The organism is Cobetia sp. cqz5-12, from assembly GCF_016495405.1.
Classification (GTDB): domain Bacteria; phylum Pseudomonadota; class Gammaproteobacteria; order Pseudomonadales; family Halomonadaceae; genus Cobetia.
In genome coordinates this window covers 515,098-572,768 of record NZ_CP044522.1, presented here as the reverse complement: position 1 = coordinate 572,768, position 57,671 = coordinate 515,098, and the positions used below count along the sequence as shown (strand labels likewise).

The window sequence follows — 57,671 nt, the reverse complement described above, 5'->3', positions numbered from 1 at the left end:
ACTACCACGCCAAGGCCGAGGCCGAGGCTGCCGCCAGTGACCTCGCCCCCATCGTCGGCAGCTCCCCGTTCACCCAAGAAGCGGATGGTGAGGCTGCCGTACAGGCGCACAATGCCAACGCCCCCCTGCCCTTGGCACGTCCCCAGACTCGCAAGCTGCACTCACTGATGCTGGAAGAGGTCTGTGTGCGCTACCCCAGCCAATGGACCCGCCAGAGCAGCACGCTGACCCCGCCGGCACTCGGCCCGCTGACCCTGCGGATCACCCAGGGCGAGCGTGTCGCGCTGACCGGCGCCTCCGGCTCCGGCAAGTCGACGCTGCTCAATCTGCTGCTGGGCTTCGTCGCGGCCAGTGACGGCCTGCTATATCTCAACGGCCATCCGCTGAGCCACGGTCTGCCGCCGGGCATGGCGACCTGGGTCGGTCAGGAGACGGTGGTCCTGTCCGGCTCGCTGGCCGACAACCTGCGTCTGGCCAGACCTGACGCCAGTGACGCCCAACTCGAAGCGGCGCTGGACAATGCCGACCTGCTTGACTGGTACCAGCAGCTGCCGCGTGGACTCGAGACGCGCCTTGGCGAGGGCGGTCAGGCGCTGTCCGGCGGTCAGGCACGCCGCCTGTCACTGGCCCGCGCCTTTTTGCATGACGCGCCGCTGGTGCTGCTGGATGAACCCACCGCCAGCCTGGACGCCGAAAGCGAAGCGCGCGTGATTGCCGCGCTCAAGCGTCTCGGCGAGGGCCGCACTCTGCTGCTGCTGACCCATAGGCCAGAGCTGCTGACGCTGTGCCAGCGCCTGATTCACCTGGACGATGGCCAGCTGGTGCAGGACCGCCCGCTTCCCCTTCCGGCGCCGCGAGGTGACGCATGAGCCGCGCCATCCGCAAGCCAGCGCCTGACACGCCCGCATCTGTCACGTCTACGCCTGCCACAACAAGCGCGCCAGCACTGGGCGAAGCGTATAGCGTGCAGCGCCCGCGTCTACGCGAGTTGACGCCCTATCTGGCCCTGATGCGTGAGCATCGCGGCTGGCTGGGCATCGGTGCGCTGCTGGCGCTGATCACCCTGCTGGCCGCCACTGGCCTGCTGGCGCTGTCGGGCTGGTTCCTCTCCGCCACCGCCGTCGCCAGCTTGAGCGTCGCCGCCACCCAGGCCTTCAACTTCTTCACCCCGGCGGCAGGTGTACGCGGGTTGGCGCTAGCACGCACCGCCGGTCGCTATGGCGAGCGCGTCACGACCCATGAAGGCACGCTGCGTCTGCTGGCGAGTCTGCGCCGCCGCCTGTTCGAGGCCATCGAGCCGCTCTCCCCCGCCGCCCTGCAGCATGCCGGGCAGGGAGAACTGATGACCCGCCTGGGCGCGGATGTCGACGCCCTCGACAGCCTCTACGTGCGCGTATTGATTCCCTCGCTGGTGGCGGTCTGCGCCATCCTCGCTGCCGGCATGCTGATCGGCATTTTCGCGCCGACGTTGGCGCTGGTCGCGGTGATTGGACTGCTGCTGACCGGCGGACTGGTGCCGTGGCTGGCCTGGTGGCGTGGCAGCCGTGACGCCATGCGTCATCAGACCTCGGCCAGCCACCTGCGCGCGCGCCTGCTGGAGCGCCTGCAGGGGCTGGGCGAGCTGGTGATCTATGGTCGCTGGAATGAGGAGCTTGAGCGCCTGGCCGAGCAACAGGCCGAGCGGGACCGCATCGAGCGCGCCCAGGCACGCCGTCAGGCACTGGCCAGCTGGCTGAGCCACAGTCTGCTGGGGCTGACGCTGGCCGCGGTCGCCCTGCTCGGTGTGATCCAGATGGCGCCAGATTCGAACAACGACATGACGATGCCTTCTGGCGAGCTGCTCGATGGTCGCCTGCTGGCACTGTTCCTGCTGGCCGTGCTCGGTGCCTTCGAGGCGCTGGCGCCACTGCCGCTGGCCTGGCAGGGGCTCGGTCGCTGTCTGTCGGCAGCCGCTCGCATCAATAACGTGCAGACCAATACACCGGCGCCACAGTTTCCGGAGGACTCCGCCGCCGTCACACCTGCCGGACATGAACTGGTGATCCATGACCTGAGTGTCGCGCATGGCGACACGCCAGTGCTTGAAGAGCTGTCACTGACGCTGGCCGCAGGCGAGCATCTGGCACTGCTCGGCCCATCCGGCAGCGGCAAGAGCACCCTGCTGGACGTGCTCAGTCGCTTCCATGCCCCCAGTGCCGGACACATCACGCTGGGCGGCGTGGCGCTGGATTCACTCGAGGAGGCCACGCTGCGTGCAAGCTTCGCGGTCTGCCCGCAGGACACCCATCTGTTCTGTGCCAGCTACGCCGACAACCTGCGTCTGGCCGCTCCCGAGGTCAGCGATGAGGCACTGACGCGAATGCTGGAAAGCCTTGGCCTCGGCGACTGGCTGGCCCGCCAGCCACAGGGACTGGCCGGCTTCCCGGATGAAGGGGGGCGTTCATTGTCCGGTGGCCAGCTGCGCCGCTTCGGCGTGGCACGCGCACTGCTGTCACCGGCGCCGATCGTGCTGCTCGATGAGCCCTGCGAAGGGCTGGACCGCACCAGCGCCGAGCAGGTGATGAGCGCGATTCTCGCGGCCTGCGAGGGCCGCAGTCTGATCATGATCACCCACCAGCCGCTGGGGCTGGAGCGTTTTGCACGTCTGGCACTGCTGGAGGCAGGCCGCTTGCAGGAAGACGCCACCCCGACCACGCTGAGCCACGATTCCCGCCTCGCCAAGCTGATGGAGCGCACTGGCTGACGATAGTCACATTCGGCCACTGATTCGACCACTACAGAGGGGTGCACGCATGGCAGACAGCAGACTGGAAGATCAGCCATTGGCGGCGGACACCTTCGCGCGCCTGCCACAGGGCTTCCGTGCACTGGTCACCGGTGCCAGCGGCGGGATCGGGCGGGCGCTGATCGATGAGCTGCTCGCCCATCCGCAATGTGGAAAAGTGCTGGCGGTGAGTCGCGATGTCTCATGCCTGCCAGCGCATCCCGAGCTCGAGACGCTGGAGGCCGACCTGACCACCGAGCAGGGCACCGCACGCCTCGAGGAGTGGCTGGCACAGCAACTGGATGGGGAGCACGAGGCGGGACAGCCACCGGCGCTGATACTCAACGCGCTGGGCCTGCTGCATGACGAGCGCGAGCAGCTATGGCCCGAAAAGCGCTTGGAGGATTTGAGCCTGGCGGCCCTGACGCGCCTGCATCAGGTCAACGCCTTCGCCCCGGCCCTGCTGCTGGGGATGCTGGCGCCACGCCTGCGCCGACGCACGCCGGTGATCTTCGCCTCGCTGTCGGCACGGGTCGGCTCGATCTCCGACAACCGCAGCGGTGGCTGGTATGCCTATCGCGCCAGCAAGGCCAGCCACAACATGCTGCTCAAGACCGCCGCCATCGAGATCGCGCGGCGCAATCCCGAGGCGCTATTGGTCGCGCTGCATCCCGGTACCACCGACACCGAGCTGTCGACGCCCTTCCAGGCCCGCGTGCCCGAGGGGAAACTGTTCACGACGGGCTTCGTGGCGCGCCGCCTGCTGCGCGTCGCCTCTGAACTCCCGCCCACCGCCAGCGGCGGCTTCTACGACTGGGCCGGCCAGGCCATCGAGTGGTAACCCTCTCGGTAGAGACGACGTCAGAGCTGCAGATGCTCCTGGAACCACTCCGTGATGAAGTCGAGGTAGGCGCGGGTCTTGTCGGGCAGGTACTTGCGTGAGCGGAACAGCACCACCATCGAGCCATGCTCGTTCCAGTAGGGCTGCAACAGCGGCACCAGTTCACCGCTTTCCACTGCCGCGCGGGCCGAGAAGGTCGGCAGGTAGGCGAGACCGAAACCAGCCTTGGCCGCCTCCACCACGCCGAGCAGATTGTTGATCACCAGCCGCGACTCCGGCTCCACATCGAAGGGCTGACCATTGAGCGTGAAGCGCCAATGGGCCCCCAGGTCGTAATTGCCGTAGAAGATAGTATCGAAGGCGCGGATGTCCTGGGGCTGCACCGGCGGTGAATTGACGCGCGCCAGGTAGTCCGGCGCGGCGTACAGGCCGTAGACCACCTTGCACAGTGGGCGCGAGACCATTGAGGAATCCGGCAGCGGCCCCATGCGAATCGCCAGATCCACCGACTCATCGATGGGCTCGAAGCGCTGATCCTCGAGCAGAATCTCGACGCTGACCTCCGGGTAGCGGCGCATGAAGGCAGTGGTCGGTGCGGCCAGATACATGAAGCCGAACGACACCTGCGCCGACACCTTGAGCTGGCCCATCGGCTGCGAGGTGACGGACTGCACGCGAGCCTCGGCGGATTCCAGCTCCTCGCGGATGCGCAGGCCGTGCTCGTAATAGATGCGCCCCGCCTCGGTGAGATGCAGCTTGCGGGTCGAGCGATTGATCAGGCTGACGCCCAGCTGCTCTTCCAGTGCCGCCACCCGCTTGGACGCCAGCGACTTGGAAATTCCCAGTCGGCGCGCCGCCGCCGTGAAACTGGCCGCGCGCACGACCTCGACGAATACGCGCAATGCATCAAGTGTCGCCATGTGTCTTCCTTACCCTCGCTCTACCACCGCCATGGCCCCCTGAACACGGCCAGACACCCCATCAATCCTTCAGGTTTCCAATATGGAAACCCTAGTTTTCGATTGTACGCGCTTATTCTCCAAAGCGCGGCACCCTATACTGTGCGCCACGAACATGCGGGAGCAGGTGCGCCGCGGCATCGGCCGCCTGCTTCCGGACTAGACCGACGACGGCCGGGCCTGCGTGGCGCAGCCCGACCGTCCAGGTTCGCGCTCAGGTAGTTGCACTGCTCATCCCACCGATTCCCGGTGACTGGTCTGCATGGCGACGCCCCCACGCGCGGTTTCGCTGTCGGCCCATCCCGGGCCTCGGTGGCGATCTTCAGTGTTGTAATGCAAGTTTCTTGTGCGCCTGGCCGTCTCACGACGCCAGGCGCTTTTTTATGCCTGTCTTCAGCGGCTTACAGCCACTTCTTCCACTTGAAGAACAGATAGGTCGAGAGCGCCGAGGCCCCCATCAGGCACAGCGCGAAGGGATAGCCCCAGTCCTCGTCCAGCTCCGGCATCCAGTGGAAGTTCATGCCGTAGATGCTGGCGATCAAGGTCGGTGGCATGAAGACCACCGCCGCCACCGAGAAGATCTTGATGATGCGGCTCTGATCGAGGTTGGTGAAACCGATCGAGGCATCGAGCAGGAAGTTGACCTTGTCGAAGATGAAGGTGGTGTGCGGATTGAGCGAGTCGATATCGCGCAGCATGTCGCGAATCTCCTGACGTCGCGACTTCTGGCGTGGCGCCGAGGGCAGATGGCGCGTCAGCTGACGCAGCAGGCGCTGACTGTCCAACAGCGACTGGCGTACCTTGTCGTTGTAGCGCTCCTGCAACAGGATGCCGTGCAGGGTGTCTTCCAGCGCCTCGGGGTGCACCGCCTGCTTGCCCAGCGCTTCGAGTGCCCGGTAGATATCCTCGATCTCATCGGCCAGGTAATCGACCTTCATCGCCAGCAGTGCCAACAGCACCTCCCAGCCATCCTCCGGACTCAGCCGCTGGCGACGCAGGTGATTGCGGAACAGCCGCAGCAGGCCGATATCCTCGTGGCGCATGCTGATCAACTGGCGCCCATGCAGATGGAAGGCGACGTTGGCCGTCTGTGGCTCGCGCCCCTTGCGATGCGGAAACAGCGACACGACGTGGATGCCATCGCCTTCCAGATAGAAGCGCGACGACGACTCGATCTCCTCCAGCTCCTCGACATCAGGCAGCTCCACCGTGAACTGTTCGCTCACCCAGCGCTTTTCCTGCTCATCCGGCTCACAGAGATCGATCCACAGCACATCGCTACGCACCAGAATCGGTGGCGCCAGCTCGTCATCGGCCAGCAACCCGGCATGCAGAGCTGCCGCTTCTTCAGCGCTGTCCGCCAGGCGCGGCGGCGTATCGGGCTGGCCGGGCTGCGGGTCGGGCAACACGATATGTTCACCGCGCAGGCGCCCATCATCGTGCAGTCGATAGAGTGTGATCATGATGACTTCCTCGGAAAGCCCCGCGGGTCGCGCCCGTGCCCTGACTGATGACAATGATTGACCGCAATGGCCAACCCTCTGAAAAAGCAGCGAAACCCGGGCACCTTGGCGGCGTGGGAATAGGATGTCGTCATTCTAAACGAGATGGCGCGCCAGCGGAGGCAGAGCGACGGGGCGCACCAAGCGTAGATGAGGAGGCAAGCGGGAGAGCGACGGAAGGAAAATCGAGAAAAAGCGCCAGACACGAAATGGAGAAGCGCCAGACACGAAAAAAGGCGACCCGTGAGAGTCGCCCTAAGACCGTGACTAGCTTGATGAGGAGAAACCCGAACAGGGGCCTGACTCCGCTGTTCTGGCTACCGCATTCCATGGCGGGAAGCGATGAATCCAGATTATGCTCTCCGGCTGACGCCGTCAATACTAATGAGAAATATTTTCATTAACATTGAGTCAGCGTTTATCTCACGCGCCGCTGGCCTCCCCTCACCGGCTGACGTATCATGGCGCCAGAATATCAAGGTCGTGACTGGCCTGATGAGACGCTTGCCAGGGACCTGACATCCAAATCTGGTGAGCACGAAGCACCGCTCGACTCGCAAGCCTTCCTTCCTGTCATTGGCAGACGGAAAGCGAATGACTCGAGAAGCGCTTCCGGACGCCTCCCTCGTGCAAGCGAAGGAGGCGTCTTTTTTTTGCGCATAAAAAAGCGGCCCACCCCGTAGGATGAGCCGCTGGCAAGGACCGTAAAACTGTCTGATGAGAAGCCTCCCGGACAGGGGCCTGACTCCGCTGGCCGGGACACCGCTACCCATGGCGGGGAAGCGATGACCCCAGAATATGACCCGCGGGCTCAGACGTCAACACTAATGAGAAATATTTTCATTAGCATTGGAGGGTCAGGCACTTGCCGTACTCTCTCACCTCAGCTTCAGCCCTGCTTGTGCCACTCGAACTTCTTGAACGGCTCGTCGATCGGCGTCTCGGCCAGGTGATTGGTGTAGTTGCTCATCACCTTCTGGGACAGGCCAAGAATCACTTCCAGCACATTGCGCTTGGTATAACCGGCATCGAGGAAGGTCTGTACGGTAGCGTCATCGACGAAGCCACGCTCACGCACCACGGCCAGCGTGAAGGTGCGCAAGGCTTCCAGACGCTCGGTCGGTAGCGGCGTCTCGTTGCGCAGCGCTTCGGTGATGGCATCATCCACCTTCATCGACTTGGCGATGCCGGTATGCGCCGGTACACAGTAGTGGCAGTTGTGCTCGACGTTGATGGTCTGCCACACGACGGTGGTCTCTTCATCATTGAAGCTGCTGTCGAGGAACAGCTGGTGCAGCACCTGGTAGCCTTCCAGCAGCCCCGGCGCTTCCGCCATCACGGCGTGCAGGCCCGGCACCATGCCGAAGGCTTCGACGGACTTGCCGAGCAGCGGCTTGCTGTCCTGCGGGGCATTGTCGGCGGTGTAGAGTGTGAAATCTGTCATGAGAACTCCTTCGGAATGATGAGCGAGATGCGCGGAACCTCAGGGACTGTCAGTCAGTGACATGAAGCCTCCAGCGGCGCCCCTGAGGATTCAGGGCAAGATATGAGCAAACGCTCAAAATAAAGCCTGACCATCCGCTGCACTGCGTTGTCGGGGAACACACTAGCTGGATTTGAGCGATCATTCAAGTTAAACTTGAGTACTCACTCAATACCTTGCTCCTTGCAGACCGCCCGCTTCGCCATGCCGCGCGAAGACAGGCGTCGCTCGCGAGCCCCATCGTCAGGACAGCCATGCCACGCGCGACCTTGCACAACCGCCAGGATTCCCTCGAACGGGCGCTCAATCTCTTCTGGCAGAAGGGCTTTCATGCCACTTCGCTGAAGGACATCGAGCGCGCGCTCGACATGCGTCCCGGCAGCATCTACGCCACCTTCGGCAGCAAGGACGGCCTCTTCCAGGAAGCGCTGGACTGCTACTCCGCGCGCAGCCTGCGCGAGATGGAAAGCCTGATGGCCAGTCACGACTCGCCCTTGACCGCCCTCGCCACCTATATCCGCAAGCTCGGCGGACTACGTGACTGCGAAGTGCCGTCCCGCGCCTGCATGCTGGCCAAGAGCCTGCTGGAACTCGGCGAGCGTGAACAGGCCGCCCGCGACAAGGTCGAGACGCTGCTCGCCAACATGGAAGCCCGCTTCCGCCAGGCCTTCGCGGACGCCCGCGACGCCGGTGAACTCATCGACCCCGAGCGCCCCGCGCACCAGCCGGAACGCCTCGGTCGCCGCCTTCAGGCCGAAGTCATGGGCCTGCGCGCCTACGCCCAGCGTGAAGGCGAAAGCGACGCCGTCCGCCAGCTCGCCGAAGACATCGCCCAGGACATCGAGGCGCTGAAGGTCAACAACACGCATTGAGCCATGAGCGGAGCATTGGCTCACGGCTCCCTCCGACTCGGCGCTTCGCCTCACATGCTGCTAGAATCACCGCCCGCTTGTCTCGCCAGCGCCTGTACCTGATGCTCCGATCCCTGCTCCCACACCAGCCGATATGACTGCCATGCCGATGACACCGATTGACCGCACCTTTTCCGTTGCGCCGATGATGGAATGGACGACCCGTGACTACCGCGCCTTCGCGCGCGTGTTGAGCCGTCGTACGCTGCTGTACACGGAGATGGTGACCACCGGGGCATTGCTGTTCAATCCGGACCGCGAGCGCTTCCTCGGCCACGACGAGACGGAGCATCCGCTGGCATTGCAGCTGGGTGGCAGCGACCCGCAGGCGCTGGCCGAGTGTGCGGCGATCGCCGAGAGCTGGGGCTATGACGAGGTGAACCTGAATGTCGGCTGCCCGAGCGATCGCGTGCAGAACAACATGATCGGTGCCTGTCTGATGGGCCATCCGGAGCTGGTGGCCAAGTGCGTGGCGGCGATGCAGGCGCAGGTGAAGATTCCGGTGACGGTGAAGTGCCGCATCGGGATCGATGATCAGGATGAGGACGCCGATCTCGAGCGCTTCATCACCACCGTGGCCGATGCTGGCTGCGACACCTTCAGCGTGCATGCGCGCAAGGCATGGCTGCAGGGCCTGTCGCCGAAGGAGAACCGCGATGTGCCGCCGCTGAACTACGGCCGCGTGCACCGTCTCAAGCAGGCGCACCCATCCTTGCATATCGGCATCAACGGCGGTCTCAAGCTGATGGATGAGCTGCACGAGCAGCTGGAGCATGTCGACAGCGTGATGGTCGGCCGTGAGGCGTATCACAACCCCTGGTTGCTGGCGACGGTGGACAGCGAGCTGTACGGCGAGGCCGAGAATCCACACACCAGCCGCCATGATGCGCTGCGTGCCTTCCGCCCCTACATCGAGAAGCGTCTCGCCGAGGGCGTGCGCCTCAACCACATCAGCCGCCATCTGCTGGGGCTGTTCCAGGGGCAGCCGGGCGGCCGCCAGTTCCGCCGTCATGTCTCCGAGAACGCCCACAAGCCTGGCGCTGGCATCGAGGTGATCGATGACGCCATGGCGCGCGTGCCGGAGCACCGGCCCGAGGCACAGGTCGAACAGGCCTGATCCAGCAGCCTCTGCCCCTTTCCTCAGGAACGCAGCATTTCCAGAAGATAGTCCACTGACACCCGGCCCAGTGCCGGGTGTCGTCGTCTCGGCAGTCAGCAAAGTGACGACACTGCACTGTCAGACGTGACATCTGACGCAACCCTGCGTCGCCATCTAAGCTAATAACCCCTTAAATACCAACAACATGCATGACTTTCGTTTGATTGTCCGACAAAGCCATCTCGCGCAGAATGGCTGACCATACGGACAACAACAGGTCTCGACATCGTCACGTCATGCTCGCGTGATGTCAGCCCATACAACTGCTCCGTCATCGGCGATTCCTCCACAGTCCTCCTCTGCAGACCTGTGGGCCGGTCCATGCAGTCCCGTCATCCGGGCTGCGCTGCTTCTGCTGACACTTCCTCGAGGTTCCATGTCCACACACTCCCCTACCGGAGCCAACAGCCGTGAGCTGTTCGGGCATCCGGCCGGACTCTATCTGCTGTTCTCCACGGAACTGTGGGAACGCTTCTCCTATTACGCCATGCGCGCCCTGCTGGTGCTCTATCTCACCGATGCCGTCACCAGTGGCGGTCTGGGCTGGAATCAGGGCGATGCCCTGCAGCTGTACGGCATCTTCACGGGGCTGGTGTACATCACGCCGATGTTCGGCGGAGCGCTGGCCGACAACTGGCTGGGTGCCCGCCGTGCGATCCTGATCGGGGGGCTGATCATGGCGGCCGGGCAATTCGTGCTCGCCGTGCCGCCGGCCATGAGCGGCCTCAACCCCGAGATGCTGCTGTATATCGGCCTCGGCCTGCTGATCGTCGGCAACGGCCTGTTCAAGCCCAACATCTCCACGATGGTCGGTGACCTCTATCAACAGGGCGATCACCGCCGCGATGGCGCCTTCACCATCTTCTACATGGGCATCAACATCGGTGCGCTGCTGTCAGGCATCGTCGCGGGCTCCATGGCCGAAGGCTATGGCTGGAACGCCGGCTTCCTGGTCGCCGGTATCGGCATGCTGCTGGCGGTCGCCATCCAGCTGATCTTCGCGCCGCGCCATCTGGGTGACCTGGGGGTCGAACCCAGTGCCCGCCGTGAGGCACGCCTGAGCAAGAGCAGCAACCGCAAGACACCGCTGAGCCGCGAAGAGCGTGACCGCATCAAGGTCATCATGGTGCTTGGGCTGTTCACCATCCTGTTCTGGGCCGGTTTCGAGCAGGGCGGCGGCCTGATGGCGCTGTATGCGCAGGACTATACCGACCGCATGCTGATGGGCTTTGAAGTGCCGGCGGCCTGGTTCCAGTCGCTCAATCCGCTGTTCATCATCCTGCTCTCGCCGCTGCTGGCGGGTCTGTGGACACGCATGGACAACCGCGAGCCCAGCTCGCCGGTCAAGTTCGCCTTCGGCCTGATCGCCCTCGGCATCGGCTTCGTGTGCATGATCGGCGCGGTGCTGGAGCAGAAAGCCGCAGGCAGTGCCTCGATGATCTGGCTGGTCGGCGCCTTCTTCTTCCATACCCTCGGCGAGCTGTGCCTGTCGCCGGTGGGGCTGTCGATGGTCACCAAGCTGTCACCGGTGCGCATGGGCGCGCTGATGATGGGCGCCTGGTTCGCCTTCGTGGCGCTGGCCAACTACCTGGCCGGGATGATCGGCTCGCTGGTCGGCGAAGCCGGTGCCATGAGCGTGTTCGGCGGCATCGCCATCACCGGCGTGCTCGGCGGCCTGCTGTTGCTGGTGTTCGCCGGCAAGCTGGTGGACTGGATGCACGGCGCGGAAGCGCGCCATGACGGCCCGCTCGAGACCCAGACCAGCCATGGCTGATCTCGCAGTCGTCGTCATCTTCACTGCCGACGACGACACGACAGGCTGCTGCAACAACGCAAACGCCCCGCTCATTGAGCGGGGCGTTTGCGTTTTCACCACCAGCAACAGGGCCATGAAGTGGCCTGAAGTGAAACAAGTCGCCTAGATGGAATCCGGCACGAACAGCTGCTGGAAGTTGTCGACGGCGCTCTCGGCATCGTCGATCGCATGGAAGCGCGCCACGTGATAGAGCGCCTCGCCCTCGTTGGCCAGCGGCAGATTGGCCATGCCGATGATGATGCCATCCGCGGGCGACAGCACCTCGCTTTCGCTGTTGCCGAAGGGGTCGGCGACGATGCCCAGCACCTGATGCTTCTCGACACGGTCGCCCAGGCCGACACGGCTCTGGACGATGCCATCGATGGAGGCACGCGCCCAGCTGGAGCCGTTGGACATCTCCACCGCGCGTGAGCTGGGCTTGCGGTCGCGGTCCTTGGCCAGCATGCCGATGGCGCGCATCACGCGCTTCACGCCGCTGACGCCCGGGCGAATCGCCCACTCATCGAAGCGCAGCGCCTCACCGGCCTCATAGGTGATGACCGGTACGCCGCGCTCGCTGGCATAGGCGCGCAGACTGCCCTCGCGCAGCTCGGCATTCAGCAGCACCGGCGCACCGAAGGCATCCGCCATCTGACGCGTGGCATCGCTGCCGCTCATGGTGGCGCGAATCTGCGGCAGGTTGGTGCGGTGAATCGCACCGGTGTGCAGGTCGATGATGTGGGTGGCCTGATCGGCGATCTGCTCACGGAACAGCGCCGCCACCCGCGAGCCCAGCGAGCCGCTCTCGCTGCCCGGGAAGCAGCGATTGAGGTCACGGCGGTCCGGCAGATAGCGAGTGTGCTGCACGAAGCCGAAGACGTTGACGATGGGCACCGCGATCAGGGTGCCGCGCAGCCGCGAAAGGCTGGAACTCTTGAGCAGCCGCCGCACGATCTCGACACCGTTGATCTCGTCACCGTGGATGGCACCGCATACCAGCAGCACCGGGCCGGGCTGACGGCCATGCACCACCTCGACGGGGATATGCAGCGGCGCATGAGTGTAGAGCTTGGCGACAGGCACATCGACCTGGGCCCGCGTTCCCGGCGCGATGCGGGTACCGCTGATTTCAAATGGAGCGCGTGACATCGCCACCTCAGAGATTGTTCGACCAACGAGCGACAGGCATTGCGACAACGCCTGCCAGACCGGGCTGCCCACCCAGTGTCTCGAAAGAAAACACTGTGCGACATGCGCCTTTTAGCGCATTGGTGCGCCAAGGGAAAGACTTCATTGCAGCGTGTCGGGATGAAGACCGGCCGGATTTGTTCAACAATGGCATGATGCCGAGGGTGTGACGACACCTGACCCCGTCATGTCCTGACTGCCACTGACAAGAGTTGCCCGTGACCGATCTTCTCGACTCCCTGCTGACACTGCCTGATTACTCCGCGCTGGCATGGAGCGCGATCATCTTCTCCACCTACCTGACCGGCATCTCCAAGGGTGGCTTCGCCGGCGGGTTCGGGTCACTCTCGGTCCCGCTGATGGCGCTGGCCATCGGGCCGCTGGAAGCCGCCGGTATCCTGCTGCCGCTGCTGATCGTGATGGACTTTCTCAGTGCCCGTGCCTGGTGGGGCAAGCAGCTGTGGTCGGAGGTGCGCATCATCCTGCCCAGCGCCGCCATCGGCATCGCGGTGGGCGTGGTGCTGTTCGATGAGCTGGACGAGAACATGATTCGCGGCCTGCTGGGCGTCATCTCGCTGCTGTTCGCCGCCTACATGCTGTTCAAACCGACAGCCAGGAAGCCGCTGCCGCGCTGGCTGGCCGTTCCTGCCGGGGCCACCGCCGGTTTCACCAGCTTCTTCGCTCACGCCGGCGCCCCGCCCTACAACCTGTACATGATTCCGCGCCAGCACCCCAAGGAGACCTTCATCGCCACCACGGTGATCATCTTCGCGGGCATGAACCTGATGAAACTGGGCCCTTACGTGGCGCTGGGCGAGATCAACCTCACCAGCCTCTCCACCTCGCTGCTGCTGGTGCCGGTGGCCTGGGCAGGCGTCAGAAGTGGTCTGTGGCTGCAATCCCGCGTCAACGAGACGCTGTTCTTCCGCCTGATCATCCTCGCGATGGCGCTGGTGGGCGTGCAGCTGATCTACAAGGCCTGGGGCTAGGAACCGCAAGGCTCATCACACCCTGACGACCACTGCTGCCAGCCTTCGATAACTCCCGCCACGACCCTTGAGGCCGAGCGCTGGAGCCCCCTTGAGAACGATCGAGACAACGCCATGACAAGCCACATCAGCTACTACCATGCACATCTCTACTACGCCGATGAGCAGGGGTTAGCCGCCGCTCGCGAGCTGGCGGACCAGGCCGAACGGCAGTTTCCGCTGCGGGTCGGTCGCTTCCATGAGAAGCAAGTGGGCCCGCACCCACTGTGGAGCTGCCAGCTGTCATTTGCCCCGGAAGACTTCGGCCGCATCATCCCGTGGCTGGCGCTCAATCGCGGCTCACTGGATATCTTCGTTCATGTCGGCACCGGCGATGACTTCTTCGATCACACCCAGGGCGTGATGTGGCTGGGCAACTCGCATCCGCTGAATCTGGCAGCCTTCAACAAGGATTGACGCCCGGACATCGCCTGACACGCTATCATCGCCTTGCCGCCTTCGCCTTACCCACTGACTCAAGGATGACCCCATGACTCGACTGCGTCGCCTATCCCCTCGTGCTGCCCTGCTGGGTGTGATGGCCTCAGGCCTGCTGCTGGCCGGCTGTGATGACAACGAGGTCGGGGATGTCTCGCTGGGCCTGTTCACCACCAAGGACATCAAGATCGAGAGCCTGATCGACCCCAAGGTGCCGGGCGTGACCTGCCACCTGAGCAACATCGAGGCGGACCTCGACTTCTCCGATCCCTCCGACATGAGCATCGCCTGCCGCCAGACCGGCCCGATCACGGCGGAGATGATCGCCGACATCGACACTTCCAAGAGTGGCGAGGAGGTCTATCGCAAATCCAAGAGCGTGCTGCTCAAGAGCCTCAAGATCCGGCGCATTCTGGATCGCGACTCCCAGAGCCTGCTCTACATCGCCTACAGCACCAAGGAAACCAGCGGCAGCTTCAAGCATGCGCTGAGCAGCGTGCCGCTGTGGGGCAGCGACGCCTGGCAGGCACCGGCAGCGCAGTGAGGCGCCCGGGCGCCTGAATCAAGCCCCGATTGATCGAGCGCTGACTCATCAAGCACTGACTCAACAAGCCCTGACTCATCAAGCGAAAGCTTCACCATCATCCCTTGAAGTTGTGGGGTGTCGCTCCAAGGTCTTGATCAACGGCTAGCCAGTCGGATTTTCATTCGCATGACGCAAAGGAGTGACACACGATGTCGAGCCCGGAGCACAAGCAGAAGATCTGGAAGCTGATCAAGGATGTGAAGGTCGGCATGTTGGTGACGCAAGGCGACGGCATGCCCCACGCCCGCCCGATGCATCTAGTACAGGATGACTACGATGGCACCCTGTGGTTCTTCACCCGCGCCAGCGCAGAGAAGGTGTTTGAAGCCAGGAAGGACAGCGAGGTCTGCCTGAGCTTTTCCGATCAGGATGATGGCGTCTACGTGTCGCTGAGCGGTCATGCCAACCTGCACCGCGACCAGGGCCTGATCGACAAGTTCTGGAATCCGTTCGTGGCCGCCTGGTTCCCGGAAGGCAAGGATGACCCCGATGTCACCCTGCTGGAGATCAAGGTGCAATCCGGCGAACACTGGAAGGCCAAGGAGAGTAAGGCGTATCAACTCTATGAGATTGCGCGCGCCAACCTCGACAAGGACCACACCCCGGACATGGGCGAGAACGAGAAATTCGGCACGGTGTAAGCAGAAATCCGAGCTCGTCATGGAGAGCTCTTCTAGTGCTCGCGTGACGCTTCACGCACACGGCCATGCCAGACATGACAACGCCAGCCCGAGGGCTGGCGTTGTCATGTCTGGAGTCCTGCCGATTCCTGCAGGCCTGTCGTCGGTGGAGAGGGGTCAAGTTCTGGACAGCGAACGCCTCAGGCCTTCATGTCGAGCACGATGCGCCCCTCGATCTTGCCGTCGATCATGCGTCCGAAGATGTCGTTGATGTCCTCGAGCCTGCCGGTCTGCACGGTGGCGGCGACCTTGCCTTCCGCGGCGAAGTCCAGCGCCTCCTGCAGGTCCTGACGCGTGCCGACGATGGAGCCACGTACCGTGATGCCATTGAGCACGGTGGAGAAGATCGGCAGCGGGAAGTCACCCGGTGGCAGGCCGTTGAGCACCAGGGTACCGCCACGGCGCAGCATGTTCTGGGCCTGATCGAAGGCCTTCGGTGATACCGCCGTCACCAGCGCGCCGTGCGCGCCGCCGATCTCGCGCTTGATGACGGCTGCCGGATCTTCCTTCATGGCATTGACGGTCACGGTCGCGCCCAGACGGCGGGCCAGTTCCAGCTTGGCATCATCCACATCCACCGCCGCCACGTTCAGGCCCATGGCGCGCGCATACTGCACCGCCATGTGGCCCAGGCCGCCGATGCCCGAGATCACCACCCACTGTCCGGGACGGGTGTCGGTCATCTTGAGCCCCTTGTAGACCGTGACCCCGGCACACAGCACCGGCGCGATCTCCACGAAGCCCACGCTGTCCGGCAGACGCCCGACGTAGCCGGCGTCCGCCAGCGTGAACTGGGCAAAGCCGCCATTCACCGAGTAGCCGGTATTCTGCTGGCTCTCGCACAGCGTCTCCCACCCCCCCAGGCAATGCTCGCAGTGGCCGCAGGCCGAGTAGAGCCAGGGCACCCCGACCCGGTCGCCTTCCTTGACGTGAGTCACACCCTCGCCCACCGCCGCGATGGTACCGACGCCCTCATGGCCGGGAATGAACGGCGGGTTGGGTTTCACCGGCCAGTCGCCATGCGCGGCGTGCAGGTCGGTATGACAGACCCCGGAGGCGGCGACCTCGACCAGAATCTCGCCACGCCCCGGGCGCGGCACCGTGACTTCCTCGATCACCAGCGGTGCACCGAATTCACGTACCACGGCGGCTTTCATGCTGTTATCCATGATGGACTCCTCATTCATTGTCAAAATGACGAATTCGATGTCGAAAGACGAATTCATTGTCGAAAGACGAACCTTGGAAAGGCGAGCCAGAGATCAGGCAGAGGGAACGTTACTGCCCGGGCGTGAGCGAGAGGTCATGCTCGTGCCCCAGGGGATTGCCTCTCCATTGAAACCAGACGCAGCGCTCCCTGCCCTGCGCCAGATCAAGCAATCGGATCTGGCGCGGGCATTGAGGTCATGTGTCAAGAAGACGATGCGAGTGGTGGGTTCAGCGCCGCCAGCCTCGGCGGCACTGCCTGACAGGCCTAGAAGAAGCCGAGCGGATTGATGTCGTAGCTGACCAGCAGGTTCTTGGTCTGCTGGTAATGCTCCAGTGCCATCTTGTGGGTCTCGCGACCGACACCGGATTTCTTGTAGCCACCGAAGGCGGCATGGGCGGGATACTGGTGGTAGCAGTTGGTCCACACGCGACCGGCCTGGATGCCGCGGCCCATGCGGAAGGCGACGTTCATGTCGCGGCTCCACACCCCGGCGCCGAGACCGAATTCGGTGTCATTGGCGATGGCCAGCGCCTCGGCCTCGTCACGGAAGGTGGTGACGGCGACCACCGGCCCGAAGATTTCCTCCTGGAAGACGCGCATGGCGTTGTTGCCCTTGAGCAAAGTCGGCTGGATGTAATAGCCGTTGGCCAGCTCGTTCTCCAGCTGCTCGCTGCTGCCGCCGGTGAGCACCTCGGCGCCTTCCTCGCGGGCGACATCCATGTAGGACATGATCTTGTCGAACTGCTCGCGGGAGGCCTGGGCGCCGACCTGTACGTCGGTGTCCAGCGGGTTGCCGCGCTTGATGGTCTTCACGCGCTCCATCACCCGGGCCATGAAGTCGTCGTAGATGCTTTCCTGGATCAGGGCGCGCGATGGGCAGGTGCACACCTCGCCCTGATTGAAGAACGCCAGCACCAGGCCTTCGGCGGCCTTGTCGATGAACTCGGGTTCGGCATTCATGATGTCGGCGAAGTAGATGTTGGGCGACTTGCCGCCCAGCTCCACCGTGGAGGGGATGATGCTGTCGGCGGCGCACTTGAGAATGTGCGAGCCCACGGGAGTGGAGCCGGTGAAGGCGATCTTGGCGATGCGCTTGCTGGTGGCCAGCGCCTGGCCGGCCTCGGCCCCGTAGCCGTTGACGATATTGAGCACGCCCGCCGGCAGCAGGTCATTGATCAGCTCCGCCAGCACCAGGATCGAGGCCGGGGTCTGCTCCGCCGGCTTGAGCACCACGCAGTTGCCCGCCGCCAGCGCCGGGCCCAGCTTCCAGGCCGCCATCAGGATCGGGAAGTTCCACGGGATGATCTGTCCCACCACGCCCAATGGCTCATGAAAGTGATAGGAGACGGTATTGGCATCGATGTCCGCCGCGGTGCCTTCCTGGGAGCGCAGGCAACCGGCGAAGTAGCGGAAGTGATCCGCCGCCAGCGGGATATCGGCGTTCAGCGTCTCGCGCACCGCCTTGCCGTTATCCCAGGTCTCCGCGACCGCCAGCATCTCGAGGTTCTGCTCGATGCGATCCGCGATCCTGAGCAGGATATTGGAACGCTCCTGCACCGAGGTCTTGCCCCAGGCGGGGGCTGCCTTGTGGGCGGCGTCCAGCGCAAGGTCGATATCTTCCGCACTCGAGCGCGGGATACGGCAGAACACCTCGCCCGTCACCGGGCTGACATTGTCGAAATATTCCCCCTTCACCGGCTCGACGAAACGCCCGCCGATATAGTTGCCGTAGATGTCCTTGAACGTGACCAGCGCATCGGCGCTGCCCGGAGAGGCGTAGATCATGGCGAACTCCTGTGGGGTCGGATTCACGAGTGGCGTTCGTGATCGACGACCTGTTGTTGTCGGTAACCTGAACAGGAGGTGGCGCTCCTGTCCATCGCCTGACCGTCAATGACTGCATCAATGGTTGCATCAATGACTGCTTGATCAGACGACTCTCACAGTCTTGTTCACTCACGCCGATCCCGACATGCGCCCATGGGCGGAAATCGTCTCATCCCTTGGGAGGAGAAAAGGGAGAAACCCGGCAGGCAAGAAAGATGGGAAAGGCAGACAGAGGAGGAAAGAAAAGACAGGCCATACCGCGAAGGCCGCAAGGTACGACACCACGCCATGACGTTATGCTCAGGGTAGCTATTGTCAGCAAGGTCATGATCAGGATAGCTATTGTCAGCAAGGTCATGACCTGGAACGTCATGACCAGAACATCGCCCGCCAACGACCGGCCAGGAGCCTCCATGCACCGTCTGCTGATCGCGGATGACCATCCGCTGTTCCGTGATGCCATCAGTCGCACCCTGAGTCTGGCCGTCGCTGACGGCTCTACGCCAGAATACGAGCTGCTGCAGGCCGCCAGCCTCGCTCAGGCCCTCAGTCTCATCGAGTCACACGCTGATAGCCTCGACCTGCTGCTGCTGGATCTCGACCTGCCCGACAGCCACGGACTGGAAGGACTGGCACGCCTGCGTGCGGAAGCGGACTGGCTGCCGGTGGCGATTCTCTCCGCCCACGAGGCGCGCGAGACGGTACTCGAGGCACTGGCGCTGGGCGCAGTGGGGTATCTGTCCAAGTCGAGCCCGGCAGACGTCCTGCGCGAGGCCCTCGCGCGCATGCTGGCCGGGGAGGTCTATGTGCCTGCCCAGCTGATGCGCGCTGCGCCACGTGCAGCGCCGCTCTCGGCATCCTCTGCATCAGCATCATCGGTACCAGTGCCACCGCCAGCGCCTCAACCGGCGCCGAGCCTCAGCGAGGCGGAATTCGCGCGGCGCTGGCAGACCCTCACCACCAAGCAGCGCGGCGTGCTGGAGCGCATGGTGCTGGGCGAGTCCAACAAGATGATCGCCTGGCAGCTGGGCGTGGCGGAGACCACCGTCAAGTCACATGTCTCCGCTATCCTGCACAAGCTGGGGGTCGCCAGCCGGGTGCAGGCGATCCTGCTGGCCAGCCACGCCCTGCCTGCCATGTCAGGCCCGAGTGAGACCTCCGCCGCCCCACGACGCGAAACGCCCCGATCCAGCGCTCATGAATGAGGCGCGAACCGGGGCGTTGACCCTCAAGTGTCGAAGCAGAGTGACTCTTCCTACATCAGCTCCCTTCCTACATCAGCTCCCCGACCAGCACATAGCCATTGAGCAGGATGATGATCGCTGCCACCAGCATGCCGATGGCCGTCACCCAGTGACGATTGACCAGATCGCCCATCAGGCGGCGATTGGCGGTGAACATCAGAAGCGGCACCAGCGCGAAGGGAATCCCGAAGCTCAGTACCACCTGACTTGCCACCAGCACCTGCTGCTCCGGCAGCTCCATCAGGATGATGGCGATGGCCGGTGCCATGGTGATCACGCGACGCAGCCACATCGGAATGCGGAAATTGACGAAGCCCTGCATCACCACCTGACCGGACAGGGTGCCGACGATGGAGGAGGACAGCCCTGCCAGCAGCAGCGTGAAGCCGAAGATAAGGCTCGCCGCATCCTGACCCATCAGCGGTGACAGCAGCTTGTAGCTCTCGGTGATGGAGGCCACGCCGGTCTCGCCGTTGCCGTGGAAGACCTTGGCGGCCAGCACCAGCATCGCCATGTTGATCAAGCCGGCCAGCGCCATGCCGATGATGACATCCAGCCGGTAGTAGCCCATCACGCGACGGCGCTGACCGCTGTCACGCACCCGGATGCGATTCTGGGACAGCGCGGAATGCAGGTAGATGACGTGGGGCATCACGGTGGCACCGAGGATACCGGCCGCCAGGAAGATGGCATGGCTATCGGGGAAGTTCGGCGTCAACAGGCCATAGATGATCGGTTCCACCGGCGGACGGCTGAGCACGATCTCGAGCAGGAAGCCGGCCGAGACCGCCAGGATCATCGCGCCGATGATCATCTCCATCATGCGGAAGCCGAAGCGCTGCATCACCAGCACGGCATAGGTGATGGCGCCAGTCAGCAGCGCCCCTTCCAGCATGCTGAGCCCGAACAGCAGATTGAAGGCCAGCGCCGCGCCGAGGAATTCGGCCAGATCGGTGGCGATGGCGACGATCTCCGCCTGCACCCAGAAGGCCCACACCACCGGACGCGGGAAGCGCTCACGGATGACCTCGGCCAGATTCTTGCCGGTGGCCAGCCCCAGCCGCGCGGACAGGGTCTGGATCAGCATCGCCATCAGATTGGCCCACAGCACCACCCACAACAGGGCGTAGCCATAACGGGAGCCGGCCTCGATGTTGGTCGCGAAGTTGCCGGGATCGATATAGGCGACGGCGGCGATCATCGCCGGGCCCAGGAAAGGCAGGACACGACGCAGGCGGCCTGCAAGCTGAATGGGGGATGCGGTGCGCACACCACCGGCAGAGGAGGCTTCGCCTTCACTGCCAAGCGACATGCTGGCGGCATGACGTACGGATTTATCGGACATGATATTCAGCATGGGGGGAAAACCTGCCAGATCAATGGCCCGCGAACAGAAGAATGACGAGGCGGGACGCTATGATGTGAGCATACACACTAAATACGATCAATTCTCATTAGAATTTACCGCGACCCCTGATAGCCTTCTTCAATTCTGCACATTGCCCCAATGCCCCGATTCTCCTGTTTCCGAATGCCGATAGCTCAGCGAAGAAAGTTGAGCGACAAAAACTCAGCGATGATTGACCAACAGCTGACGCAGACGCAACGGCTTGACTGGCTTGAGCAGGAACCCGAAGCCCAGCGCGCGTGCCCTGGCCTTGAGCGGTGCCGAGTGGTCCGCGCTGATCACCACCACCGGCAGGCCCGGCCAACGCTCACGTAGCCGCAACGCCTGCGCCAGGCCATCGGGCTGCCCATCACCCAGTTGATGATCGACGATCAAGACCTGCGGCGCGGCCAGCGCCTGCTGCAGCAGCACTTCGGCATCACCGGCGCAGTGGACGCTCGCGCCCCACCCCTCCAGCAAGGAGCGCATGCCGGCGCAGACATCCTCGTCATCCTCGATCACCCAGATAACGGTATCGAGCAGCGGTGGCGCCAGCGGTGACGCGCAGGGCTGTCCAGGGGATGAAGCGTCAGCCGCAGCCATCACCACATTGGCAGGCTGTCGAATCGGCACGCGCACCGCGAAGGCGGCGCCGCGCCCCGGGGTGCTGGTCAGCGACAGGGGATGCTCAAGCAGGCCAGTGATGCGCTTGACGATCGCCAGACCCAGCCCGAGGCCGCGCTGCTCGTTGTCCTGGCGCGGCGCCAAGCGCCGGAACTCCTGGAAGACCACCTCCCGCTGATGCTCGGCGATACCGGGGCCGTTGTCGGCCACGGTAATCTCCAGCCAGTCACCGCGGCGTCGACACCCCAGCAGCACGCGTCCGCGCGTCGAGCCATCCGGCACATGACGCAGCGCATTGCTCAGGAAATTACGTATCACGCGCGCCAGCAGCTGCAGGTCCGACTCGACGCTCAGGTGACTGGCCACGTAATGCAGCTCGAGCCCACGGGCAGCGCCCAGCTGGCGGTATTCCTCGGCGAGCACATCCAGCAGCTCCCGCACCGGGAAGACGGCGACATCCGCCGTCAGCACGCCGGCATCCAGCCGCGAGATATCGACCAGGGTGCCCAGCAGACTCTCGACATCTGCCAGCGAGCGCCCCAACCGCGCCACCAGCTCCCCCGGCGAGGAGACACCCGACGTGGAATCATCCAGCGCCAGCCTCGCCAGTTGCTCTTCCAGGGCGCTGGCGAACAGCCGCGCCGCATTCAGGGGTTGCAGCAGATCATGGCTGATGGCGGCGAGAAAGCGGGTCTTGGAGTGATTGGCCGCCTCGGCGGCGGCCTTGGCGGCGGTGAGGCGTCGATTGAGCGCCCCCAGTTCATCGAGGGTGCGGTGCAGGGCATCGGTGCGCTCGCGTACCTGATCCGCCAGCAGGACGGCGTGCTCGAAGGCGGCGTAGGGCCCGCTCGGCGAGGGGCTGCTGGATTCGACCCGCTCGATCAGGGCAGCGTTGATCTTCTCCAGCTGGCGATTGCGCGCCTTGAGGGCGGCGAGTTCAGCGCTCAGGCCGTCCTTTCGGGAATCTGTCAGCGGCGTATCAGGCGCCATCCTGCCCTCCCGTGCCATCGGCTGCGAGGCGGCGCTGGCCGATCACCACGCCGGTGAAGGTCTGGTTGATGTGCATGCCGTGATGCTGCTCACCGTAGGTATTGAAGCCGATCACCTGATGACGCCTGAGAAGACGCGAGGCCTCATCCTCCAGCCCCAGCGCCTCGATCTCCATGCGCCGCAGGAAGCAGTCACAGCCGATGGTCAGCGCGGGCGGCCCCAGTCGCGCCTCCACCTCGGCCAGTCGCTGCTCGAGCTGCGCGAGAATCGGCGTGGCCTGCATGGCGGTGAGCACGATGCCGGTCTCCACCGCACAGTAGAAACTCAGGCTGGCATCGGCATTCACGCGCTGGATGGAACGCACGTAATGCGCCTCACCGATGCGCACCGCCAGCGGACAACGCGCGAAGACTGCCTCCTCCAGCGCTTCGGGCGCAACGCCTGCCAGCCTGGCGTACTCCTCGGCGGCGGGCTCGGCATTCAGCTCCAGCACGCGGCGTGAATCACGCTCCACCGCCGTCACCACCAGCTTGTCGGCCAGCGGTGTGAGGTGATGGGTGCTGATGACCTCGAACGGCAGCCGCGTGTTGACCACCACCACGACCGCCGCCTGATCATGGAAGACGCCATCGGCGTAGACATAGGTGTGCGACAGACGATTGTCATCCCCGGCGGAGCCACCGAAGGCGGGAATGCTGCCCAGCGCCGCATCCAGCGTCGCCAGTACCTGCTCCTCACTGCTCGAGAGGCCGTCGAGCAACGTCAGCGCGAAGCTGTTACCCATCACCGGTGCCACGGCCTGTTCGCGACAGCGCGCCAGCAGCTCGTCACTCAGCGCCTGGGCGCGCGGAAGATCAAAACCGCTCAGATCATCGATCAGCACCTGCGCCAGCGCAAAGTCACTGTGCGCCAGGCCGATGGCAGTGATGGAGCCGCGCGCATAGCCCTCGGGCGTGATCTCGCCGGCGGTGGTACAGCCGCTCACCGCTACCTCACCGAAGGTGGCGGCCAGCGCCTGGCCCAGTGCCGCCAGCGGATAATCCGCCGAGCAGAAGAACAGCACCCCGCCAAGCCGCTCACGACTTCCCAGCCCATGATCAAGCGTTCGGGCAAGCTCAGCCACCGCCGCCTGCGGATCCTTGAGCTGACTGGCCGCCGTGGCCAGTGGCACGGCATCCATCTCGCTCTGCGGCTGCGCCCTTCCCCTCACGCGACTGCTGACGTCCGTCATGTCCCCTCCTCCTCTCGAGCGAAGCGGGGCCAGACCTGACCTGACGATCATCCGTCGGCGTCCGGTCTAAAGCACCAGCCCGCTGGCTCTCACCACGCGTCGTTCAATGGCGCCTTCCAGCGTCTCGCGGCGGGTGCCCGCCAGCGTGACCCGCGACTTGGCCCGCGTGATGCCGGTGTAGACCAGCTCGCGGGTCAGAATCGGGTTGGCGCCCTCAGGCAACACGAATACCACATGGCGGAACTCGGAACCCTGCGACTTGTGGACCGTCATCGCAAAGACCGTCTCCACCGCCTCGAGGCGTGACGGCAACACCGCGCGCACGCCACGGTGGAAGCGCTGGATGTCGGTGTCCTGCGCCTCGCGCTCGCCGTCTAACACCGCCTCTTCCTCGACCGGGAAGAACACGCGCAGGCGTCCCCCGGCGGCGGGGTCCGGCAGGGTGATGCCGACATCGCCGTTGTAGAGCCCCAGCGCGCGATCATTGCGCGTCACCATCACCGGACGCCCGGCGTACCAGCCGCGTTCCTCGGCGATCAGGCCACGGCGCATCAGCACCCGCGCCACCCGCTGGTTGAGGCCATCGACGCCGTAGGGGCCACGGCGCAGCGCGCACAGCAGCTGGAACTCGAGCAGCAGATCGATCACCTCACGCGCCGGACGTCGCTCACGCACGGCCTCCAGCGCCGGGCGGTAGCCGTTGACTACCAGCTTCTCGAGATCGCGGTCCTCCGGGCCACTGAGCTTGAGCCAGGCGATATCGCTGTAGCCTGTCTTCCAGGCGGCGCGCAGCGCCTGACGATCCCCCGCGTTGCTGGCACGTGCCAAGGCGCCGATACCACTGTCGGCAGAGAAGCGATAACTCTTCTGCAGCACCACCACATGATCGGCGAGTCGGCCGCGCGTCGCTGAGGTTTCCTCCAGGTCCTGGCCATCAGGCGCGGCGATGGCCTGCTCCAGCGTCTCGCCGGTCAGGCGGGTGAGATCGTCACACAGCGCCGGTGAGTAGCGCGGCGGCAGCGCATGCTCACAGAGATCGCCCAGCACGGCGCCGGCTTCCACCGAGGCCAGCTGGTCCTTGTCGCCGAGCAGAATCAGGCGGGCGTGGGCAGGCAGCGCGCCGAGCAGTGCCGCCATCAGGTCGAGATCGACCATCGAGGCTTCATCTACCACCAGCAGATCCAGCGCCAGCGGGTTGCCAGCGTGATGGCGGAAGTGGCGCGAATCCGGACGCGCGCCCAGCAGGCGGTGCACGGTGCTTGCCTCACGCGGGATGGCCGCGCGCACCTCGTCTGGCACCTCGAGCTTCGCCACCGCGCCGCGGATCGACTCCGACAGCCGCGCCGCCGCCTTGCCGGTCGGGGCGACCAGTCGGATATCCAGCGCCCGCCGTTCATGCGGATGGCCTGTCTCATCGCTCCCGACACTGCCTACCACACCGCTCTCCACCTGCACACCGCCAGCTCCACCAGAGAGCGCCTGCGCCTGCAACAGTGCCAAGAGGCGCGTGACGGTGGTGGTCTTGCCGGTACCGGGACCGCCGGAGATCACCGTCAGGCGCTGACGCAGCGCCAGGGCGCAGGCCAGCTTCTGCCAGTCCGGCGCGCCGTGGGGGTCCGGCTGATTGCTGGCGAACAGCTCACGCAGGCGCTCGCCCAGCGCATCACTGACCCGCGTCTCGCCCTCCTCGCTCGGCCCCATCCGCGCACGCAGCCCTGCCGCGACTTCACGCTCGGCCTGCCAGTAACGGCGCAGATAGAGGCGCTCGCCCACCAGCACCAGCGGGCGCAGCGGCAGATGGCCTGCCGGGGAATCGGCCTGCGCCAGCACGCTGACCAGCCGCGATGCCGCCAGCTGCTCGGCCCAGCGGCCGGCATCGAGATCCGCCAGGAAGGCTTCCGGCAGGGTCACGCTGACCTCGGCAAGATGCGCCTCGGACTGCTCCAGCGGTGGCAGCGACAGGGTCGCGCGTGGCTCGGCCAGCGCCCGCGACAGCGACAGGCACACATGTCCGCGCCCCAGCTGGTGGCTGGCAAGCGCAGCCGCCAGCAGCACGCTGGCCGGGGCCTCCGGTACATGACGCGCCATGAAGCGCACCAGATGGGCATCGACTCGCCTGAGCCAGCCCAGCTCCACCCACAGGCCGAGCGTCGCGAGCAGGGTCTCGGCAGTCGGGGCGTCAGGGGCAGCGCTGTGCTGCTGCGTTTTCAAAGGCGTGGCGTCAGACATCGAAGGCCCCCTGCTGGCCGCTTTGCGTGAGTGGCGAGGTGTCGGTGGTGTGAAGGAGCAGGCTGTCCAATGCGGAGCTGTCACCGCCCAGCCAGAGATCCAGCGCCTCGATCAGCGCCTGTGATGGTCTGCGCTGGAAGACGCCGGGCGTCGCCACGCCGGGCGTCGCTGTCCCTTCAAGGGGCCGGCCGGACGTCGCTGTCTCTTCAAAGGGCTGGCCGGGCGTCGCCGTGGCTTCATCCACCGCAAGCGCGGGTGAATCACCGCCGGCATCCAGGCCACGCAGGAAGACATACAGCACCCCGCCCATGCAGCGCTCGTAATCGTAGTCCTCACCGAGGCGCGCCTTGAGCAGACGGTGCAGCGCGAGGGTATAAAGCACGTACTGCAGGTCGTAACGGTGCTCGACCATGGCGCGGGCCAGCGACTCGCCAAGATAATCCTCGGGGCGCTCGCCCAGATAGTTGGATTTCCAGTCCAGCACGTACCAGCGCCCGCCGGACTGGAAGGTCAGATCGATGAAGCCCTTGAGCATGCCGTGCATGCGGCGTGGCGCGAGCCTGGGCCGCGAGCGCGGCAACGGCTCCAGCGCGGTGACCACGGCATCCAGCGGCAGACTGCGCGCATGGACAGCGGGCAGCCAGAATTCCAGCTCCGGCAGCCAGGCCTCCAGCCGGTTGAGCAGGATAGGCTCGCCCTCGAAGCCCTGCAGCGGGCGGGTCAGCGCCTGCTCCAGCCAGTCGGTGAGGCGCGGTTGCCAGCTGGCATCGAAGCCACCGAAATGCAGCCGCGAGCCCACCAGCCGCTCAAGCTCGCCGCGATAGTCATCCGCGCCGAGACGATCGAGATCCACCGCCTCCAGCAGGCCGTGCAGGAAGGTCCCCGGGCGCGGTCCGCGCGGGAAGTCATGCAGGTGGATCTCGCCCACCGTCATCGGCAGTCCGCCAGCCAGCAGCGGGCCGGACTGGCCCGCCACCTCGCGGTCCGGGCGCGTCAGGCCCTGCTCGCCTTCTTCCAGCGCGATCTCGGTAGCGCCCTCGGGCACGCGGTCATCCGCGGCATCGGCGGTGTCTTCCAGTGCCGCCGTCACCTGACGGGCATCGGTGAGCAAGGCGGTGTAGGAGGCGATCCACCAGTCATCCTCGATGCCGCCCGCGAAGTGGCGCGCGCCGTGGAAGTGCTGATCGCGCTCCGCCGGGGGCTGATATTCATGGCCCGCTGGCGCGGGCAGGCCGGAAACGCGCGCCAGGCCGGCAGACTGCTGATCACACCAGCCGTGCAGCGCGGCCTCGATGGCGCTGGCCTCGATGTCCGGGGTATCACTCAGGCCGAGCAGGTAGCCGACAGCGGTGGACGGCAGGCTCAGCTGCTTGCTGAAACCGCCCTTGCCGATGGGCGCCAGTCCCAGCCAGCAGGCGAACTTGGGCCGTGTCAGCGCCACGTAGAGCAGACGCACATCTTCCATCAGGCGTGCATGGTCGGCCGCCGCGATGGCCTCCCTGGAGGGCTTCTTGACCAGGATGCTGTCATCGAGCGCGTCATTCTCCTGATCGACTCTCCGAGCAGACACTTCCTCGTTATCGTCTTCCTCGTCAGCGCCTCCTTGGTCATCACCTCCCACGTCAGCCGAAGCCAGCCAGCGCTGCTTGAGGGTTAGCAGGCCGAAATTCCTGTCCGGCTCGGCGGCGCGGAAGCTGGCCATGAATGGCAGCAGCACGATGGGATACTCAAGCCCCTTGGACTTGTGGATGGTGACGACGCGTACCAGCCCCTCATCACTTTCCAGTCGCTGACTGAGGCTGTCGCTGTCCAGCGCTTCATGGCCCGACTCCAGCGCCTGATGCCACCAGCGCAGCAGCGCCTGCTCGCCATCGAGGCGCTGGGCGGCATTCTGGGCCAGCTCGCCAAGGTGCAGCACGTCCGTCAGAGCGCGCTCACCCCCGGCGCGCGCCGCCAACCGCTCACCGACCCGGAAGTCACGCATCACGCCGCGCAGCATCGGCAGCACGCCGCGCCGCTGCCAGTCACGGTGATAGCCATCGAAGCGCTCGACCTCGCGCTCCCAGGCCAGCTCATCCACCGCGAGGCGCTCGACCAGCGAGAGGTCATCCGCCAACAGGCGCGTCGCCAGCGCCGCGCGCAGACGGCGGTCATCCCGCGGATGGGCCACGGCCTCGAACAACTGCAGCAACTCGAAGGCCTCCGGCGTATCGAACACCGAGCTCTTCTCGCTCAGATAGACGCTGCGGATACCGCCTTCGGCAAGCGCCCCACGCACCGCTGCAGCCTCGCGCCCATTGCGCACCAGCACCGCGATATCGCTGGCGGCCACGCCACGCGGCGTCGCATCCCCTTCATCCATGAACACCAACCCCGGCTCGCCCGCCGCCAGGCGTTGTTGGCCCTCAAGCAGTGTCTGGATCTGGGTGCGGCAGGCGCGACTCATGGCGCGACGGTGGTCATCGGCGCTCAGGCGCTCACCGCTGGCCCACCACAGATTCAGCGCACAGGCGGCCTCTTCGCGGCCATCCGGATGACGCAGCACCAGTCGAGTGCGCGTGCCCTGGGCCTCGACCGGCTGGAAGGGGATGTCCTCACTGCCGAAGGGCGCCTGATGCTGGGCGAACAGCGCATTCACCGCGGATACCATCGCGGCGCTGGAGCGGAAGTTGCGCGGCAGGGTGAAGCGCGAACTGGTGACCTTGCGCGCCGCCAGATAGGTGTCGATATCGGCGCCGCGGAAGGCATAGATGGCCTGCTTGGGATCACCGATCATCAACAGCGTGCTGGGCGCCTCGTCAGCATTGCCATTGACAGCATCACTGCTGAAGTCATCGTCGTCGGTCGGGCCATCGCCCGCGGTCTGCGGATAGATGCGCCGGAAGATGCGGTACTGGACCGGGTCGGTGTCCTGGAATTCGTCGATCATCGCCACCGGCAGCTCCTGACGAATCTGGCGCGCCAGACGCTGGCTGGCCTCACCATTGAGCGTCGGGTCCAGCGCGTGATCGAGATCATTGAGCAGGTCCGAGAATTCCCACAGCCCGAGGCGGCGCTTCTCACAGATCAGGGCGCGGGCGACGCTGTCACGCGCGTGCACGGCGACCTGATCCAGCAGCACGGCGTCCGGTGCCGGTACCTCGGCCAGCAGGTCCAGCGCCGCGAAGAAGGGGTGACGCGGCGTCTGGCAATTCTTCTTGGTGCCCTTCTCGAGCTTGGCCTGACTCAGCCAGCACAGCTTCTTGCTGTCGAGCATGTCGGCGGCGAAGTCGTGCTCGCCGCTGGCCAGCCAGGCGGCCGTCGCCGCCAGGCGAGGCTCGAGTTCGGCCTCCTTGTAGCTGTTGCCGTTGAGCGCCTTGCTGGCGAAGGCCTCGCTCATCACGTCGCGGATGGCCGGCTCATCGAAGCTTTCCTCGACGGCGCGACGGGCGGCCTCCTGTTGCTGACGCCACTGTTCGGCATTGCCGAGCAGCTCGCTCAGGTCATGCGGGGCCTCAAGACATTCACCGTCGCGATACAGCGGGCGTGGCGTGCCGTCACGCAACAGGCCGCGCAGCTCCTCTCCCAGTGCTTCCGGGCCGGCCCAGCGCCCACGGATCAAGGCCTGCCACTCGCGGGCCAGCGGATAGAACTCGCAGCGCCAGTAATCCTCGACGCAACGTGTCAGCAGTGACTGGCCGTCCTGTAGCAGCTCGGCACCGAAGCGTCCGCCGGCATCGAAGGCATGCCGACTGAGCATGCGCTGACAAAAGCCGTGGATGGTGAAGATGGCGGCGTCATCCATCAGGCGTGCGGCCTGATCGAGGCGCCGCGCCGCCGCGGCCTTGAGGCGCGATGCGTCCTCGGCAGGTGAGGGTGTCAGCAGCGGCGCGAGCAACTCGGCCAGCACCGGATCAGGACTGGCACGCTCCAGCAGCGCCTCACGCGCCTGCTTGAGGCGCGCACGAATGCGGTCACGCAGCTCTGCGGTGGCGGCTTCGGTGAAGGTCACCACCAGAATCTCCGGCGGCGTCAGCGGACGCGGATAGCTCACGCTGGCCGCCTGCCCGGACAAGGGCCCGAGCACCAGCCGCACGTAGAGCGCGGCGAGGGTGAAGGTCTTGCCGGTGCCGGCACTCGCCTCGATCAGATGCTGACCGAGCAGGGGCAGCGTCGGTATATCGAGGGCCTGGCCCTGCACGACTTGATCCATCTCGTCACTCATTGCCGCTTCCTTGTCCTGAGCGATGCCACTCCTCACGCCGCTCCTCAGGTCACTCTCCACACCGCGCATGCCTTCCATTCTGGTATCGCTCATGACTGCCCCTTCCCGGTGGCAAGCTCCACCGCGCGTTCGCCGAGAATGCCCTGTCGCACGCCGATCATGCTCTCGATCAACGGCTGGTAGAGCTGCACGCTGTTGAGCACGCCGCCGGCCTGTGCAAAGGCGTCAAACTCCGGCCACAGCTCGCCCAGCGCGCCTTCCTGACGCCTGAGCGCCTGGGGGCCCTTGAAGATGTCTTCGCTGAAGCGGGTTTCCATGGCGCGCGACAGGCTGTCAGCAAGCCAGGGCTTGTGAATGGCGGCCAGCGCCGTCTCAAGGGTTGGCGTGCCGTCAGCGGCCTGCGCCTTGAGTGCGCCGAACAAGGCATTGCGATCCTCCTCGCCCACCACTTCCCAGAGGGTGGTCGCTAGTTCCAGCGCGGCGGCCAGCGGCGCCTGCCAGCCCCGGGCATACGCCTTGACGAGATGGCGCAGCGCGGCCTCGGCCTGCTCGATGCGCAGCGCGGGGAACAGCAGCCAGCGGTCCTCGAACACCGCCAGCCACTGATAGCCTTCACGACGCGTGCCCTGATTACCCGCCACTTCCCCGAGGCCGGGACGCGCGTTGGCCATCAGCCAGTCGAGATAGCCGGCCAGCAGGCGATGCGGCTTGCCGAGCTTCTTGTAGCGCCCTTCCTTGCCGGGCTTGAGGGTGCCGAAGTGGGTCGCCTCCAGCGTGGCCAGCAGGCGGCTCTCGCCCTCGGCGTCATCGCGCAGCTGCTGACGGCTGATCAGACGCGTGGTGAGCGTCACCCGCAAGGGCTTGCCGCCCTCATCCTGCATCACCAGCGGTACCTCGAGGGTGCGCGGCGGCAGCGAGATGGCATCGCTGAGCTGGTCACGCCAGCTGGCCAACTGCTGGTCGAGACGCTTGAGGCGCGGTTCGATCAAGGCATCGGCAAAGCCCAGCGCCGGCAGCCGCCCGGCCCGGCGCAGACGTTCGGCGGCCAGCGGCAGTGACTGCCCGGCAAGCGCGGCATCCAGCAGCTCGCGGGTCAGGGTGAAGTTCTCCAGCCCATCGGGGGCGAAGGGTTCGTTGTCCTCATCCGGCACCTCGGCATCGCGGAAGCGTACGCCGACGCGGTCCAGCCCCAGCTGCCAGGGGCGACGCAGAAAGCGCGCCAGTGAGTCCGCGCCGAGGCGCAGATGGGACTCCGGCGCCTGCTCCACCAGCTGCCTCAAGGCAGTCGCTGCCGCCGCTTTTACCTGACTGGCATTGCTTGGGTTTTCCTGAAGTGTTTCAGTCACTTGAGCCTGCCCCGCCGCGCGATACAGGCTCGACCAGCTGGCGTCATAGCTGAACAGATCGACGGACGCCGCCTGGCAGGCATGGAAGTAGCGCCGCGAGAAGGGTTGCAATGGATGCTCGGTGATCAGGCGCTCGCGCAGGGCAGCTTCGCGAGAGACACTCGGTGCCTCGGCATGCGTCTCGGGAGTCCAGCCCAGCTCGATGTAATCAAGCAATTCCCCGACCAGCACCGAGGGCGGTCGCTCGCCGTTGTCGCGTTGGTCACGCCCGACCCACGAGATCGACAGGCGATCCCGCGCCGCCAGCAGCGCTTCCAGGAACAGGTAGCGATCATCGTCGCGCCGTGAGCGGTCGCCCGCCTGCGGGCGGCTGGCCATCAGGTCGAAATCCTGCGGCATGCGCACCCGCGGGTAGTCGCCATCGTTCATGCCCAGCAGGTGCACTTCGCGGAAGGGAATCGCACGCATCGGCATCAGGGTGGCGAAGTTGACCCGCCCGGCGAGGAAGCGCTGGGCGAGACCGCCGCTGTCCAGCTCGCCACGCAGCGCCTCGCGCACCACCTTGAGCGACAGGCAGCCCTCGAAACCGGCCTGCTGCCAGCCCTTGTCGAGGCGCGAGAGCGCCGCCTGTAGGCGTGCCAGAATGTCGAATTCCTCGGCACTGTCCGGGCTGAGACTCTCCTCCCACAATCGCTGAAGCGTAGTCGCCCAGTCCGCTGGCGTACGCGAGGTGTCCAGCCAGCGGCGCCAGCGATCCAGGCTCTCGATCAGCTCGCCGACCTTGCCTGCCAGTTCGGCCTCGAGACCGGCCACTTCATCGAAGGGCACCACGCCGTCGAAGCTCAGGCCGTTCATGTCGACAAGGCCGTCCATCAGATCATTTATCTGGCCGTCGCTATGCCCCTCACCCAGCTCACCATAAGTCGGAGCGCCAGCCGTCGGGGAGCCGACCGCCGGGGCGCCGGCCGCCGGGGTGCCGGTGGCGTAGCCCAGCAGCATACGCTCGAGCCCGAAGCGCCAGCTGTTCTCGTCGAGAGGCATAAAGCCGAGCTGCTCACGGTGCTCACCGGAGAGCCCCCAGCGCACGCCGCTGTCGGCCAGCCAGCGTCGCAGGCGCTCGAGCTCGCCCTCCTCGATGGCGAAGCGACGCCGGAAGGCGGCGACATCCAGTGCATCCAGCACCTCGCTGACACCGAGGCGGCGCTCCGGCAGCTCCAGCAGCATCAAGACCAGTCCGAGCAGCGGATTGGCCTGACTGGCCACCCGGTCGGCGATGGTGAAGGGAATATGGCGCGGATTGCCCGGCGGCAGCTGACCAAAGACCGCCTCGATATAGGGAGCATATCGGTCGATATCCGGCACCATCACCAGGATGTCGCGCGGCCGCAGCGGCTCGCCTTCACCACGTTTCTCGGCGTCATGGGCCCGCTCGAAGGCCGCCAGCAGGCGGTCATGGAGAATCTCGACCTCGCGCAGCGCCGAGTGGGCGCTGACCAGGCTGATGGAGTCGTCATCGGCCGCGAGCACCCGCGGACTGCCCTCGGCTAGGGCACGCTCGCCGGGGTGGACCAGCTCGAGTATCTCGTCCTGGATCTGCTGCAGCAGTGGCGCCTGCTCGGGTGGCGTGTCCTCGCTGATGCGCGGTACGAAGACGTCCAGCTCGAGATCGAAGCCGCTGTCGCGCCCCGACAGCGCACTCTCGAATTCATACAGGCTGACGATGAAGTCACGCCCCTGTGCGCCAAGCCCTGCCAGCAGCGGGTTGGCCTTGAGGTGCAACTCCTCCTCCGCCAGCCCGATCAGAGCCGGTGCCTCGGGGTGACGGGCACGCTGTTGCGCGAGGCGCTCGCTGTCCATGCGCTGGCTGTCGGCTCGCGAACTACGCCGCACGGCCTCGCGGTCGGAGACGATATCGCCCCAGTAATGGCGGCAGGGATTGGTGATCATCAGGTAGATGTCCATCACCCCGGACAGCGCATGCAGCGCATCCAGCGTCTGGCCCGGCAACGCCGAGATACCGAACACGAACAGCCGTGGCGGCAGCGGGTGACGGCGTGTCGAGGGCAGTGTCTCCAGCGCGCGCGCCGCCGCGACGAAGCGACCATGCAGGGCGGCGCGGTGATGCTGGCGGCTGCTGGATGGCGCATCGGCCAGTACCGCTCGCCACAGTGCCGGCTGCCACTGCTGACTGTCCGGCAGGTTGTCGGGCAGCAGATTGGCCGGCAGCTCGCTTGCGGCCTGCTGGCGCGCGAAGGCATCCCGGAAGTTGTCGTCTTCAAGCCCGCTCTCCCAACTGCGCACCCACTCGGGGCGATAGTTGAGGTACTGATCGAACAGATCCGCCAGCTGGCAGGCCAGCTGCCACTGCTGACGTTCGGCCTCGGGGCCTTCGGGCATCGCTGGCAATGCGTCCTCACCGACCGCCTCGATCAACTGGCCACGCTCGTCGCGACACAGGTAATCCCTGAGCGGCGCATAGCATTCCGCCTGGGATTCATCGGCCAGCAGCCCCGGCAGCAGGCGCAACAGACGCCAGGCAAGCGGACCCTTGTCGAAGGGCGACAGCTCCGGAATCTCGTCGCCCAGCACGCCACCCAATACCCCGCGATAGGCACGCCACACGAAACTTGAGGGCAGTGGGAAATCCACCGAGGCGGCGATGCCATCGGCCTCGGCCAATGACAATCTCAGCCACTGGGCCATGCCGTTGGACTGGACGAGGAAGGTTTCCGGCACCAGCGGAGGCTGAGGCGCGGCCTTGATCACCTTGAGGGCCAGATCGCGCAGGTCCTCGAGGTGATTGGCGTGAAGAACGGTAAACATGCGGGCATCCTGCTGGGAGTGACAACTCGGCCATCGTGGCCGTGGCAAGCCGCTGCGCGGAAGAGACAATGAATGGCTCTATCCTAGCGTCGCCGTGGCGCCGGCCCAAACGAAAAACGCGCACCACCCTGAGGGTGATGCGCGTTTTCAGGCAGAGGCAGGCCACAAGGGCCTGCCTCTCATCCTGCGATGCCGGATACGCTGATCAGATGATGCGCATCAGTTCGCGGCCGCGCGGGCTGATCGCCAGCCACAGGCCGAGCACCACGCCCATCAGTGACAGCGCCGCCACGTACCAGGTGGGCGACAGCGGCGAGACGGTCATCATCAGCGAGACCAGAATCGGCGTGAAGCCACCGAAGATGGCGTAGGCGACATTGTAGGAGAACGACAGGCCGGTGAAACGCACCGCCGGCGGGAAGCCGCGGATCGCGATGCTCGGCACCGCGCCGACGATGCCGACGCTGAAGCCGGTCAGGCAATAGAGCGGCACCAGCAGGCTGGGGTCTGAGTGCATGGTGGCGAGGAAGACCCAGTAGGTGATGCCCAGCAGAGCGCTCCACAGCACCAGGGTGACGCCGGCGCCGATGCGATCGACCATGTAACCGGAGACGATGCAGCCGATGCACACCGCCACGATCGCCAGGCTGTTGGCGGAGAAGGCGGCGGCACGAGTCAGGCCCTCGAGCTCCGCGATCAGGCTCGGCGTCATCAGGATCACGACCACGATGGCGGCGGTCAGAATCCAGGTGACGGCCATCGCCACGGCAATCGCCGGACGCTGTTCACGCAGGATCATCTTCAAGGGCAGCTCGGCGGCCAGCGCCTTCTTCTGCTGCATCTCGGCGAATACCGGCGTCTCGTGCAACCAGCGACGCAGATAGACCGAGAACAGCCCGAACACGCCACCGATGATGAACGGAATCCGCCAGGCGAAATCACTGACCTCTTGCGGGGTATAGACACTGTTGATGGCGCTGGCCATCAGCGAGCCGAGCAGGATGCCGCCCACCAGCCCCATCGAGAGGGTGCCGCAGGCCAGGCCATTGTGACGCGGTGATACGTGCTCGCTGACGAACACCCAGGCACCCGGCACCTCACCACCGACCGCCGCGCCCTGGAACAGGCGCAGGATGATCAGCAGCAGCGGCGCCCACATGCCGATGACGGCATAGGTCGGCAGCATGCCCATCAGCAGGGTCGGCAGCGACATCATGAAGATGGACAGCGTGAACATCTTCTTGCGGCCCAGCGTATCGCCGAAGTGGGCCATGATGATGCCACCCAGCGGGCGCGCCAGATAACCGGCGGCAAAGATGCCGAAGGTCTGCACCTGACGCAGCCACTCGGGAATGTCGGGCGGGAAGAACAGCTGACCGACGACGGTGGCGAAGAACACGAAGATGACGAAGTCATAGAACTCGAGGGCGCCGCCGAGAGCGGACAGACCGAGTACCTTGATGTCACCACGCTTGAGCGAATGTTCGTTGGGCAAATCGTGAGCAGCGGAGGCGGAGCCCGCTGCGGGGACGGAATCGTTCATGGATCTCTGTTTAGCGGGGGCTGGTGTCCAGCGATGGTCAAGGGTGATTCACGTGTCGCACATCTTGTCTTGGAGGCTTTCAGTCGGGGAGACATCATCCTGTCGAGAAACATCATCGAATCGAGAGACATCATCCAACCGAGAAACATCATCCATCACGGAGCGGAAATCGTGCTGATGATGACTGAAAGCACCGGGGTTGCCCCGGAGGCGTGGCGATCACGCGGAATCCTGCCAGCGTACGACGCATCACTGCATTGCAAAAAACACAATACAGATCGATGCAATCATGCGTCTCATGTATCGCGTCCAGAGTAGCAAAGGCGACCTTGGCTGGGTAGCGTTCGCTCACTGTTTGGCAGGGGGCTTGCGGGAAATCACCCCGACCTTGGCAAGAGTCGGCATGAAAAACCCCAGTGCCTCGACAAGGCGGACCGGGGTGGTGGACATCATTCTACGTAGTTCAAGCAATGAGGGATGTGGTGGGCGTCATACAGTGAGTCATCTTCCCTCGCCTGCCGGGCGATGCCCGAGGCTCAGGTTCAGGTTCAAGTTCAGGTTCATCGACAAGCGTCAGCTGCAGTAGCCCCAGCCTTCCAGACGCTGGCGAATGTCCTCGACCCGCTGACGGTTCTTGCCGAGATCGGAGTGCCCTCTGCGCGAAACGCTGCGCACATGACAGACCCCCTCCTCTTCATTGCAGACGATTTCCACATCATCGACGAAGCCCAGCACGGGAGTGTGGAACTCGGCGTGCAGATAGCCGCCATCTTCGCTGACGATTTCAGCATGCCCCATGGATTCTATGATGCCGTGCAACTTCTCCATCGCACTGACGCAGCAGTCCTGCGGCATCGGGAGTGGCGCGACATAATGCTTGCTGTCAGTGGCTTGGGAACTGACCCCGTTGGGGGTACTGGGGGCCGGAGCCAGCATGCCATCATGCAGGCCGAGATTGTCGGGACGAGGTGAAGCAAAAAGACCTTGGCGCATTTCGAATCCTTCCTGTCATCTCTGGGCGTCGGTAACAGCATCCTCTGTCACCAGCCTGATTGTTATCCAAGTCAGCGTGAAGACGTTGCGAAGACTGTGCACAAGAAAGCCCCATGCGGGCTTCTCCGCTGATGTGATTCGCTTGAGGCAACTCCCACACGCTGCCATCGCGTGGGCTTGTCGGTGAGTGACAAGGGCCTCGACTTTCAGCGTAGCGACTTTTGTCGATTTTGCCCGTGGAAGGCCTTGATCCAGATCATCTGCCTGATAATGCGCCGCACCTTGAGCGGCTTGAGGCTGCGCCCTCTTCCGCCCCAGCGAAGCCAGACCGTACACTGGTCAGCATTTCACCCGGCCCGGCTTGCCCCAGCCCAGCCGCCGGCCAGACGACTTCGCAAGGACCCCATCGTGAGCTTCCGCTTTCTGCATACCTCCGACTGGCATCTCGGCCAGAGCTTTCACGGCCAGAGCCGCCATGTCGAACATGCCGCCTTTCTCGACTGGCTGCTCGGGCAGCTCAAGAGTCTCGCGCCGGATGCGCTGCTGATCGCCGGAGACCTGTTCGATGTGGTCAATCCGAGCCTGGCTGCTCAGGAGCTGCTCTACGACTTCATCGTGCGCGCCCACGAGCAGGACGCGGCGCTCGAGATCGTGATGATCGCCGGCAATCACGACTCCGGCTCGCGCATCGAGCTTCCGGCTGCCCTGCTGGCACGTCTCAAGACCCATGCATTGGGTCGCGTGCGCTGGGTGGATGATTCCGCCGACGGCGGCGATGCCCACAGCCTCGACTGCCAGCATCTGCTGGTGCCCTTGCATGATCGTGACGGCAAGCGCCGCGCCCTGTGTCTGGCGGTGCCCTTCCTGCGCCCGGCCGAGGTCACCGGCCTGAGCAGCGGCGAGCAAGCCGAACAGGAAGGACAAGCCGCAGGCAAGGCCGAACGCACCCGCAGCGAGGCCTACCGCGACGGCGTGGCCCGTGTGCACGAGCAGCTGGTCAGCGAGGCGCGTGCCGCCCGCCAGCCCGGCGAGGCGCTGATCGCCATGGGTCACGCGCACATGCGTGACGGCGAGGTCTCCGAGAACAGCGAGCGTCCGATCCTGATGGGGGGCGAAGAGGCGCTCTCGACCAGCCTGTTCCCCGACGACATCGCCTATGTGGCGCTCGGCCACCTGCATCGTCCGCAACGCGTGGGCGGCCAGGAGCGTATTCGCTATTGCGGCACGCCGCTGGCGATGGACTTCTCCGAGGTCGACTATGGTCATCGCATTCTCGAGGTCACGCTCGACGAAGACAGGCTCGACAGAGTCGAGGAGCATCGCGTGCCCTGCCATGTCGCGCTCACGCGCATCGGCCCTGCGCCACTGAGCGAGATCACGACCCGGCTCACGGCGCTGGCCGCCGAGGCAGACCGTGAACTCGAACAGGCACGCTGGCCATGGCTGGAAGTGACCGTGCAACTGGAGGCGCCGCTGATCGACCTGCGCGCGCGCATCGAGGCACTGCTGGAAGATGCTCCGTTGCGCCTGATCAAGCTGGTCACGCGCTACCCGAAACCCAGTCTCGAGAATCGCCAGCCGAAGGGCGTGAAACTTGATGAGCTGGGACCGATGGGGCTGTTCGAGCGCCACTATCGCGCCACCTATGACAGTGAACCAGACCCGACGCTGATCGAGGATTTCGCCCAGCTGCTCGAGGAAGTCGAGGCCGCGCGTGAGGCGCGCCTCGAAGGTGAGTCGGCCACCCGGCCCGCTCGCAAGGCAGACAAGACGGCTTCGACAGACAAGGCCAAGGGAGGTCAGGCATGAAGATTCTCGCCCTGCGCCTCGACAACCTGGCCTCACTGGCCGGCGCACATGCAGTCGACTTCGAGAAGGCGCCGCTGTCCGATGCCGGCCTGTTCGCCATTACCGGCCCCACCGGGGCCGGCAAGAGCACGCTGCTCGATGCCCTGTGCCTGGCGCTCTATGGCACCACACCACGACTGCGCCAGACGCCGAGTGGCGGCCAGCTGGAGGATGTCGGCGAGCATCAGCTGACCCTCAAGGACCCGCGCAGCCTGCTCCGGCGTGGCTGCGGAGAAGGCAAGGCCGAGGTGGACTTCATCGGCCGCGATGGCCTGCGCTATCGCGCCAGCTGGACGGTCAGCCGCGCACGCGGCAAGCCCGGTGGACGCCTGCAGAATGCCAAGCAGCATTTACAGTTGCTGACGCCTGACGATGACACCCAGCCGGCTCAGACCCTCAACACCACCAGCAACGATGCCAAGGCGTTGATCATCGACAAGCTGGGGCTCAACTTCGAACAGTTCACCCGCGCCGTGCTGCTGGCCCAGAGTGAGTTCAGCGCCTTCCTGCGCGCCAATGACAACGAGCGCTCGGAACTTCTGGAGAAGCTGACCGATACCGGCCATTACTCCGAGATCTCGATGGCGGCCCATGAGCGTGAGAAAAAAGCCCGCGAAGCCGTCAGCGAACTGGAGCGCCAGCTGGAAGGCCAGCTACCGGCCAGCCCGCAGGAGCGCCAGGCGCTTGAGGAGGAGGTGCGTCTACGCCAGACGGCCATGACCCGGCTCAGCGAACAGCATGATGCGCTGACAGCCTATCACCAGTGGACCACCACGGCAGGCGAGCTCGAACAGGCCCTGCGTCAGGCGCAGCAGGAGCAGACCGAGGCCCTCGCCGCCAGCGATGCGCTTTCCCATCAGCGCGGGCAACTCAGCGCCCTGGAAGCCCTCGCGCCGATTCGCCCTGCCCTGCTGCGCCTCAAGGCGATCGCGCCGCAGCATGCGCAGCTGGTCACGCAACTGGCCCAGCTGGAGCAGCAGCTCGGTACTCTGTCGCCCAGAGTTGAGCAGGCCCGAGCCGCCAGGCACACCGCCGATGAACGCATGCAGCGCTGCGATACCTGGCGCGGCGAGCAATTGCCGAAGCTTGAAGAGGCACGTCAGGTGGCCTCGCGTCTGGCGCAGCAACGCGAAGCACACGCCAGCCAGCAGAGTGAACAGCAACGCCTGCGCGATACGCTCGTCCAACATCGGCAGGAGCTGGAGGCTCAGGATCGCCAGCGCCAGCAGCTGGAGCAGCAACTCCAGCTGCTGCAGGCAACGCTGGTCGACGAGTCCGGCCAGCCGCTGCGCGATGCTGAAGACTATCGTGACCAGCTGCAACGTCAGCGCGATGCATTGCTGGAACTGAAGCCCGTACTCAGCGAGCAGATCAGTGGTCTGGCCCGCCGTGATGAGGTGCAGCAGCGTCTTGTCGAGCTGGAGAAGCAGCTGCCCCGACAGCAACAGGCGTTGAGCGAGGTGGCTGCCCGGCAGGCGCAGGCATTGCAGGCCCGTGATCAGGCGCGCCACGAGGAAGACGCCGAACGCCGCCAGCAGGAGCAGGAGCGTCTGGCACGCAGCGACAACGTGATGGCGCTGCGCCGCGGGCTGGTCCAAGGCGAGGAGTGTCCGGTGTGCGGCAGCCACGAGCACCCCGCCGCCGGCCAGGCCGCACCGGCCGAGGCGCTGATCGCTCAGCTGGAACAGCAGGCCCGCGAACGCCTTGACCAGCGCCGCCAGGCCACGGCCACCGCGCAGCAAGCCATGGAGGCGGCCAGTCACGAGCACGCGCGCCTCGAGCAGCAGCTCGGCTATCTGCAGCAGGAACAGACCCAGCTGCATACGGAGCGGCAACGCTTGCAGCAGCAGACGCAGACCTGCCAGTCGAACCTGACCGATCTTCTGGCCCGGCACTCGCTGTCGGAGCAGCCCCAGCTTGCACGATTACCGCAGTTGCCTGCTGCCCAGGCACTGCAACTGATCGAGCAGCGCCTTGAGGAACTGGACGCCCACCAGAACACGTTGGTGACGACGCTGCGTCAGCTGACGCCGCTGCGCGAGCAACGCCAGGCACTGGCAACACGCCACGCCACGCTGACGACGCAATGTCAGCATGGCGAAACGCAGCTTCAACAATGCGAGACGCAGATCACTGCGCTGGCGAGCGAGATCGAGCAACTCAGCGCCACGCTTGCCCAGCAGCTGAGCGCAGACCCCAAGCGACAGCATGCCAGCGTCAGCGACTGGTCCGACTGGATCGAGTCGCTGACCACCCGGATGCGCAACGAGCAAGAGGATGCGCGGCAGGCACTGCAGGAGTTGAGTGACCAGCAACAGCAGCTGACGCAGCAGCAGGCCAACCTGCAGCAACGCCAGACGGAGCTGCGCGAGGAGCAAGACTCGCTCGACAGCGAACGCGCGCATTGGCAGGCCGCGAATCCCGGCCTGGATGACACGCGCATCGCGGAGTTGCTGGCCATCGAGGATCACGAGCTGCAGGCACTGCGCCAGCAACTCCGTAGCGCCCATGAGCGAGTCGCACGGGCGGATGCCCTGTGTGAGGAGCGCAATGCGCGTCAGCTCACCCATTGGCAGGCCGCTCGGACCTCCAGCTGGCAGACGGTACTCGAACAGCTGGCAGCGCCCGCTGTGGGCAGACCAGGGGAGGACACAGCGGGAGAAGGCACAGCGGAGGACAGTGCATCGGGGGCTGAGGAGGCAGGCGTCATTCGTGCTCAGGCCAGGCAGGCAATTGAGCTACAGTCGCAACTGCTGTCTTCCCGCAGTCAGCAAGCAGCAGAACAAGCCCCTGACGGCGATAGCCTGACGGAGCTTGCAAGTCTGCTCGCCAGCCTGACCGCGGCGCTCAAGACACCGCTCAACCAGGTGCGAGAAGCTCATCAGGCAGCGCAGGCCGCGATACTCAATGATGATCAACGTCGTAGTGGCAGCGCTGAACTCGGCGAGCAGCTGGCCCGCGCCCGCGCAGTCCATGAGCGTTGGGGAGCACTGTCGGAGCTGATCGGCAGTGCCAGCGGCGCCAGGTTCCGCACCATCGCCCAGGCCTTCAATCTCGAACGCCTGATCGAGCATGCCAACCTGCATCTGGCCAACCTGGTACGCCGCTATCGTCTGGCACGCGGCGCCAGCCCGCTGGGACTGGTGGTGGTGGATACCGAGATGGGTGACGAGCTGCGCAGCGTGCACTCGCTGTCCGGAGGCGAGACCTTCCTGGTCTCGCTGGCGCTGGCATTGGGTCTGGCGGGCATGGCCTCCGGCGAGCTACGCATCGAATCGCTGTTCATCGATGAAGGCTTCGGCAGCCTTGATCCGGACTCGCTGGCCCTGGCGATGGAGGCACTGGATGGCCTGCAGGCCAGCGGCCGTCGCGTCGGCGTGATATCGCATGTGGCCGAGATGCACGAACGCATTCCGGTACGTATTGCGGTGCGACCCTCGGGCAACGGCCAGAGCCGACTGGAGATCGAAGGCTAGCGGCGGTCAGGCATCGCGAAGCCGCTTTAGGCGGCGGCTGGCGAGCTGATCCGCCAGTCGGGTCGGCTCGGGCAGCTTGGTCTTGCCCAGACAGTGCAGGGTCATCGCCAGCGCCGTGTCCAGGTTCATGCGCTGGCCCGGCGAGACGAACACCGGCTTGACCTTCGCGCGCGAGCGCAGCACGGCGCCCAGCTGGCTGCGCTGTTCGCGTCTGGGCAGCTCGGTATTCTCGATGATGCCGAGCTCGCCATCCGCCTCACGCACGCGATCGGTCAGCGCGACCCAGTCACCGCGCGCATCGCCCGGTTCGCCATGCTTGCCGCACAGACGCTTCTTGGCCACGCCGAAGGATGGCAGGTCACACCACAGGCCGAGATGCGCCGCTACGCCCAGGCGGCGTGGATGGGCGATGCCGTGGCCGTCCACCATCAGGCATTCAGGCGCACGCTCCAGTGACTCCAGGGCAGCGATGGCGGCGGGCAGCTCCCGAAACGACAGCAAGCCCGGAATATACGGCATGCGGGTCGGCTGACGGATCAGCTGCTGCTCGAGGGGTTCGAGCGTCGCCAGATCCAGCGTCACCACCGCCGCACGTGTCACCTCGCCCTCATCCTCGAAGCCGATATCGACCCCCGTGATGGTCGCTGGCCACTCGTCGAGGCTTGTACCCCAGGGCGGCGTCAGCGTCAGTCGAGTGGCCATTTCGCGTTGCTTGGCAACGGCGGCGGCAGGGTCGAGATTCCAATCATGCAGTGCTGTCGTCCACTCACTCATGCACTTACTCATGCATTCCCTCACGGCGGTTGCGGGTCTTTCTCCCTCAGATGCTATCGATCGCCCTCACCTTCAAGCTGCTTGCCCAGTGAACGCAGCACCTCCGCCGCCTGATTGCGGAAGATATCCAGTCCGTTGCCGACCTCCCCCATGCTGCGTTCCAGCTGACGCGACAACCGGTTGGACAGCGGCTGGTCCGCGCGTGCCAGCAGCTGCTCCGGCGTCATGTCGAGCACCAGTCGGTAGCGGATGTCGCCGGGCGCCGCAGCCGCCAGCGGGTCACTGACCGCCTCACGAGTGAAGCGCGCGAAATCGATGCTGGCCGCCTTGTCGCCGCCATCAGGACGAATCAGCAGGCGATGGATCTGACCACGGGTGTCACTGAGCACATCCTCGACCTTGCCCAGGGCTTCGCCCTGCGGTGAGACCACCGGCGCCAGACGCAGGGCCTCCAGCGAAACCAAGGGCACGCGAATTTCCGGCGTGGCATGGCTGGCCGGGATATCGGATTCGGCGTGGGCCGTCGTGACTGGCCCCCATGGTGACACCAGCAGAGCACACAGCATCAGCTGGCGGGCAGGCGTGGCCTGCAGGCCACGGCGCAGGGCATCGAGTGAAGAGATCATCTGTGCATCCTCGGGAAATGATGGACGGTGGACGCTCCACCGCTATGACAGCACAGGATACCAGCCCCGGTGACGCCTTTCGTCCAGGCACAAAAAAACCGGCACCTCGTGAGAGATACCGGTCTTTTCAGAAGCCGTGGCCAGCACTGCGATCAGTACCGGCCAGGCTCAAGCTCGAGACCCAGACCTGATCAGGCGCGACGACGGTCGTCGTTGCCACCTTCACGGCGCTGCGGACGAGCGCCCGCGCCGTCTTCTGCCAGTTCCAGCGGGCGGCCAGCGACGCGAGCACGCGCCATCTTGGACACGATGCTGGTCGGCAGACCGCTCGGCAGTTCCACGACACTGTGCGTGTTGCGGATGTCGATGCGACCGATGCGTGACCCTTCGATGCCGCCTTCGTTGGCGAGAGCGCCAACCAGCTGGCCCGGCTTGACGCCGTCACGGTGGCCGACGGCCACACGGTAGAGCTTCATGCCTTCACGTGCGACCGGCGCGGAGTTGCGACGCTCACCACGTTCCGGACGCTCGGAACGCTCACCGCGCTCGGAACGCTCGTTGCGACGCGCACCCGGCTTCGGCAGAGACTGGATCGGCGTCTCTTCGGCGCGAGCCATCTTGACGAAGACAGCGGCCAGCTCGACCGGATCGTGACCTTCTTCGACCAGGCTCTGGACCAGAGCGCGGTGACCGTTGGAGCTGCTGCCCAGGGCTTCGACGACGCGAGCACGGAAGGCGGCGTCACGGTGGCCACGGATCTCTTCTTCGCTCGGCAGCTGGCGTTCGGTGATGCGCTGGCCCAGGGCCTGCTCCATCCAGCGAACCTTGCGCATTTCGCGACCGCTGACGAAGGTGATGGCGCGACCTTCACGACCGGCACGGCCAGTACGGCCAGTACGGTGGACGAAGGATTCGCTGTCGCCCGGCAGGTCGTAGTTGAAGACGTGGGTGATGCGCGCCACGTCCAGACCACGAGCGGCGACGTCGGTCGCGACCAGCACGTCGACCTTGCCACGCTTGAGGCGAGTCACGGTGCGCTCGCGCAGGGACTGGTCCAGATCACCGGACAGCGCTGCCGCGGAGATACCGCGAGCGATCAGCTGTTCGACGACAGTGGTACAGGCGGCACGGGTACGCACGAAGACGATGGCCGCATCGACGGTCTCGACTTCCAGCAGACGTGACAGCGCTTCGAGCTTGGCGCCGCCTTCGACACGCACCATCATCTGTTCGATGGTGGAAGCGGTACGCGATTCGGACTTGATGGCAACCTTGACCGGATCAACCAGGTAGCGGTTGACGATACGCTCGATCTCGGTCGGCAGCGTCGCGGAGAAGAAGACGCGCTGCGCTTCCTTCGGGGTATCGGCGACGACGCGCTTGACGTCATCGATGAAGCCCATGCGCAGCATCTCATCGGCTTCATCCAGCACGAGGGCTTTCAGGCCGTTCAGGTTCAGGCTCTTGCGGTCCAGGTGGTCGATGACACGACCCGGGGTGCCGACGACGATCTGCGCGCCGCTCTTGAGGCTGCGCATCTGCTCGCGGTAGTCCTGACCACCGCAGAGAGTGGCCACTTCCAGGCCACGCATGAACTGACCGTAACGTGTGAAGTTGACGGCGACCTGTTGGGCCAGCTCACGGGTCGGGGCCAGCACGAGAACCTGCGGTTCACGGCGGTCGAGGTCCAGACGGGTCAACAGCGGGAGTGCAAAGGCAGCGGTCTTGCCGGTACCCGTCTGTGCCTGGCCGATCATGTCACGGCCTTCGAGCAGACTCGGGATGGTCTGAGCCTGGATCGGGGACGGAGTTTCGTAGCCCAGCTTCTCGAGAGAGGTCAGGACGGCAGGCAGCAGGGCAAGATCGCTGAAGCGATCGACGACGGAAGTCGTGGTCATGTATATCTCACACCTAAATGGCTACAAGTAAGGCTTGCAGCTGAAGAATGGGTCGGGTTGAACCGACACGAAGCGTAAGGGCTCCGTCTGGCGATGCAGTCAGGCACGAGGCGCTGGCATCATCAGAAAAAACGTACGAGTGCTGGACGTCTTGGCATGGACGGGCCCGGGTTGCTCTGAAGGTGGACGCAATTCCACTTTCAGGCACAACGCTGCGGCGACCGTACAGCAACCAGAGGCTCTTCTACTCAGAGTCTCGGGGCGCTCCATCATGCACACTGTGGACAGGGACGGGTCTTGCATCGCGGCGGCCGGACATCGATCGAATCGAGGGGTCACGGATGGCTGGGGCAAGCTACGCCACGCGGTCCGGGAGGCGCGAAATACCGGCTGATGGCCAAAAGAAAGGCGATCACGTCGGGCTCGGCTACTCAGGATGGTGGGTCACTACATGCGAGGAGCTGGCATTCTAGCAGCCTCTCACGCATTCTGCATCCTTTCTTTTGACCTTGGTCGCAGGCCACCCGTCCTCGGGCAGACATGCGCCCCGCCATCACGACTCGCTAGACAGCCACCTGACAGGAGCCTGCATGACTGACGCGCAAGACCATGACGCCCCCTCTCCAGAAGATCCCGCCGAGCATGTCATCACGCTGTGGGTCGACGCCGATGCCTGTCCGCGCGCCGCGCGTGACATCCTGGTGCGCGCGGCGGAACGCACCGCGACCCCCACCTGGTTCGTCGCCAATCATCAGGTACCGCTGCCGCGCTCGATGCACGTCAAGGCGATCTCGGTCCCGGCGGGTGCGGACGCGGCCGATCAGTTGATCGTCGAGCGCGCCCACCCCGGCGACATGGTGATCACCTCCGACCTGCCGCTGGCACTGGAGGCGATCGAGAAAGGCGCGCTGGTGATGACGACCCGCGGCGAAGCGCTGGATAGCAACAACATCCGCGCCAAGGTGCAGATGCGCGATTTCATGGAGAGCATGCGCTCCAGCGGCGAGCACACCGGCGGTCCGTCCGCCTACGGTCAGCGCGAGCAACGCGACTTCGGCAATGCACTGGACCGCTGGCTGGCGAAGATCAGACGCCCGACACCGCGCACCTGATCCAATCGCCGCTGCTCGCCATCAATTCAGGCTTGATCAGCTCAGACTTCTATACCTCAGGCGTGACGACGAATGCCCTGGCCCGGCAGCCGCTCGCGATCATGGGGAGCGTCGAGCGCCAGGCTCGGGCCGACCGGCACGATGGCGGTGGGATTGATGGTCTGCTGACTGGCGTAATAGTGGGTCTTGATATGCGCAAGATCACAGGTCTCGGCGATGCCCGGCCACTGATACAGCTCGCGAAGATAGTGCGAGAGATTGGGATAGTCGGCGATACGGCGCTGATTGCACTTGAAGTGCCCGAAGTAGACGGCATCGAAGCGGATCAAGGTGGTGAACAGGCGGATGTCGGCTTCGGTCAGCCATTCACCGGTGAGATAGCGCGAGTCGGCAAGCCGGCGCTCGAGTGAATCCAGGCACTCGAACAGCGCCGCGAAATGACGCTCGTAGACCTCCTGACGCGTGGCGAAGCCTGTCTTGTAGACGCCATTGTTGACCTTGTCATAGACCTCGGCATTGATGGCATCGATCTCGCCGCGCAGGTCCTGCGGATAGAAGTCCAGATCATTGCCGGTCAGCGAATCGAAGGCGTCATTGAAGATGCGCACCAGCTCCGCCGACTCGTTGTTGACGATGCGACCGGTCTGCTTGTCCCACAGCGCGGGCACGGTGACACGGCCGGTGTAGTGCGGGTCGGTCAGGGTGTAGAGCTGATGGTGATAGCGCACGCCATTGATCGGATCACCGCTGGAGCCTTCTTCCTCGAGATAGCTCCAGCCATGTTCGAGCATCAACGGGCTGGTGTAGGACATGCCGACCAGCGGCTTGAGCCCCTTGAGAGAGCGCATGATCAGCGCACGATGCGCCCACGGGCAAGCCAGCGAGACGTAGAGGTGGAAGCGGTCCGCGCTGGCAGGCACGGCCGCTTGTCCCTGCGGCCCTTCGAGCGGGGCATCGGGCGCCACGACCCAATCTCTGAGCCGCGCGCTTTCGCGCTTGAATTCACCGCCGGAGCTGTCGGTGTCATACCAGCGATCCTGCCACTTGCCGTCGACCAGTAAGCCCATCTTGCACGCTCCTTGTATGGCTTGGGGGGGGGGGTGTCCCCAGCCTAAGAGTCGAGCGCGACAGCGCAAGCGAATTCACTGCGTGGCAACGATCGAGTTTCTCGAACGATCACATTGTGCGCTCTTCTCAAGCCCTCACGCTTTTCAGACCCTATACGCTTTCAGGAGCGCCGCTCGCTGGCGTCCTGCTCGACGGCAGCGTGCAGCTGCGCCTTCATCGCGCGGACGGCGGGGCCCGCGCGATCATCGTCCGGCAGATAGAGCATCAGCGACACTTCGCGCTCGCCGCCATTGGCCAGCGGCAGTGGCAGCAGCCGCCCCCGAGCCAGAGCATCGCTCATGCGGGTACGGGGCAACCAGGCGAAGCCCAGCCCGCGTTCGGCAAGATCGACTGACGTGGCCAGATGACTGACCGTCCAGCGCGCCTCGGCCTTGAGCCAACCGGCATCCATGCCGCTTGAACGACTGCTGTCACGCACCACCAGCTGTCGATGCTGCACGAGGTCACGCAGATCCAGCGGTCGCCCCAGGGCATGCAGCGGGTGCCCCGGCGCCGCCACGGCGATGAAGGTTTCACGCAACAACGGGGTGCCGAGATGGCCATCCAGCATCAGGCCGCTGATCAACAGGTCCGCTTCCTTTTCCTCGAACAGCTCGCGCCCGCCGGTCAGCGTCGTCTCATGTAGCTGGACGCGCACCTGAGGGTAGGCCGTCGAGAAGGCCTCAAGCGCCCGTGCCAGCACATCCGACGGAAACAGCTGATCCACCGCGATGGCGATCTCGCTCTCCATGCCTGCCGACAGCGCATCGGCCACATTTTCGAGTGCCTGCGCATTCTCGATCAGCTGACGCGCCCGGCGCAGCAGCAGTTCACCCGCCTCGGTCAGTCGGACATTGCGCCCGACCGGCTCCAGCACCTGGACGCCCAGCAAGGCCTCGAGACGATGCACGGCGTGATTCAGGGTCGAGGGACTCTTGTGGATCGCGGCCGCCGCGCGCGCGAAGCTGCCGTGGTCCACCACGGCGGCCAGCATCTGCCACTGGGCCAGTGTCACGCGTGACGACATCGGAGTTCCTCTTGCGGGGCGTGCGGGAATGCACCGGGCAATCCTGACATGCCAGACGCAAAAAACCAGACACCTGATACTGCAACCCGACGGGAGCAAAAGAGCATTCTGTGCTGTCAGACTCCCGACATCTGGTCGCAATCCTCGGACATCAGGTCGGCATCCTCTGAAATGCAGGAGGCCAAATACGCTATTTTGCGTAACTTTACAAAATTTAACACCAAGCAGGATTTACTGCCTGAACAGCGTTTCCTAAGCAAAAATGGCGCTATTTTCGCCAGACCTCATGTTGCCGGTACCGCCAATTGCGCCGTCAATGATCTAAACAGGGTTGAATTACTCATACTGGACATGCGTCCAGCCTATCGAACGATGGGAACCTTGGTTAAGGTTCGAATGCCTCATTGTTGCCATCTTTTCATTTCACATAACTTTATCGGTCACATATGCTGCGAATCCTTCATTCGCTCCCTCGCGCGCACAAGTATCTTCTTTTACCTGTTGCCACCATGGTTACCGTGCTGGGTGCTCACAAGCTTCTCGAAACATTCGATTCTCCTGATGTCTCTACGGCCTCACAGTCCATCGCCATCGACCTGGCCAGTGCGAATTCCAGTACCCCAGCTAGACTGCCGCTGGCGATTGCTGCCGCCGATGACACTCAGTCTCCCCTGAGCCCGGCGCAGCTCGGCGATCAGACTCCGGTCAGCTCGGCCTCCGGTGACATCCCGTTGGCAGCGCTGACGCCCAGCGAGATCGTCGCTATCGATTTCGACATGCCGACGCTGCTGACGGATGCCAACTATCATCCCGACAACCAGACAGCAGGCCCGATCGTGGCATTGGCGCCGGCGGCGGTGAAGACCGCAGAAGCCGTCATCGGCACCGCGACCGACGAACAGGCCGGCGGCACCTCCTATGACGACCTTTCCGTCGACCCGGTCGAGCTCGGTGAAAGCCCGACGCTGCAGACCGAACTGGCGGCCAAGGAAGTCTATGTGCCCGAGTGGCAGACCTATACCGTGCAGGCCGGCGACACCTTTGCCGTGATGGCGGAGCGCTCGCTGGGGCTTGGCTACAGCGAAACCACGCGCATCCTCAAGGCGCTGCCTGACAAGCGCGTGCTGACGCATTGGCGCATCGGCGACAACTTCGATTACAAGCTGGATGAAGACGGCAACCTGCTGGCGTTGCGCATCATGAAGGACGCGCGTCGCGGCTTCATGGTCAAGCGTGAGGCCGGCGGTGAAAGCTTCAATGTCGCCAAGATCGAGAAGGCGACCCAGGCCACTCAGCGCATGTTCGCCGGTACGGTCAGTGGCAGCTTCTCCCTGTCGGCGGAAGCCACTGGTCTGGGCGTCGCGGAAGTCAGCCAGCTGACCCAGGTGCTGGGCAAGAAGATCGATTTCCGTCGCGATACGCGCAAGGGTGACAAGTTCCAGGTGCTGGTCGAGTCCGACATGATCGACGGCACCAGCATGGACTCCCGCATCCTCGCCGCACGCTACGAAGGGTCTCGCAAGTCACTGACCGTGGTGCGCAACAACAGTGATGGCCGCTACTACACCCCTGATGGCAAGGGCCTCGACCCGGCCTTCAATCGCTATCCGCTGGCGCACAAGGCGCGCATCAGCTCGCCGTTCAACCTCAGCCGTCGCCATCCGGTGACCGGACGCATCAGCCCGCACAAGGGCACTGACTTCGCGGTGCGTGTCGGCACGCCGGTACTTTCCACCGCGGATGGCGTCGTCGAGCTGGTCGGCAACCACCCGCTGGCCGGTCGCTATCTGGTGCTGCGCATGGACAACGGCTACAAGACCCGTTACCTGCACCTGTCACGCCCGCTGGTCAAGAAAGGCGAGCGCGTGACCATGGGTGAAAAGATCGCCCTGTCAGGCAACACCGGCCGCTCCACCGGCCCGCACCTGCACTATGAGGTGATGGTCAACAACCGCCAGGTCGATGCCATGCGCGTTCAGCTGCCGAACAACAAGTCTCTGTCCGGCAAGGCGCTCGCCAACTTCAAGCGTCAGTCAGAGAACATGCTGGCCAAGCTGGAAGCCGCCGACAACACTGGCGCCATCGCCAAGGCCTCTACCCCGAGCCAGGGTGACGAGAGCTAGACGCGACCCCAGGCACGGGCCCGCCAGCACAGGGTCTGCGCCTGACATGAAGTGCGCCCGACAAACTAAAAGGCCCCTCACCTCACGGTGGGGGGCCTTTTCGTTTGACAGTGTCTCATGCCGGGGATCAGGTCACTTCTTCATGCCCTTGTTGGACGCCTGCTCCAGCAGCTCTTCCGCTTCGCTGCTCGCGCCCTCCTCTCGCATCTTGGCCACATCAGCATACAGGCAGACGTAGGTGCCACAGGATGCACAGAACACCTTGTCATCGGGATTGTGGACCTGCGAGACGCGGACTCGCTGGCTGCCACAGTCCGGGCACGGCTTGGGAATACGCAGTTCCTCGGAAAGATCTGGCATGAAGCATTCTCCTGTTCGGTGTCTGGGCCGCTCGCCTTGAGGCTGGTCGATTGGCGTCTACTCAAGACATGGGGCCACTCACACGGCATGCAACCCCGCTGGCGAGGAGTCGCTCGTCATTCGGCTCGAGCTGTCTTACCGAGATCCCTCACCCAGGCACGGCCTTCACTGCGCTCAGACGCAAAGCCCCGGCACGGTGGCCGGGGCTTGAGAGGCAGGCGCAGACAGACAGATGTCACGCGGCGCTGATGCTGCCGGCAAGCGACTCATGACTAGTGCCGTGACTTGCGGTGTTGGACATGCGTGCGACGGAGCGCTCCGGCACACGGTGCTGCCCGTGTGACCTGGCGCCATCACGCGTCAGGCGGAACTCTTCCTGCAGCGCCATCTCACGTGCCGCCAGGCGAAAATCGCCCATCGAACACAACGCATGGCCGTTCGGGCACTTGAGGATGTGATCATCCGGCAGATCACGGGCAGGCCAATCCAGCGCTTCGTTGCATTCGGGACACTGAGGGCCATTACGGGTCGGGACTGATGGGGTAAACATGCGCGAACTCCTTTTCGACGCAAAAGATGACGATGTCATGACCAGATTCTCAGTACAGAAAACATCAAGACGTGGCTCGGTTTGCGTGCGCATGATGGAGACAGATAGCGACAGACTCCATTGCACTTTCGGTTAGATGCCACAATTTTATCGCTGGTCAGTCTCTGCGCTCACGGCTGCGGAAGGTATCGCGCAGAGGGCGGAACACACTTCATGGCAGCGCGACCGGCAAGAGTCTGACAGCACTATCTTACAGTCTGATAACACCTCGCGAATGATGCAGATCAAACGCATACCAGATCAGGGAGTATCTGCCGCATCACTCTTCAGACGGGCGTCAGATGGGTATTCATTGGCTCTAACCCAAAAAAATCCCGACCAAAGGCCGGGAAAACACTCTCAGGCAGAACAGGACCTATCGCGGTAGCAACGCGGCTCGCCGCAGGTCGACCAGGACGCTGAACAGTCGTCAGCGGTATCACGGAAATCTCTACTCAACCTGCAGTGCCAGACATCAAGTCCCGCTTGCCCAGGACAAGGTGCCCATGACCAGGGCAGAACGACAGACAACTGGCACTGAGGTAAAAATTCTTGTGCGCCCTTTCACGCACTGGCGAACATCGTACTTCACGGGCTGTTGTTTCAGGCTGAGGCGTCCAGCTGCTGAACCACCTTCTGCGCCATCAGGGCCGGGTCAATCGCAGCTCGCTTGCGGGCACTGACTTCAAGGCGATCACGCAACATGAACCAGACACCCAGAAACTCATCACATTCTGCACAACTGACGATGTCATCATCTGCCGGGGAATCTTCGAGGTGAACCCGGTTGCTGCCACAGCGTGAACACTCCATGGGAACCTTGCGTACTGTGTTCATCTCGATGCCCTCCATTGGATCCATGATGAAAACCTTGTGCTCGAAACCGGTGGAGCGGGCGGCATGACGATGTGAAAACTTGCGGCAACCTGACAAGGGATTGAAAAAGCGGCTCTGCGGCTCCATCAATGTTGTATCAGGTGATCTCCTGCCTGCCCCGCCGTGCTTCGACAGTTGCAAAGTTAGACACTTCCAAAACCGTGTACAAGTTTTAACGCGTATCAGAACGTATCTGTATAGCTAATGTAGACGCGTTGGCAGGCACTTTCGTGTGCGCTGATCAAGCGTTTACCTCTCCCCATGCGCCCGCTGTGGCACGAGAGCGCCCCGCCAGAGCCGCGTAACACTTCGCTACAAAAAAGCCTCTTTTGACATGCATAAACATCTTGTCCCATTCGTCAGGCAGCCAATCAGCGAGCAGAAAAAGCCTTGAACGCGCACTGATTGCGGCATATCCACGTGCCTTGTCTCGACTTCTTGCCTTGAACGGCGCGGGCCTTGGCATCCAAGCGATCCTTCAGCACCTCACCTCTACTGCTCGCCCCTCTACTCGAACCCTTCGTCAGGGCCCTGCTGACAGAGCGCTTGCGGGCGGCCTTGTTCGCGACAGGTACGGAGCACCAGAAAGCTCACTCTCGTGGCACGACGACATTGCCCCTTTACACCTTGCATGTGACAGACAGAGGAATTCTCGTACAAGTTTTTCTTTCACCCCCTTGAAACTTGTCGGTCTCGTCAGGATCTCAGTGGGTAGGGTCATGGTTCTGGCGAATCATTAGCGCCACGAGCGAGAAGGAAGCGCTTGAGGGACCGGACCAGAAGTACCGATTCAACACGCAAGGAGTACGGCATGAGCAATATGAACCGCAAACAGATTCTGGGTGCGATCACCGCGACCACGCTGCTGTCCACTACCAGCATGGCCATGGCCAGTCCGCAGGGGCTCTACTCCGCAGATGAGCTGATGGATGCCGACGTCTACCTGCAGAGCGATGACAACAACGTGATCGGTGAAGTCGAGGACATCCTGCTCGACGACAACATGCAGGTCGCCGCTCTGGTCGTCGAAAGCGATGATTCCATGGGGCTGGACGAGAACCAGTACGTCGTGGAAACGGGCAAGTTCACCCTCGAGACCGAACAGGGTGATGATCTGGATGCCCTGGAATACCGCATCCATCTCGACATGGATGTAAGCGAGTTCGAGCAGCAGCCGAACTACACCACCGACTGGTGGCAGGACACGCGCAAGAGCGCCGCAGCGGCCTGGGATGAAACCAAGAACACCGCTGCCAGCGCCTGGCAGGACACTCGTCAGGCGACCGCCAATGCGCTGACCACCGCCGGCAACGCCATCAGCGGTGCCGCCAATGACACTGAGCAGGAAATGGAAGAAGAGACTCAGTGATAGCGACCCTGCAAGAGATCACCCGAATCGGATGATCCGCGCCAATGCAGAGCAAAGCGCCTCATGCCCCACGGCATGGGGCGCTCGTGGTTCAGGGCGATGAGAAAACACGCCATTGATGCAGTGATTGTGGGGAAGAAAGAAGAGGAAATACCGGAATGACAGGCACAAAAAAAGCCGCCATTGGCGACTTGTCGGGGCCCTGGAGCTTTTGAACTCCTGCTGAATGAAACCCCACTGGAAGGCATGCATGGTGGGCCCAGCAGGACTTGAACCTGCGACCAATCGATTATGAGTCGAGTGCTCTAACCAACTGAGCTATGGGCCCATGCAGCGCGCATATGATAGCGAAAGCATGAGCCTCGGGAAAGCCCGAAAACTCAACAACATAGCGATTTCCGCTCCCGCTTGCGGCGCGTGATGTGCATTGAACATCTCTGCCAGCCTGCGGCTGCGACGAGTGTCGCGAACCCTTGGCGCCGCTGCCTGTCCAATGTGCCATCTGCAGTATCGAATCTTTTCCGGGTGCCCATATCGGTCTTCGCCCGATCAAGCCCCCGGCCATCAGGAGTCACGACATGTCATTGCCTTTCTCTCGCTGGACCCGCGCCCTGAGTCGTACGCTTGCGTGTCGCTCGACCGGCAAACCCGCCAGCCGCTTCACTGCTATAGCCGCCAGAAGCCGCTTCGGCGCCCCGATCAAGGCCGCGGCACTGGCCTTCGCCATGAGCGGTATCGGTGTCAGCCTGCCGACACAGGCCGCCTGGCAGCTGGTACCCGACAGCAGCGGCGCCACCGCGACGCTGACCTCGCAGGGCAGCCAAGGCAATGTGGAACACGTGCATCACCTCAATGGTTTGAGCGGCACCGTCGGCGATGACGGCAGGATGAGCATTCCCTTGAGCGTCGGCCAGACCGATCTGCTCGACAAGGTCGGTGAGCTGCCGCCGTGGCTATCCGGCGTCAGTCAGATGCGCCTGGCCACGCTGACCCTGAATCTTGACCCGCTGGCCATCGCGGCGCTGGAGACCGGTCAGACGATGCGCATGCAGGTGCCCTTCTCGGCCACCGATGGCAACCGCACCCACCGCGAGACCCTGCCGCTGGAGGTCACCCGTCAGGATGCCACCCACCTGACCTTCATCAACGCCGACCCCATCTCACTGGACAGTGCAGAAGTCGCCAGGAATCAGGTCGGCAGCACCCTGCTCAACCTGCTGGGCTACGGCAAGCTGGTAGGCGACATTCCCGTCACGCTGCAGGGCGAGATGGTCGACCAGTAACCTTCAGCGCAGCACGACGCCGTCAGGCCAGTACGATCCCGTCGCGAACCTGGCATCGAGTCATCAGAACCGCCCCACGGGGCGGTTTTTTTGTGGCGACAACAGCCGAGGATGGCTGCCTGCGTCAGCCAGTGGGGCGAGCATGACGGCGATGGCCAGCCCGCATGACATCAAGGCATGAGATGCGGCACAGGAAAATGATAAAAATAATTCTCATTCATGGTTCAGAAAGTCGTCATCTGAACGTCTACCCACAGGAGAGAACGACGAACAAGAATCATTCCTATATAAATCATTCCGGATGGAACACCGCGCTCATGAAAGACTCCGCCGCACATAAAGCCACTCGCTCCCTGCTGATGACCCTGCCCAGGCACCCTCTGGCACTGGCGATTGGCCTTGGCCTGCCCTTTGCCGGTCAGGCCATGGCGGCCGACCACCGTGAGTCTCAGGACGAGACCCTCGACACCATGACGGTGACCACCACAGCGGCTACCAAGACCGACACCGGCTATCTGGAAACCCCCCAGGCCGTCTCCACCATCACGCGCGACGATATCGACAAGCGCGCCGTCGAGACGGTACAGCGTGCCGCGGACTACACGCCGGGCGTGTTCACCAACCAGATCGGTGCCTCCAACCGCTATGACTATCTGGTGCTGCGTGGCTTCTCCGATGGCAGTGTCAGCAACACCTTCCTGGATGGCCTGAAGCTGATGGGCGACTCGGGCTCCTACAGCTCGATGACCATCGACCCCTACTTCCTCGACAGCATCGAGGTGGTGAAAGGGCCGTCTTCCGTTCTCTACGGACGCTCCTCTCCGGGTGGTCTGGTCGCGATGCAGTCCAAGCGCCCCGAGTTCCAGGACTCCGGCCAGGTCCGCTTCACCGTCGGCGACGACAACGAACGCAGTGCGGCGTTCGACCTCACCGGCCCGCTGGATGACGAGCAGCGCATCGCCTATCGCCTGACCGGTCTCGCCAGTGCCGAGGACACCCAGGTCGACTCCGTCGAGGAAGAGCGTTACGCCTTCTCGCCGCAGATCACCATGGATGTCACCGACGACACCACCGTCACCCTGATGGGCTACTTCCAGAAAGACCCGGAAGGCGGCTACCACTCAGGCCTCCCCTACGAAGGTACGGTGGTGAGCTACAACGGCACCAAGCTCGGCAACGACTTCTACGAAGGTGACGAAGACTATGAAGAGTTCGATCGCACCGAACGCATGCTCGGTTACGACTTCGAACACCGCTTCAATGACGATGTCACTGCACGCCAGAAATTCCGCTATCTACGCTCCGATGTGGACCTCGAGCAGGTTTACGCCTACGGCTGGGCCTCGGACACCGAACTGACCCGCTACTACTCCGGCGGCGAAGAGAGCCTGCGCGCCTGGACCGTCGACAACCAGCTGGAAAGCCGCTTCTCCACCGGCGCTTTCGATCACACCCTGCTGTTCGGTGCCGACTATCAGACCCGCACCAATGATGTGGACTGGGAATACGGCACTGCCAGCACGCTGGATGTTACCGGCAGCAGCGATGCCGATGTCTCCGTCTATGCCACCGAGAACCAGAAGCGTGAGCTGGACCAGACCGGTGTCTACCTGCAGGACCAGGTCAGCTGGGGTCGCTGGAACCTGGCCGCCGGTCTGCGTCATGACTGGGTCAACATCAAGAACACCGATCGTGACTACAACACCACCAGCGAGCTGAACGACAACGAGATGAGCGGCCGTATCGGTCTGATCTACGGCTTCGACAACGGCATCTCGCCCTATGTCAGCTACTCCACGTCCTTCTCGCCGAACTCCTACACCGATGAAGACGGCGACCTGCTCGACCCGACCACCGGCAAGCAGGTCGAGGTCGGCATGAAGTACCAGCCCAACGGCACGCGTGATCAGTACAGCGTCTCGCTGTTCCGCATCAATCAGGAAAACGTCGCCTCCAAGGACCCGGAAGACAGCTACTACACCGCCTACGGCGAGATCGAGTCCCAGGGCCTGGAGCTGGAAGCCCGTACCCAGCTGACCCGCGACTTCGCGCTGCAGGCCGGTTACAGCTACACCGACGTGACCTATGCCAAGGCGGAAGATGGCACCGAAGGCAACGATGCCAACCAGGTGCCCAAGCACCAGGTCAGCGTCTGGGGTGACTACGCCTTCAATGAAGGCCCGCTCACGGGTCTGAATGCCGGCCTCGGCGTGCGCTA

General features: G+C 64.2%; 40 protein-coding genes and 1 tRNA gene (2 of these 41 only partly in view). 18 read left to right on the top strand and 23 right to left on the bottom strand.

Features of this window, described 5'->3' with window-relative positions; translation table 11 throughout:
• The 3 genes in view from cydD to F8A90_RS02470 are tightly spaced (at most 49 nt apart) and all read left to right on the top strand, a layout consistent with a single transcriptional unit that may run on beyond the window.
• Positions 1–869 carry the final stretch of a thiol reductant ABC exporter subunit CydD gene (gene cydD, locus F8A90_RS02480; RefSeq protein ID WP_200018801.1) on the top strand. It extends 976 nt beyond the left edge of the window, so the window shows 869 of its 1,845 coding nt (coding positions 977–1,845); its start codon lies off the left edge, out of view; its stop codon occupies positions 867–869.
• Positions 866–2,743, top strand: coding sequence for a thiol reductant ABC exporter subunit CydC (gene cydC, locus F8A90_RS02475; RefSeq protein WP_200018799.1), 1,878 nt, complete (start codon positions 866–868; stop codon positions 2,741–2,743). Before cydD ends, cydC begins: the two co-directional genes overlap by 4 nt.
• 49 nt (positions 2,744–2,792) lie before the next feature.
• Positions 2,793–3,605 (top strand): SDR family NAD(P)-dependent oxidoreductase, encoded by an 813-nt coding sequence (locus F8A90_RS02470; RefSeq protein ID WP_200018797.1) that lies wholly within the window; start codon positions 2,793–2,795, stop codon positions 3,603–3,605.
• 20 nt (positions 3,606–3,625) lie between these two features.
• On the opposite strand, the gene F8A90_RS02465 is transcribed toward F8A90_RS02470, so the two are convergent.
• The 3 genes from F8A90_RS02465 to F8A90_RS02455 all read right to left on the bottom strand — a co-directional run bounded on the left by F8A90_RS02465 (position 3,626) and on the right by F8A90_RS02455 (position 7,510).
• Positions 3,626–4,525, bottom strand: a complete 900-nt coding sequence (locus F8A90_RS02465; protein ID WP_166019825.1) for a LysR family transcriptional regulator — start codon at positions 4,523–4,525, stop codon at positions 3,626–3,628.
• A 440-nt stretch (positions 4,526–4,965) separates the two neighbouring features.
• Positions 4,966–6,027, bottom strand: coding sequence for a magnesium/cobalt transporter CorA (gene corA / locus F8A90_RS02460; RefSeq protein WP_200018794.1), 1,062 nt, complete (start codon positions 6,025–6,027; stop codon positions 4,966–4,968).
• 928 nt (positions 6,028–6,955) lie between these two features.
• Positions 6,956–7,510: a carboxymuconolactone decarboxylase family protein gene (locus F8A90_RS02455; RefSeq protein ID WP_166019823.1), complete on the bottom strand. Its 555-nt coding sequence runs from the start codon at positions 7,508–7,510 to the stop codon at positions 6,956–6,958.
• A gap of 293 nt (positions 7,511–7,803) precedes the next feature.
• Here F8A90_RS02455 and F8A90_RS02450 point away from each other — a divergent pair, with 293 nt between their 5' ends.
• The 3 genes from F8A90_RS02450 to F8A90_RS02440 all read left to right on the top strand — a co-directional run bounded on the left by F8A90_RS02450 (position 7,804) and on the right by F8A90_RS02440 (position 11,393).
• Positions 7,804–8,421 carry a TetR/AcrR family transcriptional regulator gene (locus F8A90_RS02450; RefSeq protein ID WP_176676160.1) on the top strand — a complete coding sequence of 206 codons (618 nt, stop codon included), beginning with the start codon at positions 7,804–7,806 and terminating at the stop codon, positions 8,419–8,421.
• A 148-nt stretch (positions 8,422–8,569) separates the two neighbouring features.
• Positions 8,570–9,577, top strand: coding sequence for a tRNA dihydrouridine(20/20a) synthase DusA (gene dusA, locus F8A90_RS02445; RefSeq protein ID WP_052384479.1), 1,008 nt, complete (start codon positions 8,570–8,572; stop codon positions 9,575–9,577).
• 418 nt (positions 9,578–9,995) lie between these two features.
• On the top strand, positions 9,996–11,393 hold the full coding sequence (locus tag F8A90_RS02440) for a peptide MFS transporter (protein WP_200018792.1): 1,398 nt from the start codon (positions 9,996–9,998) through the stop codon (positions 11,391–11,393).
• Between the two features lie 144 nt (positions 11,394–11,537).
• On the opposite strand, the gene F8A90_RS02435 is transcribed toward F8A90_RS02440, so the two are convergent.
• A complete protein-coding gene (locus F8A90_RS02435; RefSeq protein WP_166019818.1) occupies positions 11,538–12,563 on the bottom strand; it encodes a succinylglutamate desuccinylase/aspartoacylase family protein in 1,026 nt (341 codons plus the stop codon).
• 257 nt (positions 12,564–12,820) lie between these two features.
• On the opposite strand from F8A90_RS02435, the gene F8A90_RS02430 reads away from it, so the two are divergent.
• The 4 genes from F8A90_RS02430 to F8A90_RS02415 all read left to right on the top strand — a co-directional run bounded on the left by F8A90_RS02430 (position 12,821) and on the right by F8A90_RS02415 (position 15,295).
• Entirely contained in the window at positions 12,821–13,591 is a 771-nt protein-coding gene (locus tag F8A90_RS02430) for a sulfite exporter TauE/SafE family protein (protein ID WP_233593414.1), read from the top strand.
• Positions 13,592–13,705: 114 nt separating this feature from the next.
• Positions 13,706–14,047 carry a DOPA 4,5-dioxygenase family protein gene (locus tag F8A90_RS02425; protein WP_200018790.1) on the top strand — a complete coding sequence of 114 codons (342 nt, stop codon included), beginning with the start codon at positions 13,706–13,708 and terminating at the stop codon, positions 14,045–14,047.
• Between the two features lie 73 nt (positions 14,048–14,120).
• Positions 14,121–14,612: a CreA family protein gene (locus F8A90_RS02420; RefSeq protein ID WP_107335524.1), complete on the top strand. Its 492-nt coding sequence runs from the start codon at positions 14,121–14,123 to the stop codon at positions 14,610–14,612.
• 191 nt (positions 14,613–14,803) lie between these two features.
• Positions 14,804–15,295 carry a pyridoxamine 5'-phosphate oxidase family protein gene (locus F8A90_RS02415; RefSeq protein WP_200018788.1) on the top strand — a complete coding sequence of 164 codons (492 nt, stop codon included), beginning with the start codon at positions 14,804–14,806 and terminating at the stop codon, positions 15,293–15,295.
• A gap of 179 nt (positions 15,296–15,474) precedes the next feature.
• Here the strand turns inward: F8A90_RS02415 and adhP are convergent, their stop codons facing one another.
• Complete coding sequence (adhP, locus tag F8A90_RS02410) at positions 15,475–16,503, bottom strand: alcohol dehydrogenase AdhP (RefSeq protein ID WP_200018787.1); 1,029 nt, start codon at positions 16,501–16,503, stop codon at positions 15,475–15,477.
• A gap of 305 nt (positions 16,504–16,808) precedes the next feature.
• The gene (gene exaC, locus F8A90_RS02405) at positions 16,809–18,329 is read right to left on the bottom strand and encodes an acetaldehyde dehydrogenase ExaC (RefSeq protein WP_200018785.1); all 1,521 of its coding nucleotides are present in this window, start codon (positions 18,327–18,329) and stop codon (positions 16,809–16,811) included.
• A gap of 455 nt (positions 18,330–18,784) precedes the next feature.
• Between exaC and F8A90_RS02400 the strand changes: the two genes are divergently transcribed.
• On the top strand, positions 18,785–19,576 hold the full coding sequence (locus tag F8A90_RS02400) for a response regulator (protein WP_200018783.1): 792 nt from the start codon (positions 18,785–18,787) through the stop codon (positions 19,574–19,576).
• 67 nt (positions 19,577–19,643) lie between these two features.
• Here F8A90_RS02400 and F8A90_RS02395 read toward each other — a convergent pair whose 3' ends face one another.
• From F8A90_RS02395 to F8A90_RS02360, 8 genes are all read right to left on the bottom strand, one after another.
• The gene (locus tag F8A90_RS02395) at positions 19,644–20,960 is read right to left on the bottom strand and encodes an Nramp family divalent metal transporter (protein ID WP_233593413.1); all 1,317 of its coding nucleotides are present in this window, start codon (positions 20,958–20,960) and stop codon (positions 19,644–19,646) included.
• A gap of 225 nt (positions 20,961–21,185) precedes the next feature.
• Positions 21,186–22,616 carry an ATP-binding response regulator gene (locus F8A90_RS02390; RefSeq protein WP_200018781.1) on the bottom strand — a complete coding sequence of 477 codons (1,431 nt, stop codon included), beginning with the start codon at positions 22,614–22,616 and terminating at the stop codon, positions 21,186–21,188.
• Positions 22,606–23,796 (bottom strand): nitric oxide-sensing protein NosP, encoded by a 1,191-nt coding sequence (nosP, locus tag F8A90_RS02385; protein WP_200019844.1) that lies wholly within the window; start codon positions 23,794–23,796, stop codon positions 22,606–22,608. Before nosP ends, F8A90_RS02390 begins: the two co-directional genes overlap by 11 nt.
• 117 nt (positions 23,797–23,913) lie before the next feature.
• The gene (gene recD / locus F8A90_RS02380; protein WP_200018779.1) at positions 23,914–26,076 is read right to left on the bottom strand and encodes an exodeoxyribonuclease V subunit alpha; all 2,163 of its coding nucleotides are present in this window, start codon (positions 26,074–26,076) and stop codon (positions 23,914–23,916) included.
• On the bottom strand, positions 26,069–30,373 hold the full coding sequence (gene recB, locus F8A90_RS02375; protein WP_200018777.1) for an exodeoxyribonuclease V subunit beta: 4,305 nt from the start codon (positions 30,371–30,373) through the stop codon (positions 26,069–26,071). Before recB ends, recD begins: the two co-directional genes overlap by 8 nt.
• Positions 30,370–34,449 (bottom strand): exodeoxyribonuclease V subunit gamma, encoded by a 4,080-nt coding sequence (locus F8A90_RS02370; RefSeq protein ID WP_200018775.1) that lies wholly within the window; start codon positions 34,447–34,449, stop codon positions 30,370–30,372. Before F8A90_RS02370 ends, recB begins: the two co-directional genes overlap by 4 nt.
• A gap of 205 nt (positions 34,450–34,654) precedes the next feature.
• A complete protein-coding gene (locus F8A90_RS02365) occupies positions 34,655–35,992 on the bottom strand; it encodes an MFS transporter (RefSeq protein ID WP_200018773.1) in 1,338 nt (445 codons plus the stop codon).
• A 573-nt stretch (positions 35,993–36,565) separates the two neighbouring features.
• Positions 36,566–36,985, bottom strand: a complete 420-nt coding sequence (locus F8A90_RS02360) for a DUF1499 domain-containing protein (RefSeq protein WP_043333122.1) — start codon at positions 36,983–36,985, stop codon at positions 36,566–36,568.
• Between the two features lie 408 nt (positions 36,986–37,393).
• Here F8A90_RS02360 and F8A90_RS02355 point away from each other — a divergent pair, with 408 nt between their 5' ends.
• Positions 37,394–38,794 (top strand): exonuclease SbcCD subunit D C-terminal domain-containing protein, encoded by a 1,401-nt coding sequence (locus F8A90_RS02355; protein WP_233593412.1) that lies wholly within the window; start codon positions 37,394–37,396, stop codon positions 38,792–38,794.
• Positions 38,791–42,309, top strand: coding sequence for an AAA family ATPase (locus F8A90_RS02350; RefSeq protein ID WP_200018771.1), 3,519 nt, complete (start codon positions 38,791–38,793; stop codon positions 42,307–42,309). The genes F8A90_RS02355 and F8A90_RS02350 overlap by 4 nt, the downstream gene beginning before the upstream one ends.
• Positions 42,310–42,315: 6 nt before the next feature.
• Here F8A90_RS02350 and F8A90_RS02345 read toward each other — a convergent pair whose 3' ends face one another.
• The 3 genes from F8A90_RS02345 to F8A90_RS02335 form a co-directional block, all read right to left on the bottom strand.
• Positions 42,316–43,083, bottom strand: a complete 768-nt coding sequence (locus F8A90_RS02345) for an endonuclease V (RefSeq protein ID WP_200018769.1) — start codon at positions 43,081–43,083, stop codon at positions 42,316–42,318.
• Between the two features lie 53 nt (positions 43,084–43,136).
• The gene (locus tag F8A90_RS02340; protein WP_200018767.1) at positions 43,137–43,709 is read right to left on the bottom strand and encodes a hypothetical protein; all 573 of its coding nucleotides are present in this window, start codon (positions 43,707–43,709) and stop codon (positions 43,137–43,139) included.
• Positions 43,710–43,900: 191 nt separating this feature from the next.
• Positions 43,901–45,607 (bottom strand): DEAD/DEAH box helicase, encoded by a 1,707-nt coding sequence (locus tag F8A90_RS02335; protein WP_166019804.1) that lies wholly within the window; start codon positions 45,605–45,607, stop codon positions 43,901–43,903.
• 590 nt (positions 45,608–46,197) lie between these two features.
• Between F8A90_RS02335 and F8A90_RS02330 the strand changes: the two genes are divergently transcribed.
• Positions 46,198–46,719 carry a YaiI/YqxD family protein gene (locus tag F8A90_RS02330; protein WP_200018765.1) on the top strand — a complete coding sequence of 174 codons (522 nt, stop codon included), beginning with the start codon at positions 46,198–46,200 and terminating at the stop codon, positions 46,717–46,719.
• 56 nt (positions 46,720–46,775) lie between these two features.
• On the opposite strand, the gene F8A90_RS02325 is transcribed toward F8A90_RS02330, so the two are convergent.
• Both F8A90_RS02325 and F8A90_RS02320 read right to left on the bottom strand, forming a co-directional pair.
• The gene (locus F8A90_RS02325) at positions 46,776–47,786 is read right to left on the bottom strand and encodes a glutathione S-transferase family protein (RefSeq protein ID WP_200018763.1); all 1,011 of its coding nucleotides are present in this window, start codon (positions 47,784–47,786) and stop codon (positions 46,776–46,778) included.
• A gap of 161 nt (positions 47,787–47,947) precedes the next feature.
• Positions 47,948–48,853, bottom strand: coding sequence for a LysR family transcriptional regulator (locus F8A90_RS02320; protein ID WP_166019802.1), 906 nt, complete (start codon positions 48,851–48,853; stop codon positions 47,948–47,950).
• A 509-nt stretch (positions 48,854–49,362) separates the two neighbouring features.
• Here F8A90_RS02320 and F8A90_RS02315 point away from each other — a divergent pair.
• The gene (locus tag F8A90_RS02315) at positions 49,363–50,976 is read left to right on the top strand and encodes a peptidoglycan DD-metalloendopeptidase family protein (RefSeq protein WP_233593411.1); all 1,614 of its coding nucleotides are present in this window, start codon (positions 49,363–49,365) and stop codon (positions 50,974–50,976) included.
• A gap of 132 nt (positions 50,977–51,108) precedes the next feature.
• Here F8A90_RS02315 and F8A90_RS02310 read toward each other — a convergent pair whose 3' ends face one another.
• The 3 genes from F8A90_RS02310 to F8A90_RS02300 all read right to left on the bottom strand — a co-directional run bounded on the left by F8A90_RS02310 (position 51,109) and on the right by F8A90_RS02300 (position 52,942).
• Positions 51,109–51,336 (bottom strand): hypothetical protein, encoded by a 228-nt coding sequence (locus tag F8A90_RS02310; RefSeq protein WP_200018759.1) that lies wholly within the window; start codon positions 51,334–51,336, stop codon positions 51,109–51,111.
• A 235-nt stretch (positions 51,337–51,571) separates the two neighbouring features.
• Entirely contained in the window at positions 51,572–51,886 is a 315-nt protein-coding gene (locus F8A90_RS02305) for a hypothetical protein (RefSeq protein WP_200018757.1), read from the bottom strand.
• A 642-nt stretch (positions 51,887–52,528) separates the two neighbouring features.
• Positions 52,529–52,942: a hypothetical protein gene (locus F8A90_RS02300; RefSeq protein ID WP_159055792.1), complete on the bottom strand. Its 414-nt coding sequence runs from the start codon at positions 52,940–52,942 to the stop codon at positions 52,529–52,531.
• Between the two features lie 670 nt (positions 52,943–53,612).
• On the opposite strand from F8A90_RS02300, the gene F8A90_RS02295 reads away from it, so the two are divergent.
• A complete protein-coding gene (locus F8A90_RS02295; protein ID WP_200018755.1) occupies positions 53,613–54,170 on the top strand; it encodes a PRC-barrel domain-containing protein in 558 nt (185 codons plus the stop codon).
• A 251-nt stretch (positions 54,171–54,421) separates the two neighbouring features.
• Here F8A90_RS02295 and F8A90_RS02290 read toward each other — a convergent pair.
• Positions 54,422–54,498 (bottom strand) — tRNA-Ile (locus F8A90_RS02290).
• Positions 54,499–54,748: 250 nt separating this feature from the next.
• Between F8A90_RS02290 and F8A90_RS02285 the strand changes: the two genes are divergently transcribed.
• Positions 54,749–55,453 (top strand): hypothetical protein, encoded by a 705-nt coding sequence (locus F8A90_RS02285; RefSeq protein ID WP_200018753.1) that lies wholly within the window; start codon positions 54,749–54,751, stop codon positions 55,451–55,453.
• A gap of 317 nt (positions 55,454–55,770) precedes the next feature.
• Positions 55,771–57,671 carry the 5' portion of a TonB-dependent siderophore receptor gene (locus tag F8A90_RS02280; protein ID WP_233593410.1) on the top strand. It continues 232 nt past the right edge of the window, so the window shows 1,901 of its 2,133 coding nt (coding positions 1–1,901); it begins with the start codon at positions 55,771–55,773; the stop codon falls past the right edge of the window.

What these genes read in the sequence shown, in the direction of transcription:
- F8A90_RS02415 (WP_200018788.1), top strand. Translation starts at nt 14,804, where the DNA reads ATGTCGAGCCCGGAGCACAAGCAGAAGATCTGGAAGCTGATCAAGGAT.
- F8A90_RS02330 (WP_200018765.1), top strand. Translation starts at nt 46,198, where the DNA reads ATGACTGACGCGCAAGACCATGACGCCCCCTCTCCAGAAGATCCCGCC.
- F8A90_RS02335 (WP_166019804.1), bottom strand. Translation starts at nt 45,607, where the DNA reads ATGACCACGACTTCCGTCGTCGATCGCTTCAGCGATCTTGCCCTGCTG.
- nosP (WP_200019844.1), bottom strand. Translation starts at nt 23,796, where the DNA reads ATGGATGCCGTGCCACTGGCCACGGCGGCCAGTCAGCTCAAGGATCCG.
- F8A90_RS02360 (WP_043333122.1), bottom strand. Translation starts at nt 36,985, where the DNA reads ATGCGCCAAGGTCTTTTTGCTTCACCTCGTCCCGACAATCTCGGCCTG.
- F8A90_RS02345 (WP_200018769.1), bottom strand. Translation starts at nt 43,083, where the DNA reads ATGAGTGAGTGGACGACAGCACTGCATGATTGGAATCTCGACCCTGCC.
- F8A90_RS02465 (WP_166019825.1), bottom strand. Translation starts at nt 4,525, where the DNA reads ATGGCGACACTTGATGCATTGCGCGTATTCGTCGAGGTCGTGCGCGCG.
- F8A90_RS02400 (WP_200018783.1), top strand. Translation starts at nt 18,785, where the DNA reads ATGCACCGTCTGCTGATCGCGGATGACCATCCGCTGTTCCGTGATGCC.
- F8A90_RS02425 (WP_200018790.1), top strand. Translation starts at nt 13,706, where the DNA reads ATGACAAGCCACATCAGCTACTACCATGCACATCTCTACTACGCCGAT.
- F8A90_RS02285 (WP_200018753.1), top strand. Translation starts at nt 54,749, where the DNA reads ATGTCATTGCCTTTCTCTCGCTGGACCCGCGCCCTGAGTCGTACGCTT.
- F8A90_RS02320 (WP_166019802.1), bottom strand. Translation starts at nt 48,853, where the DNA reads ATGTCGTCACGCGTGACACTGGCCCAGTGGCAGATGCTGGCCGCCGTG.
- exaC (WP_200018785.1), bottom strand. Translation starts at nt 18,329, where the DNA reads ATGATCTACGCCTCTCCGGGCAGCGCCGATGCGCTGGTCACGTTCAAG.
- F8A90_RS02370 (WP_200018775.1), bottom strand. Translation starts at nt 34,449, where the DNA reads ATGTTTACCGTTCTTCACGCCAATCACCTCGAGGACCTGCGCGATCTG.
- F8A90_RS02395 (WP_233593413.1), bottom strand. Translation starts at nt 20,960, where the DNA reads ATGTCCGATAAATCCGTACGTCATGCCGCCAGCATGTCGCTTGGCAGT.
- F8A90_RS02435 (WP_166019818.1), bottom strand. Translation starts at nt 12,563, where the DNA reads ATGTCACGCGCTCCATTTGAAATCAGCGGTACCCGCATCGCGCCGGGA.
- adhP (WP_200018787.1), bottom strand. Translation starts at nt 16,503, where the DNA reads ATGGATAACAGCATGAAAGCCGCCGTGGTACGTGAATTCGGTGCACCG.
- corA (WP_200018794.1), bottom strand. Translation starts at nt 6,027, where the DNA reads ATGATCACACTCTATCGACTGCACGATGATGGGCGCCTGCGCGGTGAA.
- dusA (WP_052384479.1), top strand. Translation starts at nt 8,570, where the DNA reads ATGACACCGATTGACCGCACCTTTTCCGTTGCGCCGATGATGGAATGG.
- F8A90_RS02365 (WP_200018773.1), bottom strand. Translation starts at nt 35,992, where the DNA reads ATGAACGATTCCGTCCCCGCAGCGGGCTCCGCCTCCGCTGCTCACGAT.
- recB (WP_200018777.1), bottom strand. Translation starts at nt 30,373, where the DNA reads ATGAGCGATACCAGAATGGAAGGCATGCGCGGTGTGGAGAGTGACCTG.
- F8A90_RS02325 (WP_200018763.1), bottom strand. Translation starts at nt 47,786, where the DNA reads ATGGGCTTACTGGTCGACGGCAAGTGGCAGGATCGCTGGTATGACACC.
- F8A90_RS02440 (WP_200018792.1), top strand. Translation starts at nt 9,996, where the DNA reads ATGTCCACACACTCCCCTACCGGAGCCAACAGCCGTGAGCTGTTCGGG.
- F8A90_RS02350 (WP_200018771.1), top strand. Translation starts at nt 38,791, where the DNA reads ATGAAGATTCTCGCCCTGCGCCTCGACAACCTGGCCTCACTGGCCGGC.
- F8A90_RS02470 (WP_200018797.1), top strand. Translation starts at nt 2,793, where the DNA reads ATGGCAGACAGCAGACTGGAAGATCAGCCATTGGCGGCGGACACCTTC.
- F8A90_RS02420 (WP_107335524.1), top strand. Translation starts at nt 14,121, where the DNA reads ATGACTCGACTGCGTCGCCTATCCCCTCGTGCTGCCCTGCTGGGTGTG.
- F8A90_RS02310 (WP_200018759.1), bottom strand. Translation starts at nt 51,336, where the DNA reads ATGCCAGATCTTTCCGAGGAACTGCGTATTCCCAAGCCGTGCCCGGAC.
- F8A90_RS02390 (WP_200018781.1), bottom strand. Translation starts at nt 22,616, where the DNA reads ATGGCGCCTGATACGCCGCTGACAGATTCCCGAAAGGACGGCCTGAGC.
- F8A90_RS02305 (WP_200018757.1), bottom strand. Translation starts at nt 51,886, where the DNA reads ATGTTTACCCCATCAGTCCCGACCCGTAATGGCCCTCAGTGTCCCGAA.
- F8A90_RS02340 (WP_200018767.1), bottom strand. Translation starts at nt 43,709, where the DNA reads ATGATCTCTTCACTCGATGCCCTGCGCCGTGGCCTGCAGGCCACGCCT.
- F8A90_RS02450 (WP_176676160.1), top strand. Translation starts at nt 7,804, where the DNA reads ATGCCACGCGCGACCTTGCACAACCGCCAGGATTCCCTCGAACGGGCG.
- F8A90_RS02315 (WP_233593411.1), top strand. Translation starts at nt 49,363, where the DNA reads ATGGTTACCGTGCTGGGTGCTCACAAGCTTCTCGAAACATTCGATTCT.
- recD (WP_200018779.1), bottom strand. Translation starts at nt 26,076, where the DNA reads ATGTCTGACGCCACGCCTTTGAAAACGCAGCAGCACAGCGCTGCCCCT.
- F8A90_RS02295 (WP_200018755.1), top strand. Translation starts at nt 53,613, where the DNA reads ATGAGCAATATGAACCGCAAACAGATTCTGGGTGCGATCACCGCGACC.
- F8A90_RS02455 (WP_166019823.1), bottom strand. Translation starts at nt 7,510, where the DNA reads ATGACAGATTTCACACTCTACACCGCCGACAATGCCCCGCAGGACAGC.
- cydC (WP_200018799.1), top strand. Translation starts at nt 866, where the DNA reads ATGAGCCGCGCCATCCGCAAGCCAGCGCCTGACACGCCCGCATCTGTC.